Annotated in this window: 57 protein-coding genes and 1 tRNA gene (2 of these 58 only partly in view); 28 read left to right on the forward strand and 30 right to left on the reverse strand. The window is 60.6% G+C overall.

The window, feature by feature from the left end; all coding sequences use genetic code 11:
- Positions 1-372 carry the 3' portion of a glycosyltransferase family 25 protein gene (locus ACXHXG_RS06080; RefSeq protein WP_104821668.1) on the forward strand. It extends 471 nt beyond the left edge of the window, so only the last 372 of its 843 coding nucleotides appear in the window; its start codon lies beyond the left edge, outside the window; the stop codon is at positions 370-372.
- Between the two features lie 32 nt (positions 373-404).
- On the opposite strand, the gene ACXHXG_RS06085 is transcribed toward ACXHXG_RS06080, so the two are convergent.
- Positions 405-2,387 carry a polysaccharide biosynthesis protein gene (locus tag ACXHXG_RS06085; RefSeq protein ID WP_457898730.1) on the reverse strand — a complete coding sequence of 661 codons (1,983 nt, stop codon included), beginning with the start codon at positions 2,385-2,387 and terminating at the stop codon, positions 405-407.
- Between the two features lie 215 nt (positions 2,388-2,602).
- Complete coding sequence (locus ACXHXG_RS06090) at positions 2,603-4,282, reverse strand: GumC family protein (RefSeq protein WP_457898731.1); 1,680 nt, start codon at positions 4,280-4,282, stop codon at positions 2,603-2,605.
- A 211-nt stretch (positions 4,283-4,493) separates the two neighbouring features.
- Between ACXHXG_RS06090 and ACXHXG_RS06095 the strand changes: the two genes are divergently transcribed.
- The 12 genes from ACXHXG_RS06095 (at position 4,494) to ACXHXG_RS06150 (ending at position 19,987) form a co-directional block, all read left to right on the forward strand.
- Positions 4,494-5,573 (forward strand): glycoside hydrolase family 5 protein, encoded by a 1,080-nt coding sequence (locus ACXHXG_RS06095; RefSeq protein WP_457898732.1) that lies wholly within the window; start codon positions 4,494-4,496, stop codon positions 5,571-5,573.
- Positions 5,574-5,667: 94 nt separating this feature from the next.
- On the forward strand, positions 5,668-6,912 hold the full coding sequence (locus tag ACXHXG_RS06100; protein ID WP_283048590.1) for a hypothetical protein: 1,245 nt from the start codon (positions 5,668-5,670) through the stop codon (positions 6,910-6,912).
- A 37-nt stretch (positions 6,913-6,949) separates the two neighbouring features.
- Positions 6,950-7,975: an acyltransferase family protein gene (locus ACXHXG_RS06105; protein WP_285169051.1), complete on the forward strand. Its 1,026-nt coding sequence runs from the start codon at positions 6,950-6,952 to the stop codon at positions 7,973-7,975.
- A gap of 193 nt (positions 7,976-8,168) precedes the next feature.
- A complete protein-coding gene (purU, locus tag ACXHXG_RS06110; protein WP_283048586.1) occupies positions 8,169-9,053 on the forward strand; it encodes a formyltetrahydrofolate deformylase in 885 nt (294 codons plus the stop codon).
- 136 nt (positions 9,054-9,189) lie between these two features.
- Entirely contained in the window at positions 9,190-9,750 is a 561-nt protein-coding gene (locus tag ACXHXG_RS06115) for a hypothetical protein (protein WP_104821662.1), read from the forward strand.
- 211 nt (positions 9,751-9,961) lie between these two features.
- Positions 9,962-12,889 carry an aminotransferase gene (locus ACXHXG_RS06120; RefSeq protein ID WP_457898733.1) on the forward strand — a complete coding sequence of 976 codons (2,928 nt, stop codon included), beginning with the start codon at positions 9,962-9,964 and terminating at the stop codon, positions 12,887-12,889.
- A 511-nt stretch (positions 12,890-13,400) separates the two neighbouring features.
- Positions 13,401-13,595, forward strand: a complete 195-nt coding sequence (locus ACXHXG_RS06125) for a hypothetical protein (protein WP_104821660.1) — start codon at positions 13,401-13,403, stop codon at positions 13,593-13,595.
- A gap of 300 nt (positions 13,596-13,895) precedes the next feature.
- On the forward strand, positions 13,896-14,894 hold the full coding sequence (locus ACXHXG_RS06130; RefSeq protein ID WP_457898734.1) for a P1 family peptidase: 999 nt from the start codon (positions 13,896-13,898) through the stop codon (positions 14,892-14,894).
- A gap of 136 nt (positions 14,895-15,030) precedes the next feature.
- Positions 15,031-16,560, forward strand: coding sequence for an ABC transporter substrate-binding protein (locus tag ACXHXG_RS06135; protein ID WP_457898735.1), 1,530 nt, complete (start codon positions 15,031-15,033; stop codon positions 16,558-16,560).
- A 90-nt stretch (positions 16,561-16,650) separates the two neighbouring features.
- Positions 16,651-17,604: an ABC transporter permease gene (locus tag ACXHXG_RS06140; protein ID WP_457898736.1), complete on the forward strand. Its 954-nt coding sequence runs from the start codon at positions 16,651-16,653 to the stop codon at positions 17,602-17,604.
- A complete protein-coding gene (locus tag ACXHXG_RS06145; RefSeq protein ID WP_457898737.1) occupies positions 17,601-18,467 on the forward strand; it encodes an ABC transporter permease in 867 nt (288 codons plus the stop codon). Before ACXHXG_RS06140 ends, ACXHXG_RS06145 begins: the two co-directional genes overlap by 4 nt.
- 125 nt (positions 18,468-18,592) lie before the next feature.
- On the forward strand, positions 18,593-19,987 hold the full coding sequence (locus tag ACXHXG_RS06150) for an amidase (protein WP_457898738.1): 1,395 nt from the start codon (positions 18,593-18,595) through the stop codon (positions 19,985-19,987).
- 47 nt (positions 19,988-20,034) lie between these two features.
- Here ACXHXG_RS06150 and ACXHXG_RS06155 read toward each other — a convergent pair whose 3' ends face one another.
- The 4 genes from ACXHXG_RS06155 to ACXHXG_RS06170 all read right to left on the reverse strand — a co-directional run bounded on the left by ACXHXG_RS06155 (position 20,035) and on the right by ACXHXG_RS06170 (position 23,273).
- Positions 20,035-20,274, reverse strand: a complete 240-nt coding sequence (locus tag ACXHXG_RS06155) for a hypothetical protein (protein ID WP_457898739.1) — start codon at positions 20,272-20,274, stop codon at positions 20,035-20,037.
- 77 nt (positions 20,275-20,351) lie between these two features.
- On the reverse strand, positions 20,352-21,206 hold the full coding sequence (locus tag ACXHXG_RS06160) for a C40 family peptidase (RefSeq protein WP_457898740.1): 855 nt from the start codon (positions 21,204-21,206) through the stop codon (positions 20,352-20,354).
- A gap of 114 nt (positions 21,207-21,320) precedes the next feature.
- On the reverse strand, positions 21,321-21,671 hold the full coding sequence (locus ACXHXG_RS06165) for a MarR family transcriptional regulator (RefSeq protein ID WP_104821653.1): 351 nt from the start codon (positions 21,669-21,671) through the stop codon (positions 21,321-21,323).
- A 210-nt stretch (positions 21,672-21,881) separates the two neighbouring features.
- Positions 21,882-23,273, reverse strand: coding sequence for a leucyl aminopeptidase family protein (locus ACXHXG_RS06170; protein WP_283048567.1), 1,392 nt, complete (start codon positions 23,271-23,273; stop codon positions 21,882-21,884).
- Positions 23,274-23,421: 148 nt separating this feature from the next.
- Here ACXHXG_RS06170 and ACXHXG_RS06175 point away from each other — a divergent pair, with 148 nt between their 5' ends.
- Positions 23,422-24,249: a tetratricopeptide repeat protein gene (locus ACXHXG_RS06175; protein WP_457898741.1), complete on the forward strand. Its 828-nt coding sequence runs from the start codon at positions 23,422-23,424 to the stop codon at positions 24,247-24,249.
- Positions 24,250-24,255: 6 nt separating this feature from the next.
- On the opposite strand, the gene ACXHXG_RS06180 is transcribed toward ACXHXG_RS06175, so the two are convergent.
- The 11 genes from ACXHXG_RS06180 to ACXHXG_RS06230 form a co-directional block, all read right to left on the reverse strand.
- Positions 24,256-24,900 (reverse strand): LysE family translocator, encoded by a 645-nt coding sequence (locus ACXHXG_RS06180; protein ID WP_457898742.1) that lies wholly within the window; start codon positions 24,898-24,900, stop codon positions 24,256-24,258.
- A 131-nt stretch (positions 24,901-25,031) separates the two neighbouring features.
- Positions 25,032-26,012 carry a type II secretion system F family protein gene (locus tag ACXHXG_RS06185; protein ID WP_104821649.1) on the reverse strand — a complete coding sequence of 327 codons (981 nt, stop codon included), beginning with the start codon at positions 26,010-26,012 and terminating at the stop codon, positions 25,032-25,034.
- Between the two features lie 19 nt (positions 26,013-26,031).
- Positions 26,032-27,039, reverse strand: coding sequence for a type II secretion system F family protein (locus tag ACXHXG_RS06190; protein ID WP_457898743.1), 1,008 nt, complete (start codon positions 27,037-27,039; stop codon positions 26,032-26,034).
- A gap of 10 nt (positions 27,040-27,049) precedes the next feature.
- The gene (locus ACXHXG_RS06195; RefSeq protein WP_457898744.1) at positions 27,050-28,531 is read right to left on the reverse strand and encodes a TadA family conjugal transfer-associated ATPase; all 1,482 of its coding nucleotides are present in this window, start codon (positions 28,529-28,531) and stop codon (positions 27,050-27,052) included.
- 81 nt (positions 28,532-28,612) lie between these two features.
- Positions 28,613-29,884, reverse strand: a complete 1,272-nt coding sequence (locus ACXHXG_RS06200; protein ID WP_457898745.1) for a CpaE/TadZ family protein — start codon at positions 29,882-29,884, stop codon at positions 28,613-28,615.
- 37 nt (positions 29,885-29,921) lie between these two features.
- Positions 29,922-30,635, reverse strand: a complete 714-nt coding sequence (locus tag ACXHXG_RS06205; protein ID WP_104821645.1) for a CpaD family pilus assembly protein — start codon at positions 30,633-30,635, stop codon at positions 29,922-29,924.
- A gap of 55 nt (positions 30,636-30,690) precedes the next feature.
- Positions 30,691-32,190, reverse strand: a complete 1,500-nt coding sequence (locus ACXHXG_RS06210; RefSeq protein WP_457898746.1) for a type II and III secretion system protein family protein — start codon at positions 32,188-32,190, stop codon at positions 30,691-30,693.
- A gap of 14 nt (positions 32,191-32,204) precedes the next feature.
- Complete coding sequence (gene cpaB, locus ACXHXG_RS06215; protein ID WP_457898747.1) at positions 32,205-33,017, reverse strand: Flp pilus assembly protein CpaB; 813 nt, start codon at positions 33,015-33,017, stop codon at positions 32,205-32,207.
- 164 nt (positions 33,018-33,181) lie between these two features.
- Positions 33,182-33,694 (reverse strand): A24 family peptidase, encoded by a 513-nt coding sequence (locus ACXHXG_RS06220; protein WP_457898748.1) that lies wholly within the window; start codon positions 33,692-33,694, stop codon positions 33,182-33,184.
- A gap of 91 nt (positions 33,695-33,785) precedes the next feature.
- Positions 33,786-33,968: a Flp family type IVb pilin gene (locus ACXHXG_RS06225; protein WP_457898749.1), complete on the reverse strand. Its 183-nt coding sequence runs from the start codon at positions 33,966-33,968 to the stop codon at positions 33,786-33,788.
- Between the two features lie 86 nt (positions 33,969-34,054).
- Complete coding sequence (locus ACXHXG_RS06230; protein WP_457898750.1) at positions 34,055-34,237, reverse strand: Flp family type IVb pilin; 183 nt, start codon at positions 34,235-34,237, stop codon at positions 34,055-34,057.
- A 406-nt stretch (positions 34,238-34,643) separates the two neighbouring features.
- Here ACXHXG_RS06230 and ACXHXG_RS06235 point away from each other — a divergent pair, with 406 nt between their 5' ends.
- The 7 genes from ACXHXG_RS06235 to ACXHXG_RS06265 all read left to right on the forward strand — a co-directional run bounded on the left by ACXHXG_RS06235 (position 34,644) and on the right by ACXHXG_RS06265 (position 40,175).
- On the forward strand, positions 34,644-35,060 hold the full coding sequence (locus ACXHXG_RS06235) for a pilus assembly protein N-terminal domain-containing protein (RefSeq protein ID WP_457898751.1): 417 nt from the start codon (positions 34,644-34,646) through the stop codon (positions 35,058-35,060).
- A gap of 159 nt (positions 35,061-35,219) precedes the next feature.
- Positions 35,220-35,837, forward strand: coding sequence for a TadE/TadG family type IV pilus assembly protein (locus ACXHXG_RS06240; RefSeq protein WP_457898752.1), 618 nt, complete (start codon positions 35,220-35,222; stop codon positions 35,835-35,837).
- Positions 35,838-35,848: 11 nt separating this feature from the next.
- Positions 35,849-36,427: a TadE/TadG family type IV pilus assembly protein gene (locus ACXHXG_RS06245; protein WP_457898753.1), complete on the forward strand. Its 579-nt coding sequence runs from the start codon at positions 35,849-35,851 to the stop codon at positions 36,425-36,427.
- 135 nt (positions 36,428-36,562) lie between these two features.
- A complete protein-coding gene (locus ACXHXG_RS06250) occupies positions 36,563-37,780 on the forward strand; it encodes a phosphopentomutase (RefSeq protein WP_457898831.1) in 1,218 nt (405 codons plus the stop codon).
- Positions 37,777-38,745 carry an adenosine deaminase gene (locus tag ACXHXG_RS06255; protein ID WP_283048548.1) on the forward strand — a complete coding sequence of 323 codons (969 nt, stop codon included), beginning with the start codon at positions 37,777-37,779 and terminating at the stop codon, positions 38,743-38,745. Before ACXHXG_RS06250 ends, ACXHXG_RS06255 begins: the two co-directional genes overlap by 4 nt.
- A gap of 122 nt (positions 38,746-38,867) precedes the next feature.
- Entirely contained in the window at positions 38,868-39,497 is a 630-nt protein-coding gene (upp, locus tag ACXHXG_RS06260; protein ID WP_104821634.1) for a uracil phosphoribosyltransferase, read from the forward strand.
- 150 nt (positions 39,498-39,647) lie between these two features.
- Positions 39,648-40,175, forward strand: coding sequence for a TIGR02281 family clan AA aspartic protease (locus tag ACXHXG_RS06265; protein ID WP_457898832.1), 528 nt, complete (start codon positions 39,648-39,650; stop codon positions 40,173-40,175).
- 7 nt (positions 40,176-40,182) lie between these two features.
- On the opposite strand, the gene deoA is transcribed toward ACXHXG_RS06265, so the two are convergent.
- The 11 genes from deoA to ACXHXG_RS06320 form a co-directional block, all read right to left on the reverse strand.
- Positions 40,183-41,490 (reverse strand): thymidine phosphorylase, encoded by a 1,308-nt coding sequence (gene deoA / locus ACXHXG_RS06270; protein WP_457898754.1) that lies wholly within the window; start codon positions 41,488-41,490, stop codon positions 40,183-40,185.
- 3 nt (positions 41,491-41,493) lie between these two features.
- Positions 41,494-42,267 (reverse strand): deoxyribose-phosphate aldolase, encoded by a 774-nt coding sequence (gene deoC, locus ACXHXG_RS06275; RefSeq protein WP_283048544.1) that lies wholly within the window; start codon positions 42,265-42,267, stop codon positions 41,494-41,496.
- A complete protein-coding gene (locus tag ACXHXG_RS06280) occupies positions 42,264-43,070 on the reverse strand; it encodes a purine-nucleoside phosphorylase (RefSeq protein ID WP_457898755.1) in 807 nt (268 codons plus the stop codon). Before ACXHXG_RS06280 ends, deoC begins: the two co-directional genes overlap by 4 nt.
- Entirely contained in the window at positions 43,067-43,459 is a 393-nt protein-coding gene (locus tag ACXHXG_RS06285) for a cytidine deaminase (protein WP_104821630.1), read from the reverse strand. Before ACXHXG_RS06285 ends, ACXHXG_RS06280 begins: the two co-directional genes overlap by 4 nt.
- A 3-nt stretch (positions 43,460-43,462) precedes the next feature.
- On the reverse strand, positions 43,463-44,434 hold the full coding sequence (locus ACXHXG_RS06290; RefSeq protein WP_457898756.1) for an ABC transporter permease: 972 nt from the start codon (positions 44,432-44,434) through the stop codon (positions 43,463-43,465).
- Between the two features lie 9 nt (positions 44,435-44,443).
- Positions 44,444-45,547: an ABC transporter permease gene (locus tag ACXHXG_RS06295; protein ID WP_457898757.1), complete on the reverse strand. Its 1,104-nt coding sequence runs from the start codon at positions 45,545-45,547 to the stop codon at positions 44,444-44,446.
- A 7-nt stretch (positions 45,548-45,554) separates the two neighbouring features.
- Entirely contained in the window at positions 45,555-47,066 is a 1,512-nt protein-coding gene (locus ACXHXG_RS06300; RefSeq protein ID WP_457898758.1) for an ABC transporter ATP-binding protein, read from the reverse strand.
- Positions 47,067-47,145: 79 nt separating this feature from the next.
- Positions 47,146-48,141: a BMP family lipoprotein gene (locus ACXHXG_RS06305; protein ID WP_104821626.1), complete on the reverse strand. Its 996-nt coding sequence runs from the start codon at positions 48,139-48,141 to the stop codon at positions 47,146-47,148.
- 395 nt (positions 48,142-48,536) lie between these two features.
- The gene (locus ACXHXG_RS06310) at positions 48,537-49,412 is read right to left on the reverse strand and encodes an NAD(P)H-binding protein (protein ID WP_457898759.1); all 876 of its coding nucleotides are present in this window, start codon (positions 49,410-49,412) and stop codon (positions 48,537-48,539) included.
- A 127-nt stretch (positions 49,413-49,539) separates the two neighbouring features.
- Positions 49,540-50,358 (reverse strand): helix-turn-helix domain-containing protein, encoded by an 819-nt coding sequence (locus ACXHXG_RS06315; RefSeq protein WP_457898760.1) that lies wholly within the window; start codon positions 50,356-50,358, stop codon positions 49,540-49,542.
- Between the two features lie 57 nt (positions 50,359-50,415).
- A complete protein-coding gene (locus tag ACXHXG_RS06320) occupies positions 50,416-50,733 on the reverse strand; it encodes a hypothetical protein (protein ID WP_457898761.1) in 318 nt (105 codons plus the stop codon).
- A gap of 234 nt (positions 50,734-50,967) precedes the next feature.
- Between ACXHXG_RS06320 and ACXHXG_RS06325 the strand changes: the two genes are divergently transcribed.
- Positions 50,968-51,057, forward strand: a tRNA-Ser gene (locus ACXHXG_RS06325).
- A gap of 171 nt (positions 51,058-51,228) precedes the next feature.
- Here the strand turns inward: ACXHXG_RS06325 and ACXHXG_RS06330 are convergent.
- Positions 51,229-51,597, reverse strand: a complete 369-nt coding sequence (locus ACXHXG_RS06330) for an antibiotic biosynthesis monooxygenase family protein (RefSeq protein WP_457898762.1) — start codon at positions 51,595-51,597, stop codon at positions 51,229-51,231.
- A gap of 95 nt (positions 51,598-51,692) precedes the next feature.
- Between ACXHXG_RS06330 and ACXHXG_RS06335 the strand changes: the two genes are divergently transcribed.
- Both ACXHXG_RS06335 and ACXHXG_RS06340 read left to right on the forward strand, forming a co-directional pair.
- Positions 51,693-52,169 carry a MarR family winged helix-turn-helix transcriptional regulator gene (locus ACXHXG_RS06335; RefSeq protein ID WP_457898763.1) on the forward strand — a complete coding sequence of 159 codons (477 nt, stop codon included), beginning with the start codon at positions 51,693-51,695 and terminating at the stop codon, positions 52,167-52,169.
- Positions 52,150-52,695 carry a cytochrome b gene (locus ACXHXG_RS06340; RefSeq protein ID WP_457898764.1) on the forward strand — a complete coding sequence of 182 codons (546 nt, stop codon included), beginning with the start codon at positions 52,150-52,152 and terminating at the stop codon, positions 52,693-52,695. The genes ACXHXG_RS06335 and ACXHXG_RS06340 overlap by 20 nt, the downstream gene beginning before the upstream one ends.
- Before the next feature lie 56 nt (positions 52,696-52,751).
- On the opposite strand, the gene ACXHXG_RS06345 is transcribed toward ACXHXG_RS06340, so the two are convergent.
- Entirely contained in the window at positions 52,752-53,678 is a 927-nt protein-coding gene (locus ACXHXG_RS06345; protein WP_457898765.1) for a LysR family transcriptional regulator, read from the reverse strand.
- A gap of 83 nt (positions 53,679-53,761) precedes the next feature.
- Between ACXHXG_RS06345 and ACXHXG_RS06350 the strand changes: the two genes are divergently transcribed.
- The 4 genes from ACXHXG_RS06350 to ACXHXG_RS06365 form a co-directional block, all read left to right on the forward strand.
- On the forward strand, positions 53,762-54,511 hold the full coding sequence (locus ACXHXG_RS06350; protein ID WP_457898833.1) for a sulfite exporter TauE/SafE family protein: 750 nt from the start codon (positions 53,762-53,764) through the stop codon (positions 54,509-54,511).
- An 87-nt stretch (positions 54,512-54,598) separates the two neighbouring features.
- Positions 54,599-55,405: an alpha/beta fold hydrolase gene (locus tag ACXHXG_RS06355; protein WP_457898766.1), complete on the forward strand. Its 807-nt coding sequence runs from the start codon at positions 54,599-54,601 to the stop codon at positions 55,403-55,405.
- A gap of 188 nt (positions 55,406-55,593) precedes the next feature.
- Entirely contained in the window at positions 55,594-56,715 is a 1,122-nt protein-coding gene (locus ACXHXG_RS06360) for an alkene reductase (protein WP_457898767.1), read from the forward strand.
- Positions 56,712-56,787 carry the 5' portion of an SDR family NAD(P)-dependent oxidoreductase gene (locus ACXHXG_RS06365; RefSeq protein ID WP_457898768.1) on the forward strand. Its footprint extends 653 nt past the window's final position, so the window shows 76 of its 729 coding nt (coding positions 1-76); it begins with the start codon at positions 56,712-56,714; the stop codon falls past the right edge of the window. The genes ACXHXG_RS06360 and ACXHXG_RS06365 overlap by 4 nt, the downstream gene beginning before the upstream one ends.

A 56,787-nucleotide genomic window follows, 5' to 3' on the forward strand; every position in this document is an offset into this window, starting at 1 on the left:
GCCGAGTGCGACATTGTCGGCCGCTGCATGCACGGACCGCAGGGATCGGCGGCATGCTACATCGTCAACCGGCAAGCCGCGAAGAAGCTGCTGGTCGCGCTGAAGCCGATGCTTCTTCCTTACGATGTCGCGCTCGAGCGTGGCTGGTCGACAGGGGTCGAAACTTTCGCCACCCTTGAAAACGTCGCGGATTTCAGTCCATTCCGCGCCGAAACGACGATCGGCAAGCGCGTCCACTACCGCGCGGTGAAGCGGCATTTTCTATTGCGCGCAACAGCGCATTGGTTCCGCTTCTGCGACCAGATCCGCCGTTGGGCCTATACCGTGAAGGCCAAGCCTCAATCGATTGTCGGGGGCGGCGGCGAACGGTAAGGCGGCTCGGCTTTTGCCGGAATGTCCCAAAACTACAGCCCCGCGACGCTGCCGAAATCCGGCTGACCGATGGTCAGATCCACCTCGCGCTCACGGAAAACGAGGTCCACCACTTCGCCACTCGGCGCGTAGCCGGAGACCAGCTTCTGCAGCAGGGTTCTTGCCTGCGGGATGTCGTTTTCATCCAGCGCTGCCTCAAGGGCCGCAAGCCTCTTTGACAGCTCCGACCAGGGCAGGAAATCTTCCTTGGCCCGCATGATGCGCGGATGGGTCGTCGCCTGCGGATTGTCGCCGATCAGCAGCTCTTCATAGAGTTTCTCGCCCGGCCTCAGGCCGGTGATCTCCAGCTCGATGTCGCCCTCCGGCTCATCCTGGTCCCTGACTGTCAGGCCGGACAATTCCACCATGCGGCGGGCAAGATCGGCAATGCGCACTGGTTCGCCCATGTCGAGCAGGAAGACGTCGCCGCCGCCGGACATGGCGCCGGCCTGGATGACGAGCTGCGATGCCTCGGGGATCGTCATGAAATAGCGGGTGATATCCGGATGCGTCAGCGTGATCGGACCGCCATCGCGGATCTGCTGGCGGAAGAGCGGCACGACCGAACCCGATGAACCCAGCACGTTGCCGAAACGGACCATGGCGAAATTCGTGCCCCCCGCGCCGGGCTTGCGGTCCGCGTCCATGGCCTGCAGCACCATCTCCGCCAACCGCTTGCTGGCGCCCATGATGTTGGTCGGACGCACGGCCTTGTCGGTGCTGATCAGGACGAAATCCTCGACACCACAGTCGCGCGCCACTTCGGCTGTCGTCAGCGTTCCCAGCACGTTGTTGCGTATGCCTTCGACGGGATTGTATTCGACGAGCGGCACATGCTTGTAGGCGGCGGCGTGATAGACGGTTTTCGGCCGCCAAGCCTCCATGATCTGTCTGAGCCGCCGGCCATCCCGGATGGACGCCAGGAATGGAATGATGCGGATATCATCGTAGCCAGCCGTCGCCGCCGATTTCTCCAGCTCGCCGTGTATGGCGTAGAGCCCGAATTCATTCTGCTCCACCAGCAGCAGGCAGGAGGGGCGGTTCTTCAGGATCTGACGGCAGAGTTCGCTGCCGATCGAGCCCCCGGCGCCGGTGACCATCACCACTTTGCTGCGGATATTTTTCTCGATCAGCGTGCGATCGGGCGCGATCACGTTGCGGCCGAGCAGGTCTTCGATATCAAGTTCGCGCAGGTCTGAGACCGCGACGCGCCCTTGGGCGAGAGCCGTCAGATCGGGCATGGTGCGCACGGTGACGCGCGCCTTGCGCATGCTTTCGAGAATTTCGTTGCGGCGCTGGCGCGTCGCGTTCGGCAGCGCCAGCAGCACGTCGCTGATCTCGCTCGAGACGCTCAAGGCAGACAGGTCGGCCGGATCATAAATGGGCAGGCCGCCCATGATGCTGCCATGCAGATGCTTGTCATCGTCGAGGTAGCCCACGACATTCAGTTCGGCGCTGTTGGCGAGTGCACCGGCGAGCTGCCGCCCGGAAGAGCCGGCGCCGTAGATCAGCACCTTGGCCAGTTGATTGCGGTTCAACAGCCGCTGATAGGCATTGCCGAGCCAGTAGCGCGTCCACATGCGCGACAAGCCGATGGCGATCAACAGCAGCAACGGCTGCAGGATGCCGACCGTGCGGGGTACGCCAGGCACGCTGATCGCGGTAAAAATGGTCATGAAGGCAAGCGCGTAGATCGCCACCGCCTTGACGACGGTCATGAAGGCCGACATGCCGGCATAGCGGAAGATGGCGCGATAGAGGCCAAGGACGATGAAGATCGGGATGGCAACGAGGAGCGAAACGATCGCCGGCAGCCACTCCACGCCTTCGAGAATGACCCAGTCATCCAAGCGGAGACAATAGGCGAACCAGACGGTCAGCACGCAGAGGCTGGCATCGACAATCAGCGCCAGGGCGCGTTTGGTCGAGCGCGGCAGCGCCAGGAACGGCAGGACGAGCTTATCCGCGGGTACCATGGGTCAGTTTCCCCTGGCGCCGGTCAACGGAACAGCATACCGCTTCTCTCGCATAAATTGTCCCACCATGTATTGCACGGCACAGCAAGATTGTCTTTATGCCTTCGTTAGCAAAATGCAATCACTCTCTGCATCAATTCACTTTTAGAACAGGGGACGCGCAATTGCATCCCCGATCTTGAAAGAGCCACTTACAGCAGAGGTGGCGACGAAGATCACTTCCCAAGATAGCCACGAATGACCGGATGCCGGAATAAGCCGGCGAGGATGGCAAAGGCTGCCCCGAGGCTCATGCCGAACAGGGCGCCGGCGATCAATCCGGCCACCATCATCACCTTTCGGCTCGGTCCATTCGCCGTCAGCGGCGGCTCGGCCTCGGAGATGACACGGATATTGTTCTGCGACAGGTCCTGCGCGTCGCTCGTCTGGCCGGAACGCTTCAGCAGCGCCTCGTAAACCTCGCGCGCAGCAGCCGCCTTGCGCTGCAACTCGTTCAGTCCGACCAGCTTGCCCGATGTATTGACCTGCGATGCCTTCTGCACCGCCAATTCCTTGGCGATATCCTGCTCAGCCTTCTGCGCCTGCTCGTAATCGGCGCGGGCCGACGTCGTCTGCCGCTGCAACTCGCGGCGAATTTCCGCTGCGAGGCTGTCGAGCGAGGATTTGGCGGCAAGCAGGCGTGGATGGCGGGCGCCGAGCTGGCTTTGCAGGCTGCCGACATTGGCGGCGAGCGTCGCATATTGCTGGCGCAGACTGCTGAGCGATGTGGACGTTGCCGTCATGTTGGCCTGGGAGCCATTGGCAACGACGTCCTCGAAACTCAGTTTATTGGCAGCTTCGGCCCGTGCCTTCGCCTCGATCGTCTTTTGCTGTGCGGTCACCAGCATATCGTTCAGCGCAGTCAGGCGCTTGTCGGAAATCAGATTGCCTTCGACGGCGACCATATCATTATCGGCCCGGTAGACCTCGACGGCCTTTTCGGCGTCAAGCACCTGCTGGCGCAGATCTTCAAGCCGGCCATCCAGCGCGGTGCTGCTGGTGTGATAGCTGTTCGCCGCCGCCTTGCTCTCTTCCTCCATGAAGGAGGTAACAAGCTGGTTGGCGATCTTGGCCGACTTTTGCGGATCGCGCGTCGTGACCTTCAGCGACACGACATAGGTACTGGCCTCGCGGGCGATCAGCACTGCCTTCGCCAGCGTTGCAGTCGCCACGTATTTTGCCGCGTCGCCGGTCGCGCCGCCGTTGAATTGGGGGTCCTGATCGAGCTTCAGCGCATCGACGACCCGGCCCAGCACCTTGCCGGAGGAAAGGATCTGGGTCTGGCTGTCGATCATCGTCAGGATCAGTTCCGGCGCAGTGGGCGCGGCCTGCGGACCATCGGAGCCCCCCACTTGGCGAGGATCGAAATAGAGGCTGGTTTCGGCCGTGAATTTCTGCGGCAGCAGCGGGATGATGCTGGCGCCGAGCACGGCCCCGACGCCTGCAAGCGCAAGAACCAGCAGCTTTTTCGCCCAGATCGACCGCACAGCCGAGCGCAAGTCGAGAAGCGGCGTATCGGCCGCGGGCATCCGCGCAGGCGAAACCGCTTCCGGCGTAACAACAACCACCGGCTCGGTGACCGGGGGGGGCGCGACAACGACCGGCTCCGCGGCCGGTGGCGGCGCGGCTTCCGCTTTGCGCTCGAATTCGCGACGTACGTCATCGCGGGCGGCGATTATCCGCTCCGCCGGATCGACCGGCTTTTCGGCGGCAACGGGTTGAACCTCATGAACAAAGTCTCTCGGCCGCAGCACAGGGCTGCGTGAACGCAAGCCTTCGCGCCGTCCTTCGTACGGCTCGGTGCTGCGCCAATCCGAGAGTTGGCTCGATCGCTTGCTTCGTTCCAATGAGTTCATGTCAGACTTTCACGGGGTCCGCGCGCAGTCTCTGCGCCGCAGATGCCTGGAGTTTAGAAATGTTTGGCTAACGGAACATTAAGGACATTCCCAGGAAGTCCCTTGGTGGAGGCAGGCAGAGAGCCCGCCAAGCCCATCTCTTCATCAATATTCAACCGGGAGGTTCATATGAAACGGGCTCACTGGCGACGAGGAAGAACAGGAGCTTGCAATGACCGGACTCGTGAGGAGACTGCTGCGCCAAGCGCTCGCCGCAGCGGTTCTGCTCGCTTCGGCCGCAGAGACCGATGCAAGCTTTGACCCATCGCAGCTCTGCTATCGGGGCATCAACCTTTCCGGGGCCGAATATGGCGATCGCACCGGCGTGGTCGGCACCAACTATACCTATCCGTCGGAAGAAACGGTGCGCTATTTCGCCAACAAGGGCATGAATGTCGTCCGCCTGCCGTTCCGTTGGGAGCGGCTGCAGCCGGTGCTTGGCCAGCCGTTGGACGGCGAAGAACTGCAACGGCTCAGGGATGCCGTCGACCTCATCCAAGAGCACGGCATGGCCGTCGTCTTGGATCCGCACAATTTCGGCTATTACGACAAGGATCAACTCACACAGGCGCCTGCGACCGATCTCGCCTTCGGCGATTTCTGGGCGCGCCTCGCCGTCGAGTTTGCCAATCAGAAGGGCGTGTTCTTCGGCCTGATGAACGAGCCGCACGATATCAAGGCTCCCGATTGGTTGGAGGCCGCCAATACCGCGATACAGGGCATTCGTACGGTCGGCGCCCGCAACCTCATCCTCGTGCCCGGCACGAACTGGAGCGGCGCGTTCACCTGGGCTACGGACAGGATCGGCGGCGGCGCGAACGATACTGTCATGCTTGGCGTCAAGGACCCTCTCGATTTCTATGCATTCGAGTTTCATCAGTATCTCGATGCCGACAGTTCCGGTACGCATCCTGTCTGTGATGGCAGCGACCAGGCCAGACAAGGGCTGACCGACGTCACCGCCTGGCTGCGCAAGAACGGCAAGCGCGGCTTTCTCGGCGAATTCGGCGTGGCGGGAAACCAGCCCTGTCTTGACGGGCTGAAGCAGGTTTTCGATGTCATGGCCGACAACAACGATGTCTGGCTCGGCTGGACCTATTGGGCCGCCGGCGACTGGTGGCCGTCGCAGGAGCCGCTGAACGTGCAGCCGCGCGGCGGAAAGGACCGGCCGCAGATGAAGGTGATCGTTGCTGCCGTCGGTAAGAAAACGGCGATTGCGCCGGCCTGCGCCAGCGTCAAGCCGGCGGGCTGATCGACGGAGACGAACGGGCGGATAGCGCTTTGTCGCGAATCACGGCGCTGCTATGGTTGCCCCGGCCGATGGACGCGGCAGCCCTGGACATTTCATGAAAAGCCTCACGGACAAGCAGCGCATCGATTACCCGATCCTGGCGATCACACTGTTTTCGGTCCTCTACAACTGCATTCTCGCCTATATCAACCACAACATCACGCCGCTTGCCGTCTCGCATGTCGTGCTCTGCGAAGGCATGATGATGCTTTCCAGCGTCGCGTTCATTTTGAAGAAGGGCATCTATGAGGAGGATCTGCCGATCTTCCTCTTTCTGACATTCACGCTGATCATCACGATCTACATCACCGTGCTGAACCATGTGCCTTTCATCGACCAGTTCCGCAACGTGCTGATCATCGTCTCCTTCGCCGGCATCGGCAGTTGGGCGAGCGAGCGGACGGTGAAAATGGCTTTCCGCATCGGCTGTTTCTTCGTGCTGCTGTTTCTAGTCTGCGAGATCGTCAGCACGCCCTTCTATGTCAGCCTGTTCCATCCCGGCGAATATTTCGAGAATACCCGCGGCATCAAGCAGGCAAGCTTCAATAGTACCGGCCTGTTCGCTAACGCACTCGGTTTCCAGGGCCGCTTCTCCTTCGGCCTCATCGACCACCGGTCGTCGTCGATCTTCCTGGAGCAGGTGTCGCTCGCCAATTTCTGCGGCGTGATCGTCATCTATCTGCTCTCCTTCTGGCCGAAGCTCGGCAGGATCGACAAGGCGCTATTCGTTTCGACGGTGCTGCTGATCCTGCTCACCAACGATACGCGCACGATGCTGATCTTCTCCTGCATCAGCATCATCGGCTACTTCGTCTTCCCGAAGATCCCGAAGGCTTTCGATCTCATCCTGATGCCGCTGATCATCCTGATCGGCTTCTTCGTGCATTTCATGAAGCCGGATGAAATGGGCGACAATTTCACCGGCCGTATCGGCGTCACGGTCAAGAAGATGCTGGATCTCGATTTCCAGGCGATCCTCGGCCTGGATATTGCGCGTATCGGGGAATTCGCCGACAGCGGTTACGTCTACCTCATCTACGGTTCGACGATTTTTGGCCTAATCATGTTCTGGCTGTTCGTCTGCCTTTTTCCCGCCGGTGCAACCCCGGCGCAAAGACGGTGCGGTCATTCACTCTCTCTTTTCATTTTTCTGAATATGATGATCGGCGGTACGGCGATCTTTTCCATCAAAATCGCCGGCCTGCTCTGGCTGCTGATCGGTTACATGCGCGTTTCTGAAAAGCCGCGCACTGCCCGGACACAGCCGGCAAATGTGGATGGCAGCAGAGTGCCGGGCTGACTTGCTTCATGTCGGCTGAGGCCGCATGAGGATCGGGATGCTTGTACAGTTGCAGTATCTGCGCGCCATTGCTGCGCTGATGGTCGTCTATTTTCATTCAGTGCTGCAGGTACCGAAGGTCAATTCCGGCTTCGACTGGCAATTCCATCTCTTCGGCGAGACTGGCGTCGACATTTTCTTCGTCCTCAGCGGTTTCGTCATGTGGCTGACCACGGCAGGACGTGAAGTGCGCCCGCTCGACTTCTATCGCCGCCGCATCCAGCGCATCGTGCCGCTTTATTGGCTGGCGACACTGTTTTCCGCCGCCGTCGCTCTCGTCGCGCCATCGATCCTGAAATCGACGGTGTTCGACGTTCCCCACCTCGTCGCTTCGCTTCTATTCCTGCCCTGGCACAATGCTGCCGATCCCAGCCTCATCGCACCCGTCGTCGTGCCCGGCTGGACGCTGAACTATGAAATGTTCTTCTATTTCGTCTTCGGCCTGTTGCTGCTGGTGCGCGAAAAATGGCGGCTCCATGCCCTCTTCGGCACGATGACGGCGATCATCCTCGCCTGCCACCTGTTTCCGGTAGAAACGACCGCCACCACGGTCTATGGCGACCCGATCATCTACGAATTCCTGGCGGGCGTCGTTCTCGCCAAGCTTTATCTCGAAAAAGTGCTGCTGCCGCAGACGGTAGCCTGGCCGGCGCTGGTGGTCGGATTCGCCTTCCTGCTGATCAACGAGACGCTCTGCGATGCCAGCATGCGCTCCTATATGTGGGGCATTCCGGCTGTCATTATTCTCTACTCGGCCGTCTCGATCGATTTTTCCAAGCTTCCCGTCATCGGCTGGTTGAGCTATCTCGGCGACGCGTCCTACAGCATCTACATCACCCATGCCTTCACGCTGGCATTTCTGCGCGTCGTCTGCGGCGTGCTGAAGATCGATATCATGGCGCATGGCCCAATCTTCGTCAGTTGCTGCATGGTCGGCTCGGCGATCGGCGGCGCGATCGTCCACGAGCTGACGACACCCAGCCGCTGGAGCAAGTGGAAAAAGAAGCAGGCCGCCATCGCCTGAGCCGTTTCTCATCGATCTGCAGCGGCTTTCCCTCAGAACGACGGGGATACGCGGCTGAAAGGCGCAATGGGAACGGAATTTTCCGCCACCTATCTTAAGCTCTGTTGCGAGGAATGGGCGGGGAGCTTTCCCGTGCCTTTCGATTGCTATAAGCGAGCGGCGAAACGACGAGCCGCCTTACGAGGGAAGAAACATGAAGAGCTATGTTCTACGGGTATCCTGCAAATCGACGCGCGGGATCGTTGCGGCGATAGCGAATTATCTGGCCGACCAGGGCTGCAATATCGTCGACTCCAGCCAGTTCGACGATCTCGATACCGGCAAGTTCTTCATGCGGGTCTCCTTCATCTCGGAGGAAGGCGTCAAGCAGGAGGCATTGGTCGAAGGCTTCAAGCCGGTCGCGGAGAAATTCGAGATGGATGCCGAGATCTACGATACCCAGAAGCGCATGAAGGTGCTGCTGATGGTGTCGCGCTTCGGCCATTGCCTCAACGACCTGCTGTATCGCTGGAAGATCGGCGCGCTGCCGATCGACATCGTCGGCGTCGTCTCCAACCATTTCGATTACCAGAAGGTGGTCGTCAACCACGACATCCCCTTCCACCACATCAAAGTGACGAAGGACAACAAGCCGCAGGCCGAAGCGCAACTGCTGGACCTCGTCGAGCAGACCGGCACCGAACTGATCGTGCTGGCCCGCTACATGCAGGTGCTGTCGGACGCCATGTGCAAGAAGATGTCGGGCAAGATCATCAACATCCACCATTCCTTCCTGCCGAGCTTCAAGGGCGCCAACCCGTACAAGCAGGCCTATGAGCGCGGCGTCAAGCTGATCGGGGCGACGGCACATTACGTCACCGGCGATCTCGACGAAGGTCCGATCATCGAGCAGGACACGGCCCGCATCACGCATGCGCAGTCGGCCGAGGATTATGTCTCGATCGGCCGCGATGTCGAAAGCCAGGTGCTGGCGCGGGCCATCCATGCCCATATCCACTACCGCACCTTCCTCAACGGCAACCGCACCATCGTCTTCCCGGCAAGCCCCGGAAGCTATGCTTCGGAGCGGATGGGATAAAACACGCGGCGATGGCAAGGTGGCGCTGCATTCGCAAACCCGCGATCTGCGCCTCCATGTCCCTATTTCCTTTTCCCGCTAAATTGCGATTTAATGCGGCCGATATCGAATCGCTTGGAGGTTGCGGAGGAGGAAAATGCGATCATATCTGGAGAGAATCCTGCCGCTCTCGGCCCTTGCCATCCTTGTGAGCACACAGGTGTCGACGGCCGCAATGACCTCGGAAGAAGACCCTTCGAAGATCGATCTCGCCAAGCTGATCGAATGCACGACCTACGACGTACCAAGCTATAATGGCTTTGCCATGTGGCTGACCGGACCGGAAAGCGATGAGGCGATGAGACGGTTCGGCATTACCGAGCAGCCGTCGACCAGCCTTCTGCTGCGGGAATTCAAGCTGGCAAAGCCGATCACCGTTTTCGGGCGACAGACCGACAGGATCGCCTTCGCTTCCTCCGGTCCGCTTGCCCTGATCAACGAGGCCGATCCGCATCCGCTTGCCAAGGAGCTGGGTGTCACCGCCGCGGTCGATCGGTTCGACAAATATCTTGCCGAAAGGGAGATATTCTCCAAGAAGGAGCAGTTGGAGAATTCCGACACGGTCCTGCATTCGCGCATCGCCCTCGACGTCTCGACTGACATCTACCATCCCGGCAAGACGCTCGCCGGCTGCAGCTATTCAATCGAAGTTGAGTAGGGTCTGAACAAGACCGACTTTTGTGTATTCAAATGAACGCACAGCGCTCTTGAGCATCCCGCTTTCATGCAAATGAACGCATGGCGCTCTAGGCAGGCGTAATCGGGAGCCTATCTTTCGTCTTAACGTTAGATCACCCTATTCGTTTTCGGTGATTTTCTTTTGGACGGAATGGTTTAGTGTCGACGCAGATGAACCATCCGGGGGAGCCATGACCGACGCCGCGCTCGTCAATCGCATGCAACTGCCAAGACCGGATACCACGCCGGAAGCGGCGGCGGAGATCTTGCAGACGCATTACGGCCTGACCGGAACGGTTACCGAACTCGGCAGTCAGCAGGACCGCAACTACCGTATCGACGCGGGTGACAACAGCTACGTTCTGAAGATCTGCCGGACGGAATACGATACGGTCGAGCTGGAGGCGCAGAACGCCGCCATCCGCCATCTGCATGCGAAACCCGATGCGCCGCGCGTGCCCAATATCGTGCCCTCGCTGAGCGGCCGGGATATTCTCGTCGTCACCATTCGCGAGCAGGATTACCTCGTCCGGCTGCTCAGCTATCTTCCTGGTCAATCGCTGACGCGGCGCAAGCATCTGCCTATTGCCGCCGTTTCGGCGCTGGGTGCCCTTTCCGGCCGGCTCGCCCGTGACCTTGCCGATTTCGAACATCCCGGCCTCCACCGCAGCCTGCAATGGGACCTGCGCCGCGCCGGGCCGGTCGCCGTGCAGCTCCTGTCGGCGATATCGGATCACGAGGCGCGCGACCGCATCGCCAAGGCGATGGTCGCGGCCGTGAAGCGCATCCAGCCGCTCGCGAGCGGGCTTCGCGTGCAGCCCGTCCATCACGACGTCACTGGCGACAATGTCGTCAGTCATCCGGATGCGCATGGGCAGCCTATCCCGGATGGGGTGATCGATTTCGGCGACATCATCCAGGGCTGGGTGGTGGGCGACCTCGCCGTCACCTGCGCCTCGCTGCTTCACCACGCCGAAGGCGATCCCTTCTACATCCTCCCTGCCATCAAGGCCTATCACGCGATCTATCCGCTCGGGGAAGCCGAATTGAAGGCGCTCTGGCCGCTGATCGTCGCCCGCGCGGTGATTCTCGCCGCCAGCGGCGAGCAACAGCTCGCCATCGACCCCGACAATGATTACGTGCGCGGCAATCTCAAACTCGAGCGCGAGATTTTCGACGTTGCCACCGGCGCGCAGCCGGACGTGATGGAAGCGGCGATCCTCCGGGCCGCGGGCATGGATCTCGCTCCGCTCGCCACCGACGGCTGGTCCGCATTGCTGCCGGACATTGCATCGGATCATATCGCCGCCGTCGATCTTTCCGCGACCAGCCCGCATTTCGTCGACGGTAACTGGCTAAAACCGGACATGGACTGGCGGTTGCTCGCCAAGGCGGCCATCGCTTCCGGCTCGGCTGCGACGCGCTACGGGGAATTCCGTCTGTCGCATGCCGATCTTCTCAGCATGACGCCGCCGCAGAATTTCGCGCTGCATAGCGATATCTGCCTGCCGGCCGGCACGACCGTCACCGCGCCCTTTGCCGGCCGCATCCAATGGCATGGCCAGCATCTCGTTCTGATTGGCGAAACCGTCAGCCTGCATCTCGACGGCGTCGAGTGCACGCTGGAAGAGGGCGCCGAGGTGGAACAAGAGGCGATCGTCGGCACGATCGGCAGCGAGGGCTCGGCCATCGGGGGACTGCGCGTGCAGCTCTGCCGCGTCCAGGGCCTGGTGCCGCCGCTCTTTGCGACGGCCCATCAGGCCGATGGCTGGTCGGCCGTCTGTCCCTCGCCCGCCATTCTCCTGAACGAGGCCTGCGAGGCGCCGCGGCTGGAGAGCGCCGCACTTCTCACGCAGCGCGAAGCGCATTTTGCCAGCCCGCAAAAGCATTATTACGACGTCCCGCCGCAGATTGAGCGCGGCTGGCATGAATTCGTGTTCGACACGCAAGGCCGCACCTATCTCGACATGGTCAACAACGTGACCATGCTCGGCCATGCGCATCCGCGGCTGACGGCGGCCATCGAGCGGCAATGGTCACGGCTCAACACCAATTCCCGCTTCCACTATGCCGCCGTTGCCGAATTTTCTGAGCGTTTAGCGGCATTGGCGCCCGATGGTCTCGACAGCGTCTTTCTCGTCAACAGCGGTTCCGAGGCCAACGATCTCGCCATCCGGCTTGCCTGGGCGCATACGGGCAAGAAAAACATGCTGTGCCTGCTGGAGGCCTATCACGGCTGGACGCTGGCAAGCGACGCCGTCTCCACTTCCATTGCCGACAATCCGCAGGCGTTGACGACGCGACCGGACTGGGTGCATCCGCTCGTTTCGCCCAATACCTATCGCGGCCCGTTCCGCGGTCCGGATTCGGCTGCGGACTACGTGGCCGGTGTTACGACCTTGCTGGAGACCATCGACGAGAAGGCCGAGGGTCTCGCCGGCTTCATCGCGGAAGCGGTCTACGGCAATGCCGGCGGCATTGCCCTGCCGCGCGGCTATCTCGCCGATGTCTACGCCGCCGTCCGGCAACGGGGCGGCCTCTGCATCGCCGACGAGGTGCAGGTGGGTTACGGCCGGCTCGGCCACCATTTCTGGGGATTCGAGACCCAGGAGGTCGTGCCCGATATCATCACCATCGCCAAGGGCATGGGCAACGGCCATCCGCTCGGCGCCGTCATCACCCGGCGGGAGATCGCCGAATCACTGGAGAAAGAGGGCTATTTCTTCTCCTCGGCCGGCGGCAGTCCGGTGAGCTCGGTTGTCGGCCTTACCGTGCTGGACATCATGAAGGACGAAGGCCTTCAGGAGAATGCTCGCATCATCGGCGACCACCTGAAGGCTGGGCTGATCGCGCTGATGGAGCATTTTCCGCTGATCGGCGCCGTGCACGGCATGGGCCTCTACCTCGGCGTCGAATTCGTCCGCGATCACGAGACGCTGACACCCGCCACGGAAGAGACGGCCGCTCTCTGCGAGCGGCTACTCGAGCTTGGCGTCATCATGCAGCCGACCGGCGATCACCTGAATGTGTTGAAGATAAAACCACCGCTTTGCCTCTCGGCGGAAAGCGCCGATTTCTTCGTGAAAGCCCTGGAAAAGGCGCTGGAGGACGGCGTCTAGGGCCGCCATCCCCGCCATTAACCATTGAGGAGATTTGGCGGCAAACCGATTTTTAATCTTCTCGGCCATTGTCGAATCTCGTTCCAATTCCTATCTGTGGGACGGTGATCGGCAATGCCCTTCCGATACGGGAGGCTGCGCGGAGGTTGATACAGGCTTTCTCGTAGTTAGTCGGATACGGAATTTTATTTTCCCGATCGTCGATATTTTGACATCTTTCGGAATATGTTTCTGAAGATGGAATTGCTATTATCTACCAAGATTGTAGACAATAGAACACCAGATCGCAGGCCTCTCCCGTTGGGGCCTTACAAGTACAACGCCAACTAAGGAAAGTGACATGCTGAATTTTAAAGTCATCGCTTCGATCCTTGGGCGGTCCGTGCTTGGCCATGACCGCTCGGGCGCACTCTCCCGCCCGCGCTGTCGAATGTGACGTTCGTCCTCTTATCGGATTCAAACAGTCAATTCGCCATATCTGCGCCGCTAGGGCGCGGAGGGAGTATTTTTAATGAAAAAGCAAGTCATCGAATATGCTGGCGTTCCCGTCGGCATCGTTGTTCCGGATGAAGACCGGCTGAAGTTCATAGCCGTGAAATATCATGTCCATGATCTGGACGAGCAGCGTTTCAGAAGCGCGGATGAGGTCAAACTCGCCATCCGCGATCTCCTCGTCCGCCAACAGGCTAAGCCGATCCACGTTTGATGGATCGGCTCGGCTATTCCCCACCATCACCACACCACATCATCAGCCCTTGCTCTTCGAGCGTCGTTCGCTCCCTGGGTGGGGGTTGATCTTTTGTACCGGCCCATCGAAAGCCTCTCCGTCCGATCGCCACGGTCTCTCCGCCCTCATGGTGAGGCGCGCAGGCTGAAAGCCGGAGCCTCGAACCACGAGGGTCGGCCTCCACAGCACTCCCCTTCGACAAACCCATCTTGTCTTTTCCCCCTCTTTGCGATCCTATCGCCATGACGACCTCGCGCTTTGAAGGCGAAGGATTTTTCATTGGCTGATCTCCTCAATCTCCTAACCGATATCGAAGGCGTCGGCGTCGGTCATTGCACCGATCCTGCGCTGGGCTCCGGTGTCACAGCCATCATCTTTGATGAACCGGCAGTCGCCTCCTGTTCCGTGCTCGGCGGTGCGCCGGGCGGACGCGACACGGCATTGCTCGATCCGGCGATGACGGTGGGCGTAGTCGACGGGCTGGTGCTGTCGGGCGGCTCAGCCTTCGGTCTCGATGCGGCGGGCGGCGTGCAGGCGGGCCTGCGCGACATCGGACGCGGCCTGCAGGTCGGTAGTGCGCGCGTGCCGCTGGTGCCTCAGGCGATCCTCTTCGATCTCATCAATGGCGGCGACAAGGATTGGGGCCTGCATTCGCCCTATCGCGACATGGGTTACGTCGCCTTCAAGGCCGCAGGCAAGGGTGCCTTCCCGCTCGGCACGGTCGGTGCCGGCACGGGTGCGACGACGGCGACGGTCAAGGGCGGCCTCGGCTCGGCCAGCGCCGTCAGCAGCCAGGGACATAGGATCGCGGCCATCGTCGCCGTCAATGCGCTGGGCTCGGCCACCATCGGCGAAGGACCGCATTTCTGGGCCGCTCCCTTCGAGATCGGCGGGGAATTCGGCGGCCTCGGCATGCCCGAAACCATAGACACGCGCCTCAGGCTGAAGGGCGCGAATGTTACGGCAACAACGATCGGCGCCATCGTCACCGATGCTGCGTTGACCAAGGCGGAAGCGCATCGGCTGTCGATCTGCGGCCATGACGGTTTTGCCCGCGCGCTGTTGCCCACGCATCTGCCGCTCGACGGCGACACGGTGTTTGCCGCTTCGACCGGCAAACATCAGAGAGACGACCTGCTGAGCTTCATGGAACTCTGCCATCTCGCCACCCTCGTTATGGCGCGCGCCATTGCCCGCGGCGTCTACGAAGCAACGGCGCTGCCCGTCGCAGGCGCGCTGCCGGCCTGGCGGGACCGCTTTCCGGACCGGATAATCTAGCCATTTCGGGACCCCGCCGGGCACGCGCAGCACAAATTTTCGCAATTGTGTGTGCGCTTGCGAGATGACACTATTTCAAAAAAATGGCCTTGCCGGAGGGAAAACCGGCATCGGGAGCCGGAGCAAGGGAATTGAGATGACCAAGTTTTCGAGTTCAGACCTGGGCGATTTTGCGCGCCGTCTTGCCTGCGGCGCCACGCTGTCGGCCGGGCTGCTGATACTGGGCATAGCGCCGGCGGAAGCGGCCAAGACGACGCTGAACATCGGCATGAGCGTCGAACCCACCGGCCTCGATCCGACAATCGCCGCACCCGTCGCCATTGGTCAGGTGACTTGGCAGAACATCTTCGAAGGGCTCGTCGCTATCGACGAGAGCGGCAAGATCGTGCCGCAGCTTGCGAAAAGCTGGGAAATCTCTCCCGACGGGCTAACCTACACATTCAAGCTGCAGACCGGCGTCAAGTTTCACGACGGCGAGGCTTTCGATTCGACGGCGGCGAAATTCGCGCTCGATCGCGCCCGTGACGGCAAATCCGTAAATCCGCAGAAACGCTTCTTTGCAACCATCGCCTCGATCGACACGCCGGACCCGGAAACGCTGGTGCTGCATCTCTCTTCGCCGACGGGCAGCCTGCTCTACTGGCTCGCCTGGCCCTCTTCCGTCATGGTCGGCCCGAATTCTGCCGCCAACGACAAGACGACGCCTGTCGGTACCGGCCCGTTCAAATTCTCGGCCTGGGCCAAGGGCGACCATGTGGAGCTCCTAAAGAACCCGGATTACTGGAACAGATCCGTCGACGTGAAGCTCGACAAGGTGACCTTCCGCTTCATTTCCGATCCGCAGGCGGAAGCGGCAGCCCTGAAGGCCGGCGATCTCGACGCCTTTCCGGAATTCGCGGCACCGGAGCTGATGAGCTCTTTCGACGGCGACGCGCGGCTGATGACCAAGGTCGGCAATACCGAACTCAAGGTCGTCGCCGGCATGAACAATACGCGCAAGCCCTTCGACGATAAGCGGGTGCGCCAGGCCCTGATGATGGCACTTGACCGCAAGACGATCATCGACGGCGCCTGGTCCGGTTTCGGCACGGCGATCGGCAGCCACTACACGCCGAACGACCCGGGATATCAGGACCTGACAGGGACGCTGCCTTATGATCCCGCAAAGGCCAAGGCGCTGCTGGCCGAGGCCGGCTATCCGAATGGCTTCACCTTCACCATCAAGACGCCGCAGATGGCCTATGCGCCGCGTAGCGCCCAGGTGATGCAGGCGATGTTTGCCGATATCGGCGTCACCATGAATATCGAGCCGACGGAATTCCCGGCGAAATGGGTGCAGGACGTCTTCACTGGCCGCGACTACGATATGACCATCGTCGCCCATGCCGAGCCGCTGGACATCGACATCTATTCGCGCGACCCCTATTATTTCAACTATAAGAACCCGGTCTTCAACGAGCTGATGAAGAAGATCCAGCTAACCGCCGATCCGGCGGCGCAGAACAAGCTCTACGGCGAGGCGCAGACGATCCTGGCCGAGGATGCCCCCGCGCTCTTCCTCTTCGTCATGCCGAAGCTCGGGGTCTGGGACAAGAAGCTGAAGGGGCTCTGGGAGAACGAGCCGATCCCCTCGAATGTCTTGACCAACGTCTCCTGGGAAGACTGATCTCTTCGGTTCCGCACAGACAGCAGGGCGGATCACCTCGCCCGCTGTCGAATGTTTCGATGCCGGAGCCGATCCGGCGATGGACATGCAATGATCGTACTTCTTACCCGCCGGATCACAGGTCTTATCCTGACCCTGATCGCCGTTTCGTTGCTGATCTTTGCGGTGATGGCCCTGCTGCCGGGCGATCCCGCCGCCATCACGCTCGGCACCTCGGCCTCGCCGGAGACGCTTGCCGCGCTGCGACACGACATGGGCCTCGATCAGCCATTGATCGTCCGCTACAGCCAATGGCTTGGCGGCGCGCTGACTGGCGAGCTCGGCAAGTCCTATACTTATGGTGTGCCGGTCGCCGGCCTCATCGTCGAGCGGCTGGCTGTCACATTGCCGCTTGCCATCCTCGCCATTATTCTTTCCATCCTCATCGCCGTGCCGCTCGGCGTGGCGGCCGCCGCCCGGCGCGGCGGCATATTCGATATTATCGCCACGCTGTTTTCGCAGATGAGCATCGCCGTGCCCGGCTTTTGGGTGGGCCTGCTGTTGATCCTGCTGTTTTCCACCTCGCTCGGCTTAATGCCGGCGGGAGGATTTCCCGGTTGGAGCGATGGCCTGGGACCGGCACTCCGGGCGCTGATCCTGCCGGCGGTGGCATTGGCTCTGCCGCAGGCAGGTGTGCTGACACGGGTCACTCGTTCGGCCGTGCTCGACACGCTGCATGAGGATTTCGCCCGCACGGCGGTCGCCAAGGGCCTGTCAAGCGGTGCCGTTCTCTGGGGCCATATCGTGCCGAACGCCCTGGTGCCGATACTGACCATCCTCGGCCTGCAATTCACCTTCCTTGTCGCTGGTGCCGTGCTGATCGAGAACGTCTTCAACCTGCCGGGTCTCGGACGGCTCGCCTTGCAAGCGCTCAACCAGCGCGACATCGTCGTCATGCAGGATGTCGTGCTGTTCTTTGCTTCCCTCGTCATCATCATGAATTTCCTGGTCGATCTCTCGTTTCTGGTCATCGACCCCAGACTTCGCAGCGGAGGCGCGCGATGATTACGGTCGAAACCGTCGCCCCCGCTCCTCCCCGCCGCTCCCGGTTCCGCGCCCTGCGCCGCGCCAATCTGATCGTAGGCGCCATCATCATTCTCTCGCTCGTCGCTGTCGCGATCCTGTCACTCTTCTGGACGCCAGTGCCGCCGGCGAAGCTGCAAATCATCCATAAGCTGCAGCCTCCTTTCGGCTTCGGCCTTCTGGGCACCGACCAGCTCGGCCATGACGTGCTGTCGATGCTGATGGTCGGCTGCTGGAATTCGCTGTCGATCTCAGTGTCGGCGGTCGCGATCGGCGGCACGATCGGGACGGTGATCGGCATTGCCGCTGCCGCTCAGCGCGGATTGTTCGAATCGCTCGTTATGCGCACCTGCGACGTGATCTTCGCATTGCCGCCAATCCTTTCGGCCATGATCCTCGGCGCCTTTCTCGGTACCGGACGCTTTACCGCCATCACCGCCATTGCCACCTTCATGGTTCCTGTCTTTGCCCGCGTGGCGCTTAGTTCGGCGCTGCAGGCCTGGAGCAGGGATTACGTGCTGGCGGCGCGCGCCCTCGGCAATACGCACCTGTCGATCACCATGCGGCATGTGCTGCCGAACATCATGGGCGTCATCATCGTCCAGGCGAGCATCCAGCTCGGCCTGGCGATCCTGACCGAAGCCGGCTTGAGCTTCCTCGGCCTCGGCGTGCCGCCGCCGGCGCCGACCTGGGGGCGGATGCTGGCGGAAGCGCAGACCTATCTTGGACAAGCGCCCTGGCTCGCCATCCTGCCGGGCCTGGCGATTGCACTCTGCGTCCTCGGCTTCAACCTGCTTGGCGACGGCCTGCGCGATCTTCTCGATCCACGCGCGGCACGCCGCTAAAGCAATTCCAGGAAAAGTGCGAAGCGGTTTTCCGTCCGGAATGCGTAAAAACAAAAGGATAGAGCGGGAAAGCGATTCCGTTAAACGCTGAACCGCTCTAACTTCGACATACGAAGAGAATGACCATGACCGAAGCGACCGATCTTTCCATCCGCCAGCTCCTTCGGAAATTTTCCGAAAAGAGCCTTTCGCCGAGTGAATACTGGCTGGCGCTGGAGAAACATATCGAGGCGTGGGAGCCGACGATCGCCGCACTCTACGCCTATGACCCGGAAGCAGCGCGCCGACAGGCCGCCGCCTCCACCGAACGCTGGGCGAAGGGTGCGCCGCTCGGAGCACTGGACGGCATTCCGGTGACCCTCAAGGAGCTGATCGCCACCAAGGGCCAGCCGGTGCCGCTCGGCACGGCCGCCGTCGAACTCATTCCCGCCGCGGAGGATGCGCCGGTCGCAGCCCGCCTGCGCGAGGATGGCGCGGTGATCTTCGCCAAGACCACCTGCCCGGACTACGGCATGCTGTCCTCTGGTCTTTCCAGCTTCCACAAACTCAGCCGCAATCCCTGGGATCCGACCCAGAATCCTGGTGGGTCCAGTGCCGGCGCCTCGGCGGCGGCGGCTGCCGGCTACGGGCCGTTGCACATCGGCACGGATATCGGCGGCTCGGTGCGCCTGCCGGCAGGCTGGACCGGCATTTTCGGCTTCAAGCCAAGCCATGGCCGCATTCCGGTCGATCCCTATTATGTCGGCCGCTGCGCCGGGCCAATGGCCCGCACGGTCGAGGACGCCGCCTTTTCCATGGCCACGCTCTCGCGGCCCGATTGGCGCGATGGCACCAGCCTGCCGCCGAACGAGATCGACTGGATGGATCTCGATATCGATGCGCGCGGGCTGAAGATCGGCCTGATGCTCGATGCCGGCTGCGGCCTGCCCGCCGATGCCGAGGTGCGCGATGCGGTTGTCGCCGCCGCCAAGCGCTTCGAAGAAGCGGGCGCTACGATTATCGACGTCGCGCCGGTGCTGACAAAGCAGATGCTGGATGGACTGGATGTCTTCTGGCGAGCGCGTTTCTGGAGCGATATCATGGGATTGAGCGAGGAGCGCCGCGACCTGATCCTGCCCTATATCTACACATGGGCGAAGGGCGGTGCCGATATCAGCGGTGTCGAAGCGGTGCGCGGTTTCAACCAGACGATCGAGATGCGCAGGAGTTGCGGCAAGCTGTTTACGACGATCGATGCGCTGCTATCGCCCACCAACCCGATCGTCTCCTATCCGGCCGATTGGGCCTCCCCTACCAACGATCCGGCCCTGCCCTTCGAGCACATCGTCTTTACCGTTCCCTGGAACATGTCGGAGCAGCCGGCCTCATCGATCAATTGCGGCTTCTCCCGCTCCGGCATGCCGATCGGACTGCAAATCGTCGGTCCGCGTTTTGGCGACATGCTGGTGCTGAAACTCTCGAAGGCGTTCGAAACCTGGACCGGCGGGGTCACGAACTGGCCGAAGCCACCTGCTCCCTGACCGGCGCGTACCGCGCGACCTCTCCCCGCTGGGGCAAGGGTGAAGGCCTACAGCCGGGCCGCACCTTTCTCCTCAACATCGGCGCCAAGCTGCCGCAAGGCCTTTTCGATGACACGCAGGTCATCCTGCAGGCCGTCATCTATACTCATCATGCTGGCGCTGCCGGCGCGCTGGATGCCGCGAGTTTCGCTCTGCAGCTCACGCAGCCGATCGATCTTGCGACTGCGCCTCAGATGGCTGTCGTGGAGGATATCCCTGATCACCTGTTCCATCGCCGTGATCGGCATGATGCTTCTCCTCTCGAACAAGACGGTGTTCAATCGAGGAAATAACGGTTTAGATTCAGACCGGTTCCGACCGGCTCTCAGCCCTGCAGGCGGCGGTAGCCTGTCGGTTGCTCATAGAGCCAGCCGATGCGCTCGACGGCGGCGGCGAAATCTTCGCGTGCCGTGGTCATCGTATGGCCGTTGGCATGCACGATGGTTTTCTCGTCTTCCATGATGGCCACATGGCCCTTCCAGAAGACGAAATCGCCGCGGCGCAATTCCTCGCGCGTAATCGGTTCGCCGAGGCCAGCCGCCTGCATATCCGCATCGCGCGGCGCGTCGCGGCCCGTCATCAGCAATGCGAGCTGCACGAGGCCGGAGCAATCGATACCGAGGCCGGACCGGCCACCCCAGAGATAGGGCGTTTCCAGGAACCGCAAGGCGACATCGACATAGTCGCCACCATCATTGTAACCGATCGGCTGGACATGCTTGGCGAAGATGGCCGCGCCGCCTTCGAGGACGACATAATGGTTCCCCCGCGTCTCGGCCATGCCGGTGACGCGCACGCGGCTGCCCATGGAGAGGATATCCGCGTGGGGTTTGCGCAGTTCCGGATCGGGATAGAGAAACGTCCGCTGCGTCACGACGACATGCGTGGGTGCGGCCTGTTCCGTCAGGATCGCTTTTTCGGGAAGATAGCCAACATAGCCGTCCGACACCGCTTTCACCCAGCACCAACCATCCTTGCGCTCGAAGACATCGACCTCTTCGCCGAACAAAAGCTCGGTGTCGATGCCGCGCGCCAGATCCGGCTGCGGGCGAAGGGCAACGACGGGAGCGACGACCTGCGCCCTGGTGCCTTCGACAAAACGGCCGGCCTCGACCTTGCCCCGAAGGGAGGCCTCGGCAAGATCGGGCCGAAAGGCATTGAGACGGCGGTCGAGCATCATGAACATGGTCCTCTAGAGCAATTCCAGGAAAAGTGCGTAGCGGTTTTCCGTCCGGAATTGCGTGAAAACAAAGAGATAGAGCAGTTCAGCGATTCCGTGAAGCGCTGAACTGCTCTAGACGGATAGTTTGCGGCCTTGCTCGATGACGAGATCACCGAGCTTTTCCAGATAGAGCGCGCCTGCGACAGTGCGCTTGATGATGACGTTGCGGCGATCACGCTCGTCGCGGACGCGGTCGACCAGACCCATCTCGCCCATGGTGTCGAGCGCACGGGTGATGACCGGCTTGGTAACGCCAAGCGTTGCGGCGAGCCCTCGTACCGTATGCGGTGGCGGCACGAGGTAGATCTGCAGGAGGATCGCCATCTGCCGAAGCGTCAAGTCATGACCCTCGCGACGCACCTGCTCGAGCGCCACGCCTTGCCAGAGGCCGAGAGCCTGCGAGGCAGAGAGTTCAAGCGGCAAAGGCAACCTCGAAGATCGTTACGCTACCGTTTCAGTCTCGGCCAAGATCATGGCGGTTTCAAGGGGAATTCGCCAACCCTTCTCCCCGCAATGCGGGGAGAAGGGTTGCAGCACATTCGGGCCGCCAGCGGCCACCTCATGGTGAGGTGCGAAGGTCCAAAGGACCGTAGCCCCGAACCATGAGGGCGGGTGAGAGGCAGTACTTCGGCCCTATCGCACGCTCTGGCGGATATAGTGATACAGCGCCCGGATGGCCTGCGCCTCGCCGCCGCCCGGCGAGTGAGGACGTTCGCTCTGTGCCCAGCCGAAGATATCGAAATGCGCCCAGCTCGGCGTTTTCGTCACGAAACGCTTGAGGAACAAAGCGGCGGTGATCGAGCCGGCCATGCCGCCGGACGGGGCATTGGTGATATCGGCGAATTTGGCGCGGATATCCTTGTCGTAGCCCATGTAGAGCGGCATGCGCCACAGCGGGTCGTCCGTCTCAAGGCTGGCGTCGGTGAGATCTCGGGCAAGATCGTCATCGTCGGTGAAGAAAGGCGGCAGGTCCGGGCCGAGCGCGACACGGGCAGCACCCGTCAATGTCGCCATGTCGATCATCAGATCAGGCGCTTCTTCGTCAGCATACGCGAGCGCATCGGCGAGGATCAGCCGTCCCTCGGCGTCGGTATTGTCGATCTGCACGGTCAGGCCCTTGCGGCTCTTGTAGATGTCGCCGGGACGGAAGGCATTGGACGAAATCGAGTTTTCGACGACCGGAATAATGACGCGCAGATCGACCTTCAGCTTGGCGTCCATGATCATCAGCGCCAGGCCCATGACATTGGCGGCACCGCCCATATCCTTCTTCATCAGCAGCATGGAGGATGCCGGCTTGATGTCTAGGCCGCCGGTGTCGAAGCAGACACCCTTGCCGACCAGCGTGATGCGGCGATGACCCTTCTTGCCCCAGCGCAGTTCCAGAAGGCGCGGCGCATCGGCGCTGGCGCGGCCGACCGTGTGCACCAACGGGAAATTCTGCTTCAGGAGATCGTCGCCGATAATGACGGACACCTCCGCCTTGTAGTGCTCGGCGAGCGCCCGGAAGGCGGCTTCGAGCTGTTCCGGTCCCATGTCGTTGGTCGGGGTGTTGATGAGGTCGCGGGCGAGGAAGACGCCGGCGAGCTGGCGCTTGATATCGGTGGCGTCCGCATCGCGCGGAATCATCAGCGTCGGCGGGTTGGCTTTTTCCGATTTGTAGCGCTCGAACCGGTAGCTGCCGAGGCCGAAGCCGAGCGAAAGCCGGTTTGCCGTGAGCGGCGCGGTCTCGATATGCCAATCACCCGCCGGCAGGCTACGCGCCAACCTGCCCGTCAGGAAGGGTTGTTCCGAGGGGTTGGAGCCAAGGCCGAACAGAGCGCCGCCGAGATGGCCTTCTTCGGTCGGAATCAATAGCAGCGAGCCGCTATCGGCCTTGTAGCCGGCCTTGCTCGCCCAATCGAGGGCGATGGGATCGATGGTGCCAGTCTCGATATGTGCCGGAGTGACGGCAAAAATCGGCAGCGTCGCGCCACCCTTCGAGTTGAAGGGGCTCGCGCGCTCGATGTACTGATAGGGGGCCATAACTATCCTTTGGCAATGATTTCCGGGAATCGCGGGTTAACTCTCTGTTAGGGTTAACAGATTATTGCTGGAGCGAACATTGCGTCAAACCTTTCCCTGTTCCGATTTGAGGCCAGGCGCAGGACTCAGGCATTTCGGGATAGGCGCCATGGCCACTTCGTCAACCACGTCGACATTCAAGACCTTCCTGCTCCACGGTGCGTCAGCGGCACTTATGGCGCTTGTACTCGCCGGCTGCTCGACGACCGGAAAAGACAAGATGACGACCGGCTCGATCCCGACAATGTCAAAGCCGGTCGACGAGATGAACGGCGCGGACCTCGCGCAGGCGACCCTTACCCTCGGCAAAGCCTATGAGGCCAATCCGAAAGACCGCGATACCGGCGTCAACTACGCCAATGCGCTGCGCATGAGCGGGCGCAACGATCAGGCGCTGGCGGTCATGCAGCAGGTGGCGATCGCCCATCCCGACGATCGCGGCGTACTGGCTGCCTACGGCAAGGCTCAGGCCGCTGCCGGGCAGCTCCAGGATGCGCTTGCGACCATCGATCGCGCGCAGACCCCGGACCGCCCGGACTGGCGGCTGGTTTCGGCCGAAGGCGCGATCCTCGATCAGCTCGGCCGCTCGACCGAGGCGCGCGGCAAATATCGCGATGCACTCGTGCTGCAGCCGAATGAGCCGACAATCCTTTCCAATCTCGGCATGTCCTATGTGCTGACCGGCGATCTGAAGTCCGCCGAGAGCTATCTCCGCTCCGCCGCCAGCCAGCCGACCGCCGACAGCCGCGTGCGCCAGAATCTGGCTCTCGTGGTCGGGCTGCAGGGCCGCTTCCCCGAAGCCGAAAAGATCGCCCGCCAGGAACTGACGCCACAGCAGGCGAACGCCAATGTCGCCTATCTGCGCTCCATGCTGGCGCAGCAGAATTCCTGGCAGAAACTCGCCGCCGGCGATGGCGGCAAGAAAGCGATCAACTAGAGCGGTTCAGCGCCAGATATGCCGCGGCAGGCCTTCCGCCACCAGCCGGACGCCAAGCGCGCCCATGACGGCACCCGCGATCCTGTCGATCCAAAGCTTGGCGCCGAGATAGAGCGCGCGCGGACGGTTTGACGAAAAGGCGAGTGTCACAACCGTATACCAACCCACCTCGACGGCGAAGACCGCCAGTGGCACGGCGAGCATCAGCCCGGGAGCGGGTTCCGCCGGGAGAAGTGCTGCAAAAATGCTGCCGTAGAAAATGGCCGTCTTCGGGTTGCTGAGCTGCGTCCCCAGCGCAAACCAGAAATTACGCCCGACGCTCCCGCCGACCGGCGTGGCCGGGGCGTCGATGGCAAGATCATGGGCGGCGTTCCGCCAAATGCGGATGCCAATGTAGATCAGATACAGGCCACCGGCGACCTTCAGGGCAAGATAGAGCCATTCGACCTGCATCAGCAGCGCGTTCAAACCGAACAGGGTCAAAGTCGCGAAGGTGACGCTGCCAGCACCCATTCCGAGCGCGGCGGCAAGGCCAGCCCTGCGCGAGCGGGAAACGGCGATGCGGGAAACGAGAACGAAACTCGGACCAGGGCTGACCGCTCCGATGAAAACGGCGGCGATGATGCTGAAAAAGATAGCTATGGATGACATGCAAATCCTCCCGATACGATCGGCCTCGGGGCGGACGACGCCATCTTCGCGCCGGTATCATCCGCCTCACATTGCCGATGACGCAGGATTGGAAATTAATCACGTCCGGCACCGGCGGCAAGTTTTGTATGTCAGAATTTGTCCATCACCTGGATAGCCGCCGGGCCAAGGATAACGGCCATGAGAACGGGCAGGAAGAAGACGATCATCGGCACCGTCAGCTTCGGCGGCAGGGCGGCGGCCTTCTTTTCCGCCTCGTTCATGCGTTCGTCGCGGCCTTCCTGCGCCAGCACGCGCAGTGCCTGCGAGATGGGCGTGCCATAGCGCTCGGCCTGGATCAGAGCCTGCGTCACCGATTTGACGATTTCGATCTGCGTGCGGCTGGCGAGATTGTCGAAAGCGGTACGGCGATCCTGCAGGAACGAGAGTTCCGCCGTGGTCAACACCATTTCTTCGGCGAGTGGCGGCGATTGCTCCGCCATTTCTTCGGAGACGCGGCGCATGCCGGCTTCGATGGAAATGCCCGATTCCACGCAGATCAGCATGAGATCGAGCGCATCCGGCCAGGCGCGCTTGATCGATTTCTGCCGTTTGGTCATGCGATTGGAAATATAGATGTTCGGTGCATAAAAGCCGAGATAGGCGGTGCCGATAACGCCGAGAAGGCGGATCGCGAAGGGCTTGGCGGCGAAGTAGCCAAGGACGAAAACGAAAATGACGGCAACCATCAAGAATAGGAACGGCAGCAGAAAACGCGCCACCAGGAACATGTTCAGCGCATTTTCCGAACGCAGACCGGCCGCCCGCAACCGATTGACCGTATTGGTATCGACCAAGGCGGTGCGGAGATTGAAGCGCTCGACGATCTGGCGGACATTCTGGTTGTTCTGGCTGCGCAGCGAGGCCTTGCCGCCATCGGCGGTCAAGCGGGCGCGTTCCCGGGCGCGGATCTGTTCTCGCTCGGTGGAAACGGCTTTCATGCGTTTGTTGAGATCGCCGCGCTCCAGGAAGGGTACGGCGATCGTGTAGAAGGTGGCGAAGACGGCGATCGCCACGAAAACGGCGAGTACCGTGCTGGGATCGGTCAATCTACTGGCGAAATCGGAGGACATGGCTCAGCGTCTCCTTCGGTCAAATCTCGAAATTGACCATGTTGCGCATGATGTAGATGCCGACCGACATCCAGATGCCGGCGGCGCCCAGGATCAAATGGCCGCGCGGATCTGTGAAAAGGATCAACATGTATTGCGGCGAGGTCAGATAGACGAGCGTCGCGACGATGAAGGGCAGCGAGCCAATGATGACGGCCGAGGCTTTGGCTTCCATCGACAGCGCGGTGACCTTCGCCTTCATCTTCTTGCGCTCGCGCAGCACGCGCGCAAGGTTGCCCAGCGCTTCGGAGAGGTTGCCGCCGGCCTGCGCCTGGATGGCGATGACGATCGTGAAAAAGTTCACCTCCTGCAGCGGCATGTGGTTGGTCATGCGCGCGCAGGCATCGGTCATGCTCAGGCCGACCTGCTGGGCTTCGACGACGCGGCGGAACTCGGTTTTCACCGGCTCGCGCGCCTCGCCCGCCACCAGCCGCACGGCGTCATTGAGCGGCAGGCCCGAGCGGATCGAGCGGGTGATGAGGTCGAGCGCGTTGGGGAATTCATCGAGGAACTTGTTCTGCCGGCGCTTGATGAGGAAACCGATGACCCAACGTGGCAGGCCGAAGGCGGCGGCGAAGGGAAGGCCGACCAAGACGGCGACCGGTGCGCCGAGCAGGAAGACGACAAGCATGATGAAGAAGCCGAACAGGATGCTGAAGAGATAGAAACGCGCCGGCGTTAGCGACAGGCCGGCTTGCCCGAGGCGTACTTTCAGCGACTGCTTCTTCTTGGTGTTCTCCAACTGGCGCTTTTCGAGATCCTTCAGCGAATCCTGCACCGATTTGCGCCGTTTCGACATTTCCTGCACGCGGTCGCGCGCCGCCTTGACCTGCATACGGTCGGTCTCGGCCGATTTGATGCGGTTGACGCGGCTGTCGGCCTTTTTCTGCCTCTCGATCCGGGAATAGAGGATGCTGTAACAGACAGCCGCCGCGGAGACGGCTGCGAGCACCACAATCAGAAGCACTACCGGATCGACACCGAACATCGGGAAAGTCCTATTTCGACTTGTTTTCCATTTCGTCGAGGGCAGCAGCCAGGCGCTTTTCCTCGTTGTAGTAGCGGGCGCGGTCCCAGAAATTCGGCTTGCCGATGCCGGTCGACATATGCCGCCCGATGATACGCCCGTTCGCATCTTCGCCTTCGATCTCGTAGCGCATCAGGTCCTGCGTGATGATCACATCGCCTTCCATGCCGATCACCTCGGTGATCTGGGTGATGCGGCGCGAACCGTCGCGCAAGCGGGCAGCCTGGATGACCACGTCGACGGAGGTGGAAATGATCTCGCGCACCGTCTTCGCCGGCAGGCTGAAGCCGCCCATCGCGATCATCGATTCCATACGGCTCAGGCATTCGCGCGGCGTGTTGGCGTGGATCGTGCCCATCGACCCGTCGTGACCGGTGTTCATCGCCTGCAACAGGTCGAAGACTTCCGGTCCGCGCACTTCGCCGACGATGATGCGTTCGGGTCGCATGCGCAGGCAGTTCTTGACGAGATCACGCATGGTGATCTCGCCTTCGCCTTCGATATTCGGCGGGCGGGTTTCGAGGCGGACGACGTGCGGCTGCTGCAGTTGCAGTTCGGCCGTATCCTCGCAGGTGATGACGCGCTCGTCGCGGTCGATATAGTTGGTGAGGCAGTTCAGAAGCGTCGTCTTGCCCGAGCCGGTACCGCCGGAAATGACGACATTGCAACGAACGCGGCCGATGATCTGCAGCAGCGTGGCGCCCTCCGGCGTGATGGCGCCAAAGCGGACGAGCTGGTCGAGCGTCAGCTTGTCCTTCTTGAATTTACGGATGGTGAGCGCGGGGCCGTCGATCGACAGCGGCGGTGCGATGACGTTGACGCGCGATCCGTCCGGCAGGCGGGCGTCGCAGATCGGACTCGATTCATCGACGCGGCGGCCGACCTGGCTGACGATACGCTGGCAGATGGAAAGGAGCTGTGCATTGTCGCGGAAGCGGACTTCCGATTCCACTGTCTTGCCGCCGACTTCGATGAAGGTCTGGCCGGCGCCATTGACCATAATGTCGGCGATATCGTCGCGGGCAAGCAGCGGCTCGAGCGGACCGTAGCCGAGCACGTCGTTGCAGATGTCCTCAAGCAGTTCCTCCTGCTCGGAGATCGACATCGCGAAATTCTTGATGGTGATGATGTCGTTGACGATATCGCGAATTTCTTCGCGCGCAGCCTCCGCATCGAGCTTTGAGAGCTGCGACAGGTCGATCGTATCGATCAGAGCGGAAAAGACCTGCGACTTGGTGTCGTAATATTCTTCGGTGCGCGCCGGCCGGCGGCGTGTCGGCGTCTGCATCGAAGGCGGCGCGACCTGCTGGCGCTGTTGCGACCCCTCGCGCGCCGGCTCGACCAGCACTGTCGATGCCGCAGGCGCTATCGCGGACGGCGCGCGCGCCGGCGCCGGCGGAGGCGTCACGCCACCGCTCTTTGCAGGACCTTCATTTCCGCGTCTGCCAAACATGCCGTCGATCCAATTCTACGCTAGAGCATGATCTCAAAAACACGAACCGGCCTTCGAACAAGATCATGCGACATCAAACAATTACTTCCGCTTCAGAAGGCCGAGCAGGCCGCCCTTCTTCGTCTTCTTCAGGGCAACGCGCCCGGTAACGATGTGCGATATCTGCGAGAAGGTCTCGGCGACCGGTGATTTCGGGTCGGTCTCCGAAATCATGCGGCCGCTGTTGGCGGCGTTGCCGAACAGGTTGATATCGAAGGGAATGATGGCGATCGGGTCGGTCTCCAGCGGCTCGCAGAATTCCGAGGGACCGATTTCCGGGCGCTTCGGCATACCGACCTGATTGAGGATGAGATGTGGCGCCTTGTCGTTGGGGCGCAGCTTGCGCAGCGCATCCAACATGTTCTTGGCGTTGCGCAGATTGGCAAGGTCGGGCGCCGCGCAAATGACGACTTCGTCGACAGCCGAAAGCACCGAGCGCGTCCATTCCGTCCATAGATGCGGCACGTCGAGCACGCTCACCGGCGCGCTGCGCTGCAGGACGTCGAGCACGGGCTGAAAGGCCTGGCCGTCGAAATCATAGGCGCGATCGAGCATCGAGGGGGCAGCGAGCAGCGACAGGTGCTGCGAACATTTGGTCAGCAGGCGATCGAGGAAAACCTCGTCAAGACGCTCCGGCGCATAGACGGCCTCGGCGATACCCTGGGCCGGGTCCTGATCGAAATCGATATTGGCGGTGCCGTAGGGCAGATCGAGATCGGCGAGAATGGTCTCGGTCGAGAACAGGTTGGAGATGCCGAAAGCGCAATTATGCGCGATGGTGGATGCCCCTACCCCACCCTTGGCGCCGATAAAGGCGACGCTGCGGCCAAGCGGCTCGGCATCGGGATCGACGAAGATCGCCGTCATCGCTGCCATGACGTCGGCCATGGCAACCGGCTGAACCATATATTCGGAAATACCGTTGCGGATGAGTTCGCGATAGAGGCCGATATCATTGTGATGACCGACGATCACCACCTTGGTGCTGGGATCGCAGACGGCAGCGAGCGGCGCAAGCTCCGCCAGCAAATTGCCCGGATTGGCCCGGGTTTCCAGGATGATCAGATTGGGCGTCGGCGTCGAGGCGAACATGTTTGCTGCCGCCGCGGTGCTGCCGCTGGTGATCCTGAGGCTGACCTTGGACATGCGCCGATCATTGGCGCATCGGTCCATCACCTGCTGCAACTGCTCGCTTTCGCAGAAGGCATGTACCGAGATGCGCGGCAGCGGTCGCATGTTCTCGAGATCGCCCGTGCGGGGCGCATCATCGGCCTCCAACTCGGGCTTTCTAATTTCGTAGTTGATAGCGCTCATGATTCTATCCTGTTCCGCCGGCCGGTTATCCTCATGCTCACGAGCCGAAGCCGCTGATCGTGGCCGTGCTCGTCGGGACGTTGCCGCTGCGGTAATTGTCGATCACCTTGCTGCGTTGGTCGGTATCGATCGGCGACATGGCGCGCGGCGCGACGAGGTCGGTCGGGTTTGCCACTTGCGCTGCGAGGTTGTTCTGGGTCGCGCAGCCGAAATTGTAGTAGTTCTGATTGTCGAAGGCGTTATCGGACAGATCTTCCGGCCATTGGCCGCAGGAATTGGTGGTCGCCGTCGTTGCCATGAAACTAAGGCGGATCGGCGCGGCATCACCGGGGCCGCCGGATTGATAATAATTGTCGACGATGCGCGCTGACGGAATGCCGCTTGCGACAAGTTCTTGCCGGATCTGCCGGCGAAGCGCGGAAACCCCAGGCGAGTTGGCCGAACTGCCGGGCGCCAGGATTTCGACAGTGCCGGAAGCGTGAGCCTTATAATCCTGCACGAAACCGCGAACCGTGTCGCGGGCGCCGGTCGTAATACGGCGATCGCCGGCAATGACGGGGATGTCGACGTGATGTTCCTTTTCGGTCAGCACGATAGGATGACGCTGACGATAGTCATCGGAAAGGGCGCTGGTCGTCATGCGATCCGGCGATCCCGCACATCCGCTGACAGCCGCAGCCATCATGATCAGAGCCAGGGCTGAAAATCGCGGCCTGGCGATACGGGGCGCATTGCGATCGAGGCTGGCCATCTTTTGGTCTCTCGTTGTTCCGGTTGAAAAGGGGTGCGTCATTGTCCGTCTCCCCTCACTTGTAAATAAAGCCGACCGTGCCGTGGAAATCGGCATCCGCAACCGGCGGGCCGTCCTTGTGCCCGTAGATCTTGTTCACACGGTTCATGAAGAAGGCGGAGACATCGTTGCTCGGTGAAAAATTGTCGTCTGGGCGAGCGAGTTGAGCCCGCGCCACCGGCCGTACCAGATAGGGCGTCGCGATGATCACCAGTTCGCTTTCGTCGCGTTCAAAGCTCTTTTGACGGAAGAGTGCGCCGAGGATCGGGATCTTCGAGGCGCCCGGCGTGCCGTTGGTGGTCTGCTGGACGCTGTCACTGAGGAGGCCCGCCAACGCAATGGAGCCGCCGGAGGGCAATTCGACCGAGGTATCGGCCGCACGCTGGTTATACGTCGCGGTTCCCGATGTGCCGACCGGGTTGGACACCTCAGTCTGGATATGCAAGCTGATGCGCCCTGCCGAGAGAACCACAGGCGTGAAGGCCAAGCTTACGCCGTAGGTAAAGGGCGTAATCGTGACGTTGCCGTCACTATCGGTCGTGGAGTAGAGCTGCTGACCGCCGGAATTGAAGGTCGCGGCCTGACCGGAGATTGCCGTCAATGTCGGTTCCGCCAATGTACGTACCGCGCCGGCCTGCTCCATGGCACTGAGATAGGTGCTGATATTGTATTTGCCGATCGCGCTCTTGAATAGGGCGGCGATACCGCCACCGCCCGCGGCCGCGGTCGTGTCACTGGTGATACTGCCGAGTTGAGCGACAGTCAGGCCGGAGGAATTGCTGACGAGATTGTCGAAGCCGATCTGCTTCAGCACGCTGCGCTTGATCTCGGCGACGGTGACCTTCAGCGTCACCTGATCCTCGCCCTCGATCTGCAGAAGGTTGACGATCTGTGACGTCTGGCGTGTTTCGGCAAAGAGGGCGACGGAATTGTCGCCGCCGCTGGCGCTGGCGGTTTCATTGCGCGTCGTCGCCTCGCCGCCCTTGAGGAAAGCCTCGGCAAGCTGTTCGGCGCGCGTCGAATCCTGCGGCGTACGCACCGTGCCGGTCATGACGATGTTGTCGGAGACGATCTCGACATTAATGTCGGAGTCAGGAATGAAGCGCTTGATATTGGACTGAAGACTGGAAATATCGCGCTCGATCTGGAGGTCGAGGCTGACGATCTCCTTCCCGTCGGCACCGAAGACGAAGATATTGGTCTGGCCGACCGTCTTGCCGAAGAGATAGATGCGGCGCGAAGTACGCGTCACGGCATCGGCCATCTTCGGATCGGAGACGAGAATATCATGGGCGTCTGCCGGCAAGTCCACCACCAGCGCCTTGTTGAGACCGAGCTTCAGCGTGCGCTTGGTGCCGAGGCCTGCAATGGTGACGATACTGTCGGAACCGTCGGCCTTGGCCGTCGACATGCGCAGAAAGGCCGGCGCTGCGGCGAAAGGCAGGCCGGAGAAAGCGACCGAAAAGGAGAGAGCCGCAATCGAGAGGAGGTGGATCGGTTTGCTGGTCTTGAACATAGTCCCGCCCCTTCTCATGGCGTCTTGGCTGCGGCTGTGCCGTTGGCGATGATCGAGCCTGATTTGATGACTTGGACGACGGCACCGCCATTGTCTCCGCTCAGCAGGTAATCGGCGGCGATCGTATCCGGCTGCTGCGCATCGGCGACGGAGCGCAGCGCCAGCGTCAGCCGGTCGGCCATCTGCTGGGCGACCGCAAGCACCTTGGTCTGATCCGGCGTCAGCTCAAGCGTTGCGGTCGTGCCGACCACGGACTTGCTGCCATCCTGCTTTTCCTCAACCTGCTGATCGACGGCGAGCACGCGGACATTGCTGAGCACCGTCTCGGTTACGAATTTCTGGGTATCGCCCTTGCGCACCATGATCACATCGACACGGTCATTGGGGAGAATGAAGCCGCCGGCACCGGTGGCGACGGAAATCTCGGTGGCGACCGCACGTTTCCCGGAGGGCAGCAGCGAGGAAAGAATGTGGCTGTTGGAATCGGCGACCTTCTCTTCGCGGATCGGTTCGCCTTCAAAGATCGGCAGACGCACGACTGCGCCATTCAGGTCTTTCAACGCATCGGGGCGCTCGGATTCGGTAATGAAACCCTTGACCAGGCCGCTCTGCGGCCAGGCCATCCAGTGGATCGACTTCTCATTCAGGCGCGAGCCGACCGGAAGATTGGCATCGGCGACAAGCACATTGACCGTCGCCTCCTTCTCTATAACCGCTTCGACCTGCGGCACGACATTGCGCGTGCCGGCCAGACGCATTGCCAGCAATCCGGCAAGGCCTGCCGCGACGACTGCCACCGCGAGTATCATTAAGCGAGCGGGTTTCATGATCATTCCTTGGGGAATACGACTCTTCGCCCCGCAGAATGCTCCGCAATTGGTGTAATTATGGTTAATGGTATATTACATTTACAATCAATTAAGCATAACTATTAAAGGCACACAGAATATAGCGTTGCGCAATACATCATTAATTCTTAGAAAGATCTAATTTAGATAATATGATATGTCGCCGCCGCGACCATAGGCGACGAGGGAAAAGCCAGGAAGCCGCCGATAGCGATGGCAATGCCATAAGGGATCTTCTTGGCAATCAGCAGCGAGTTCGGCAGTGGCAAGCCCATGGCCATGATGGCGCTCGAATGCGAGCGGATCACGAGGATAAAAAGCGTCACCGCGCCGCCGATGAGGGCAACATAAACGAGGAAGGCGAGAAGCGACGGATCGTAGCCAAACCAGAGTGCGGACGCCGCCAGCAGCTTGGCATCGCCACCGCCCATGACATTCAATGCAAAGAGCGCGAAGCAGACGCTGAACACGATGGCCGCGCCGGCAAAATGCATGCCGATGTCCGGCCATGTCAGACCGAGCAACGGCGCAAGCACGATGAAGGAACCGAGCAGGACGAGCGAAACCCGGTTCGGGATCGTCATGGTAAACAGGTCGGAAAAGGCCGCGACCGCCAGGCAGAGCGGGAAGATCAGCAATGTTGCAGCTTCAAGCATTTGATATCCCCACTCGAAATTAAAATGTCAAAAACCGCTCACTATATGGAGCGGTTTTCGAACATCTTACATCACTATACTTCCGCAATGATTAATGTGCCGCGGAAGCGGTGTCCATCTTGTTAGAGATATTAGTGAACGTATTGCTAAGCGTATTGCCCAGCGTCGTAGCACCGGTAATGATAGCGACGGAAATCAGCGCTGCGATCAGGCCGTATTCAATTGCGGTCGCACCGGATTCGTCTTTTAGGAAACGCGAAAAAAGCTTAGTCATAAGGTAGCTCCGATCACTTTGTTAACAGCGCGTCCCTCAACAGCGCCATTTTCAATCCAAACATGCCGCCGAGGCGCCGCAATCAATTAATGTGCGGCGGAGGCGGTGTTCATTTTGGTGGAGATATTGTTGAACGTATTGCTGAGCGTGTTGCCCAGGGTCGTTGCGCCAGTAATGATGGCGACGGAGATAAGCGCTGCGATCAGGCCGTATTCAATTGCGGTCGCACCGGATTCGTCTTTCAGGAAACGGGAAAAAAGCTTGGTCATAGGTTCACTCCACTCACTTTGTTGACAGCACGTCCGCCAACTGTTTGCCGTTGATCGGATGAGCAGAACGGTAGCGGCTGGCCGTTTCCATCGCTTTAAGGAAGTGGGTTAACAGATCGGAAAAACTAAAACGCAAATAGACTAGTTAACGTCAATTCATGTCTTTCCAAGCATTTTTAGAGAAAATCTTCAGCCTCTTCGTAATGATTAGGAGCTGATATATTAGCAATCAATGGGAATTGTTCCAATATATTGCAACTCCCGTAGGGAAATCCCAAAATGGAAGCAGAAGAGCACGACCTGCATCGGAATTGAACGAATAGCCTTCCCCTTAATTGTTCATTCACCATTCTTTCTCATTCTATTTGGTAATTGTTTCCGTCATCAGCTTCACGAGGCCAGACCCATGCCAACCCGCGGCAAAATTGCATTCTTTGCCTGCGTCGCCGCAGCAGTGGGGCTGATGCCGCAGTTTTCCCACGCCGCGGATAACGGCATGCTGCGCGTCTATATGGATCATGCACGCGTATTGAAGCTCGATCGTCCCGTCAGCAAGGTCATCGTCGGCAATTCGCAAGTGGCGGACGCGACCGTTGCCGATCCGAAGACCATCGTGCTTACCGGCCGCAGTTTCGGCACCACGAACATCGTCCTGCTCGATTCCGACGGCAACGCAATCGTTGATGAACGTATCCTCGTATCGATCGACGAGGGCAACACAGTCCGCGTCTACCGCCAGACCGACCGCTCGGTGCTTTCCTGCACGCCCAATTGCGAGCAGCATGCCCAACAGAACAGCACCGCCGCAGCCGCTACCCAATAATGGCGGCATCTCCGTTCCCCCTCTGTATTCAACTATACTAAATAAGACTTGTCTTTCTTAAACAATCCAAACATTTCTTCAATATGAAGAGAGATGAGAAACGGATTATCAAGAAAGCGGCTCTAGTCTTAACCCCACTTAAAACGTGCGGATTCCGGTATGATGCCAGAGGACGATATACTTGGGGGCAAGACTTTTGCGCAGAAACGTGCGGGCGGACGCCTGCGCGCATTCGTGCGTTCTCGCGACGGCGCTGCCGCCATCGAATTCGCCCTTCTCGCGATCCCCTATTTCCTGATCATCTTCGCAATTCTGGAAACCTTCGTTGCCTTCATCGCCGAACAGGTCGTTTCCAATGCCATCGATACCGTGTCGCGCGAGATCAGGACCGGGCAGATCACCGCCGCCACGGGTGCGCAACCGTTCCGTCAGGCTTTCTGCAACGAAATTTCCGTGATCATCGCATGCTCGGCAACCGAATTGACGACGCCGACCAATCTCTATCTCGACGTGGAAAGCTACACGAGCTTTGCAGCCATGCCGACCACCATTCCACGCGTGTCGTCCGATCCCTATTCCGACCTCGACACAACGGGCTTCAAATTCGCTCCCGGCGGCGCCAAGTCTATGAATATGGTGCGCGCCTATTATCGCTGGCAGATAATGACCGATCTGCTGCGGCCTTATCTCACCACGATACGGCCGTCAGACGGTTCGATGCCGACGACCTATCTTATCGTCGCGACGGCCGCCTTCCAAAACGAGAATTATCCGTGAGGAGGGTGGCGATGGCACGAAAGGAGCTAACGGTTAGGTTTTGCGCCCTTTTGCGGCGCTTTACCCGCGACGAGCGGGGCATCGGCGCGATCGAATTTGCCATTCTCTTTCCGGTGCTGCTGATGCTCTATCTCGGCGCCTTCGAACTTACCATTGCACTCAGCGTCGAAAAGCGCGCCAGCCGGTCGGCCGGATCCATTGCCGATATCGTGACGCAGCAATCCAGCGTCAGCAAGACGGTGTTCGCCACCATGCCTTCGGTTGCAAGCGCTATTTTCGCACCCTACGACTCGACCGGCCTGACCCTGAAAATCACCGGTATTCAGCTCGATGCCAACAGTAATGCCACCGTTGCCTGGTCCTGGGCGCAGGATGGCAGCAAGCCCTACGCGACCGGTAGCACCGCCACCGTCCCCAGCGACATCAATCAGGCGAGCACATTTCTGGTGCGCACCGAGCTTGCCATTCCGTATCAGCTCATCAGTTTCGGTTCGGATTTCCTGCCCGCCGGCAGCAGCCAGATCACCATCAGTCGCGAGTATTTCTATCGTCCACGGACTGACAGCACGGTCACCTGTAGCGATTGCTGAGCAGAATTGTTGTAAATCCCTGCAATATTTCCCACCTGAACAGGAAATTGCCAAGTTGACGTCGCCGTTATATGGGTGACGTCCAATGCGCCTGACGCTGGACGTCGCGCATTGAGCAATCCTATCGGGTGGACCATGGCGCGCGCCTTTCTCTTCGTTCTTGATTCCTTCGGTGTCGGCGGCAGCCCGGATGCGGCCGCCTATGGCGACGAGGGCGCCGATACGCTCGGCCATATCGCCGAGTTCTGCGCGGCGGGTGCCGCCGACCGCGGCCTGCGTTCCGGCCCCTTGTCGCTGCCGAACATGTCGGGTCTCGGCTTGCTGGAGATCGCCAAGGCGGCAACAGGCAGCTATCCGGCCGGCATGCCGCAGCCGGAAAAGCTCTTTGGTCTCTACGGCTGCGCCAACGAAGTGTCGCGCGGCAAGGACACGCCATCCGGCCATTGGGAAATCGCCGGCACACCCGTCATGTTCGACTGGGGCTATTTTTCCACCGAGGGCGACGCATTTCCGCCGGAGCTGGTCGATGCCATCTGCGAGGCCGCCGATCTCCCCGGCATTCTCGGCAACTGCCATGCATCTGGCACCGAGATCATCGCCAAATATGGCGAAGAGCATATCCGTAGCGGCAAGCCGATCTGCTACACCTCGTCAGACTCCGTCTTCCAGATTGCCGCGCATGAGCGCCATTTCGGCCTCGAACGGCTGATCGCTCTCTGCCAGATCGTCCGCACCCTGCTTGATCCTTATAATATCGGCCGCGTCATTGCCCGCCCCTTCGTCGGCGAGACGCAGGCGACATTCGAGCGTACCGGCAACCGCCGCGACTTCTCCGTGTTGCCGCCGGAGCCGACGCTGCTCGACCGACTGGTCAAGGCCGAACGCACCGTGCATGCGGTTGGCAAGATCGGCGATATCTTTGCCCATCAAGGCGTCTCCCGCATCATCAAGGCCAACGGCAACATGAAGCTGATGGATGCGACGCTAAGGACGATGGACGAGGCCGGCGATGGCGACCTCGTCTTTACGAATTTCGTCGATTTCGACATGGTATATGGCCATCGCCGCGACGTGGCCGGCTATGCGGCCGCGCTCGAAGCCTTCGACGCAAGGCTGCCGGAGGTGCACGAGAAGCTGAAGCCCGGCGATCTCGTCATCCTGACAGCCGATCACGGCTGCGATCCGACCTGGCGCGGCACCGACCATACGCGCGAGCGTGTGCCGGTTATCGCCTACGGGCCTGGCATCCGCTCGCGCTCGATCGGCGTCCGCCAGACCTATGCCGATATTGGTGAAACCGTTGCACGCCATTTGGGAATTGCGGCAGGGCCGCATGGAAGGAGTTTTCTGTGACATCGCATTTGAAAAAGGTCGAGCTGCATTGCCATCTCGAAGGCGCTGCTCCTCCGGCGCTGACGTTGGCACAGGCACGGAAATATAATGTCGACACCAGTGCCTTCATGCATGACGGTATCTATCTCTGGAAGGATTTTACCGAATTCCTCGTCTGCTACGACAAGGTTTCCGAAGTCTACCGCACCGAGGAAGACTATGCGCTGCTGACCGAGACCTATCTTGAGGAGCTTGCGGGCATCGGCACGATCTACAGCGAACTGATCGTCTCGCCCGACCATGGCGACCGGATCGGCCTCGGCGCCGATGCCTATATGGCCGGCGTTTCGGCCGGCATTCGTGCAGCGCAGGAAAAGAGCGGCATCGTCGCCCGGCTGCTCGTCACTGGCGAACGTCATTTCGGACCGGACCGCGTCATCAAGGCCGCCGAATATGCCGCCAAAAGCGATAACCCGTTGATCACGGGTTTCAACATGGCGGGCGAAGAGCGCATGGGCCGGGTTGCCGATTATGCACGCGCCTTCGACATTGCCCGCGAAGCCGGCCTCGGCCTCACGATCCATGCCGGCGAAGTCTGCGGCGCCTTCAGCGTCGCCGATGCAGTCGAGCTGGTCCGTCCGTCGCGCATCGGCCATGGCGTGCGCGCCATCGAAGATGCCGATCTCGTCAAGCGCCTCGCCGATCTCGGCACGGTGCTGGAAGTCTGCCCCGGCTCGAACGTCGCGCTGAATGTCTTTCCCGACTTCCCGTCGCACCCGCTGCGCAAGCTTCGTGACGCGGGCGTGCGCGTGACGATTAATTCCGACGACCCGCCCTTCTTCCACACCTCCCTGAAGCGCGAATACGAGCTGGCGTCCGCCGCCTTCGGCTTCAGCGACGACGAGATCAATGCCATGACTCGAACGGCAGTCGAAGCCGCGTTCGTGGACGACGCAACGCGGGCGACGCTGTTAGCGAGGATATGACCACATCGTTTTAGGTCGCCGACTGGGGATGACGTTCCAAAATGCGGCCTATTTTCTTGCACCACAGACGATTTCCGTGAAAGAAACATCAGATATCGCGGAATTATTGGAAGGCTGAAATCATGGACGGCGTCACTGTCATCGATCACCCGCTCGTGCAGCATAAATTGACCATCATGCGCAAGAAAGAGACGTCGACGGGAAGCTTTCGCCGGCTTCTGCGCGAGATTTCGACGCTGCTTTGCTATGAAGTGACGCGCGACCTCGAACTGACGATCGAGACGATCGAGACGCCGCTGCAACCGATGGACGCGCCGATCCTCGAAGGCAAGAAGCTGGTCTTCGCCTCGATCCTGCGCGCCGGTAATGGCCTGCTGGAAGGCATGCTCGACCTCGTGCCCTCGGCCCGCGTCTCGCATATCGGCGTCTACCGCGATCACGAAACGCTCCAGCCGGTCGAATATTACTTCAAGGCGCCGGAAGATATTTCCGAGCGCCTGATCATCGTCGTCGACCCCATGCTGGCAACGGGCAATTCCTCGATCGCGGCAATCGACAAGCTGAAGGAACGCGGCGCTCATAATATCCGCTTCCTCTGCCTGCTCGCCGCGCCGGAAGGCATTGCCAATTTCCGCAAGGCGCATCCGGACGTACCGGTCTTCACCGCGGCAATCGACAGCCATCTCAATGAAAAGGGTTATATCGTCCCCGGCCTCGGCGACGCCGGTGACCGCATGTACGGCACGAAGTAAATCTCGACATTCCATTTGCTTTTTTGGGCCTGGCAGCCTCCAACTGCCGGGCTTTTTATTGATCTGTTTAGCGGCCTGTCAGCGAAACTATATTAAACAGCAGGGATCAATGGGCTGGATATGGAAAAGCCCATGGGAAGGATCTCGCCGATGCTCATTCGCGTTCTTGTCATTACCGGCATCATTGCCGCCGCGGCTACGCAGGTCCCAGCGTTGCTGACTTCGCAAATGGCAAGCAACGAAGGCTCGACGCCCGCAATCAAGGTTGCCGTGCCGCAGCAGCCGGTCGTGGCGACGGCTGCTGGCTATGGAAACGTGTTGTTGCAGGCGGGTGCGGGCGGCCACTACGAAGGCGATTTCAAGATCAACGGCCGGCCGGTGCATGGCATGATCGATACGGGCGCGACCTATGTGGCAATCAATGAGAGCACCGCACGCCGCCTCGGCATCAGCGGCAACGATCTCGATTATCGCTACACCACGCAGACGGCCAACGGCCCATCCAAGGTGGCTCTCGTCAAACTCGACCGTCTTGAAATCGGCACGATCAAGGTCCGCGATGTCGACGCCGTGGTCGCGAAAGACGGCGCATTGAGCACAACGTTGATCGGCATGAGCTTCCTGAAAAAGCTCAATTCCTATAGTGCCGAAAACGGCTCGTTGCGGCTGACGCAATAATTACCGGTCAAATCCGGGTAACGATCACCGACGGCAGAACGGGTGCGGCATCGCCGATCCGGTAGTTCGCAGCCAGATCGGCTGCGGCCCTTTCGGCGCTCGCCTCGTCGGCCGCATGAACGGTTGCGATGCGATCGCCTTTGCTGACCCTTGTTCCGAGCGGCAGGATATCGCTGAAGCCGACGCGATGGTCGATCTTGTCCTGCGGATGACGGCGGCCGCCGCCGAGATCGATGACGCTCATGCCGATGGCGCGGGCGTCGCAGGCTGCAAGCCAACCGTCCGAAGATGCAAGAACAGGCTTCTGCACGGACGCCGCAACTAGGTATTTGTCCGGATGATCCAGCAGATCGGCAGGGCCGCCGAGGGCGTGGACCATGCGGGCGAACAGCTCGGCCGCCTTGCCGGAAGAGAGCGCTTCGCGCGCTTTCGCCTCAGCCTCAACCAATGTCTTCGCGATCCCAGCCTGCGTCAACATCTCGGCGGCGAAGGCCAGCACGACCGTTTCGAGCCGCGTGCCCGCCTTGCCACCCTTCAGGAAATCCAGGCAATTGCGGAGTTCGACGACATTGCCGGCGGCATCGGCGAGCGGCTGGTTCATGTCGGTGATCAAAGCGGAGGTTTTGACCCCGGCGCCATTCGCCACCTCTACCAGCGATCGGGCCAGCGTCTCGGCCTCTTCCAGAGAGGTCATGAAGGCGCCATTGCCGATCTTGACGTCGAGCACCAGCGTCTCGAGGCCGGCGGCCAGCTTCTTCGACAGGATCGAAGCGGTGATCAGCGGCACGGAATCGACCGTGGACGTGACATCGCGCACGGCATAGAGCTTGCCGTCGGCGGGCGCCAAGGCTCCGGTCTGGCCGATGATGGCGCAACCCACCTCATCCACCACCTTGCGGAAATGGGCGGCATGCGGGGTGATGCCATAGCCGGGGATCGATTCCAGCTTGTCCAGGGTGCCGCCGGTGTGCCCGAGACCGCGGCCGGAAATCATCGGCACGGCAAGGCCGCACGCCGCGGCGATCGGTGCCAGCATCAACGAGACATTGTCGCCGATGCCGCCGGTCGAATGTTTGTCGGCGATCGGCCTGTCGATGCCGGACCAAGAGAGCATATCGCCGGAGCGAGCCATGGCCAAGGTCAGCGCCACGGTCTCTTCGCGCGTCATGCCGCTGTACCAGACGGCCATGGCGAAGGCGCCGATCTGGCTTTCGGCCAACTCATCCCGCGCAAGGGCCGCGATGAAGGCGTCGATATCGGTGACGTGAAGCGTGCCGCCATCCCGCTTCCGCCGGATGATTTCCTGCGGGATCATGGCTCAGTATCCGGATGCTGCCGCGCTCGACTGCCCGCCGCCGAGCACGTTGAGGATATCGTCGAGCAGGCTCGACGCGCCGAAACGGAAAGTCGAGGGCATCGCCCAATCCGGCGCCATAATGGTCTCGGCAAGGCTCAGATAGAGCGCCGCATCGGCGACGGAGCCGATGCCGCCAGCCGGCTTGAAACCAACCTTGCGGCCACTCTGGCGGATCGCCCGCAGCATGATGTCGGCGGCCTCGAGCGTCGCATTGACGGCGACCTTGCCGGTCGAGGTCTTGATGAAATCGGAACCCGCCTCGATCGCCAGTTCGGAGGCGCGGCGGATCAGCGTCACGTCCTTGAGTTCGCCGGTTTCGAGGATGGTCTTTAAGAGCACCGGTCCCTTGCACTCGGCTCTGACGGCGGCCACCATGTCGGTGACGGCCTGCTCATTGCCGGCCAACAGCGCACGATAGGGGATGACGAGATCGATCTCGTCGGCGCCATCGGCGATCGCCTCGCGTGCTTCGGCGGCGACATCAGCCACTTCCATATCGCCGGCCGGGAAATTCACCACGGTCGCGATCCGCACCGCATGGTCGGTTCCGAGAATGCCGCGTGCCTGGGCGACGAAACGCGGCCAGATGCAGATGGCGGCGGTGTGGCCATAGGGTGACTGGGCGCGCGCACAGAGCGTCTCGATCTGCGCCGGCGTGCAGTCGTCCTTCAGGTTGGTGAGATCGAGAAGGGAAAGCGCAACGGCCGCCGTTTCTCTAAGGGAATGGCTCGTCATTGTTCGTTTCCTCCGTCCGCAATCATTTCCTTCAAGATGGCGGCAAGGCGAGCGCCGCCGACCGGGGCCATGTCCTTCGTCTCTTCATGCGTAAGCTCGGCGCCGGTCATGCCAGCCCCATAATTAGTAATGACGGAGGCGGCTGCAACCCTCAGGCCGAAAAGTCGCGCAAGAATAACTTCCGACACCGTCGACATGCCGACGGCATCGGCACCCAGAATGCGCGCCATGCGGATTTCCGCCGGAGTTTCGAAGCTCGGGCCTGAGAACCACATATAGACGCCGTGCGACAGCTTGACCTCGGCCTTTTCCGCCGCCTTGCGCATGCGCATGATCAGGTCGGTATCATAGGCACTGGTCATGCCGACGAAACGCTTGTCGCTTTCCTCGCCGATCAACGGGTTCATGCCGGAATAGTTGATGTGGTCGGTGATCTGCATCACCGATCCCGGCGGCATTTCCTCTCGCAGCGATCCGGCCGAATTGGTGAGGATCAGCGTCTCGACGCCGAGAGCCTTCAGCGTCTCGATCGGCACGCGCATGGCGTTGGCGTCGCCCTTTTCATAATAATGCACCCGGCCGGACAGCATGATGACCGGCACGTCGCCGAGATAACCGGCGACTAACGTGCCGGCATGACCGGAGACGGCACTAACGGGGAAATCGGGGAGATCGGCATAGGGAATGCGCACGGCATCCCTCACCTGATCGACCAGCGAGCCAAGCCCTGAGCCAAGGACGATGCCGTAGCGTGGCTGGAGATCACCGAGCTTTGCGGCCAGGAGGTCGACGGCGGCGCTCATCCGAGTATCTCGGTTTCGAAGCTGAAGGGCAGCATCTCGTCCATGGTCATGGTCTTCTTCACGCCGGTTTCGTCGCAGAGATAGATGCGGGTTTCCTTGCTGGCGAACTCGGCGATCTTCTGCCGGCAGCCGCCGCAGGGCGGGCAGAGCGGCAGCTTTTCGGCAATGACGGCCATTTCGACGATCTTCTTGGCACCGGCCATGATCATATGGCTGATCGCGGTCGGCTCGGCGCACCAGCCCTGCGGGAAGGAGAGGTTCTCGATATTCGCGCCGGTATAGACCTTGCCGTCCTCGGCACGGATGGCCGCACCGACAGGGAATTTCGAATAGGGGGCATGGGCAAAGGCCATCGCTCCGCGAGCGGCCTCAAACAGATCATGCGACATGGATCAGCGCTCCTTGGTGTAGGGCACGCCGCCCGCCTTTGGCGGTTTGGCGACGCCGATGAAGCCTGCGAGCAGGATGCAGGTCAGAATATAGGGCAGCGCCTGGAAAATCTGCACCGGCACTTCACCGATGCCAGGCACGGCCTTGCCCTGCATGAAGTTGGCGAAAGCATCGAGGAAGCCGAAGAGCAGGCAAGACAGCATCACCGGCACCGGCCTCCATTTGGCGAAAATCAACGCCGCAAGTGCGATATAGCCCTTGCCGGCGGACATATTGGCGATAAAGCCAGCCGACTGCGCGATAGCGAGATAGGTGCCGGAGAAGCCGCAGAGAATACCGGCGCAGATCAGCGAGCGATACCGTAGCCAGGCGACCGAAATACCAGCCGTATCGACCGCACCAGGATTTTCGCCAACGGCCCGGAGCCGCAGGCCAAATCGCGTCCGATACAAAATCCACCAGCAAATCGGGACAGCGAGGAAAGCGAGATAGGTAAGGATATTGTTGCCGGAAATGAGGTTGGCATAAATCGGCCCGACGATAGGCACATCTCGCATCGCATCCGCACCTGGCAGAATGATCGGCACAAAACGAGCGTCCGCGCCGAGCTGTGGCGTGCGCCCTCCCTGACCAAACCAAGCCTGGCCAAGCACGACCGTCAATCCTGCAATGAGAAAATTGATGGCAACGCCAGAGATGATCTGATTGCCGCGACTGGTGATCGAAGTGAAACCGTGGAGGAGACCGAACGCAACGGAGACCACGATGCCCGCCCCCAAACCCGCCCAGGCAGAGCCGCTGACGGTGGCTGTGCATGCGGCAGCAAACGCTGCCGCCAACATCTTACCTTCAAGGCCGATATCGAAAACACCGGCACGCTCGGAAAACAAACCGGCGAGTGCCGTAAAGATCAAGGGGATCGACAGGCGGACAGTCGAACCGAGCACACTGATCAGGATGTCATAATAATCCATCGTCGCCCCTCATGCCCTGCCAAACAATTGATAGAGACGCACGAATGTCGGACGAAGCATGTATTCGAGTGCGCCAACGAACAAAATAACTAGTCCTTGGATTAGGGCAATCATGTCGCGGTTGATCGCAGGCATGTCGAAGGAAACGCTGTCGCCTCCTTGATAGAGGACGCCGAAGAGAATAGCCGCGAGAATGATACCGACGGGGTGATTGCGCCCCATTAGGGATACCGCGATGCCGACGAAGCCGGCGCCCGCGACGAACTCGACGCCAAGGCGAGCCTGCGCACCCATGATGGGGTTTAGAGCCATCATCCCGGCGAGGCCACCTGATATCAGCATGGCAATGATGACGGTGCGCGCATAAGGAATACCGGCATAGACAGCTGCAGTAGCACTGAGGCCGAGCGTGCGCATCTCGTAGCCGAGTTTGGTGCGCCAGATGAGCAACCAAACGAAAAAGCACATGACCAGTGCGATTAGGAAGGACACATTGAGCGGCGCGGCACCGATCGACGAGCCGAACATGCTGAGAAGCCAATCAAGTTTCGGCAGTTGGCCTCCTTCAAGAAAGGTACGAGTTTCCGCAGCCTGCTTTCCCGGCACGATCAAGACATGCGACAGTAGATAGACCATCAGCGGAGCGCCGATGAAATTGAACATAATCGTCGTGATGACGATATGGCTGCCGCGTTTTGCTTGCATCCAGGCCGGAATAAAAGCCCAAGCAGCACCGAAAGCGGCAGCGCCAACCATCGCGAACGGCATCGTCACATACCACGGCACATATTTATCCAGCGAAAGCGCCACCAGGGCTGCACCAAGGCCGCCGAGATAGGCCTGACCTTCCGAGCCGATGTTGAACAGACCAGCATGAATGGCAACGGCGACCGACAGGCCCGTGAAAATGAAGCTCGTAGCATAATATAGTGTGAAGCTAATCGACGTGCCGTCTCCAAGGGCGCCTTGCACCAACGAAACAAAAGCATCGAACGGATTTTGGCCGATGAACCATATAACAAGACCTGAGACAAAAAGAGCCAGCAGTAGATTTACTAGTGGGATCAGGCCATAATTGATCCAATTGGGAAGCGGAACGGAAGCAGTGCTCATCAAGGCCTCATGCGGCAATGCCGGCCATCATCAGGCCGAGTGTCTGTTCACCGGCGTCAGCCGTTTTCTCGCCGACGACGTGGCCGGCGAACATGACGAGGATGCGGTCCGAAAGGGCGCGGATTTCATCCAGCTCCACCGACACCAGCAGGATCGCCTTGCCGGCATCGCGCATCTCGATGATGCGGCGATGGATGAACTCGATGGCGCCGATGTCGACGCCGCGCGTCGGCTGGCCGATCAGCAGAGCCTTCGGATCGCGCTCGATCTCGCGGGCAACGACGATCTTCTGCTGGTTGCCGCCGGAGAAATTGGCGGTCTTCAGCCGGGCGTTCGGCGGGCGAATGTCGTATTTCTCGATCTTTTCGATGGCATCCTTGCGCATGGCATCGAGATCGAGCATGCCGGCCCTGCCGTATTTCGCATCACGGTGGTAGCCGAGCATGGAATTTTCATATTCCTCAAACTTGAGGACGAGGCCCATGTGATGGCGGTCTTCCGGAATATGGGCAAGGCCGAGTTCACGCAAGGCAGCGGGATCGGCGGTGCCAATCGGCTCGCCGTGCAGGTGGATTTCGCCCGAGGCGGGCTTGCGGATGCCGGCGATCGCCTCCAATAGCTCCGACTGACCATTACCGGCGACGCCAGCGATGCCGACGATCTCGCCGGCCCGGACGTCGAAAGAAACATTGTCGACCATGGTGACGCCACGACCGTCCTTGACGGTCAGATTGCGGACGGAGAGCACGACCTCGCCGGGATGGGCAGAGCCTTTTTCGACGCGCAGCAACACGCGACGGCCGACCATGAGCTCGGCAAGCTCTTCGACGGTGGTTTCCGCCGTCTTGCGCGTGGCGACCATTTCGCCGCGGCGCATGACCGACACCGTATCGGTAATGGCCATGATTTCGCGCAGCTTATGGGTGATGAGGATGATGGTCTTGCCCTGATCGCGCAACACGCGGAGAATCCGGAACAGATTGTCGGCTTCGGCCGGTGTCAAAACGCCGGTCGGCTCGTCCAAGATGAGGATCTCGGCGCCGCGATACATGGCCTTCAAAATTTCGACGCGCTGCTGCTGACCGACGGGAAGCTCCTCGATCAAGGCGTCCGGATCGACATCGAGGCCATAATCCGTTTCCAGGCGCCTCAGTTCGGCGCGGGCAGCCGTGACACCCTTCGCCAACAAAGCGCCGCCTTCGGCGCCGAGCATGACGTTCTCGAGCACGGTGAAATTATCGACCAGCATGAAATGCTGGTGCACCATGCCGATGCCGGCGGCAATGGCCGTCTGGCTGTCGCGGATGGCGATGGGATTGCCGTTGATGCGGATCTCGCCGCTGTCGGCGTGATAGAAGCCGTAGATGATCGACATCAGAGTCGACTTCCCGGCACCGTTCTCACCGATGATTCCGTGGATCGAGCCCTTGGAAACGGTCAGGTTGATGTCTTTGTTGGCATGGACGGCACCGAACTTCTTGTCGATGCCCACGAGTTCGATGGCAGGCGTTTGGCTCACTACGCAGCTCCAGAAATCAGGCTTCCGGATAAGAAAAGGGCGTATGACGTTTGAATACGTCATACGCCCTTATTTCATATCAGCTCTTCGGGCAGGCGTTGTCGGTGGTGTAGTCGTGCACCTTGATCGTGCCGGAGATGATGTCGGCGGTTGCCTTGTCGACGGCGGCCTTCATTTCCGGCGTGACGAGCGGCTTGTTGTTGTCGTCCATAGCAGCACCCACGCCCTCTTCCTTGAGGCCGAGTTCCTGCGTACCGGCCGTGAACTTGCCGTTCTTGGCATCGGTGAAGGCGTTGTAAACGGCGAGGTCGACGCGCTTGACGACGGAGGTCAGGACCGAACCCGGATGCAGGTAGTTCTGGTTGGAGTCGACGCCGACCGAAAGCTTCTTGTTGTCGGCAGCCGTCTGCAGCACGCCGAGGCCAGTCGCGCCGGCAGCCGCGTAAACAACGTCAGCACCCTGGTCGATCTGGTTCTTGGTGAGCTCGCCGCCGCGAACCGGGTCGTTCCAGGCAGCGCCGGTCGTGCCGGTCATGTTCTGGAAGACTTCGATCTTCGGATTGGCGGCGCGGGCGCCCTGCTCATAACCACATTCGAACTTGCGGATCAGCGGAATGTCCATGCCGCCGACGAAGCCGATCTTGCCGGTCTTCGAAGCCATGGCAGCCATGACGCCGGCGAGGTAGGAACCTTCATTTTCCTTGAACTTGACGGAACGAACGTTCGGCAGGTCGAGGCTGTCGTCGATCAGAACGAACTGGGTCTTCGGATATTCGGCAGCAACCTTCTGCAGAGCGGACGTCCAGGCGAAGGAGACGGCGATAACCGGATTGAAGCCCTTGCTGGCGAAGTTGCGCAGCGCCTGTTCGCCCTGGGTGTCGCCCGTCGGCTCGAAGTCGCGATAGGCGACGCCGGTTTCCTTCTTGAACCTTTCGGCGCCGTTATAGGCCGCTTCGTTGAAGGACTTATCGAACTTGCCGCCGGTGCCATAAACGATCGCCGGCTTAATGTCGGCCGCAAGCGCCGTTGCCGACATGGCAGCCAAGGCGAAAAGGGTCAAAAGGGATTTTTTCATGAGTTGCAGCCCTATTGTTGCTATCTTGTTGGGTCCTCCCGCAAGCCCGTTGACCGGACATGTCTGCGGAACCGCCGGCCTCCCCCGAGGCCAAGCTGGCGCATCCTTGCATGGCTGCAGGAAAAATTCACGAGAAATTTTTCAGTTGGTAAAGATTTGTGGGAATTGCCAAAAACCCGCCCAAGAGAGCTGATTTTTGAACATTTTCGCCCTCAAACTGCGATTTTATTAGCCAACCAAGGGCCGATAGCCGATATCGCTGAGACGACTTCAAGCGCTTGCCACGCTCGTGTCCGGTTGCCTCGAGACTCGAGTAGTCTATATCACAATGATTGTCCAAAACACATTTGATCGCCTGATTTCGCGAGGCATCTCGTCGCGTCAAAATCCCTGCCTCAGAAACTTTTCATCATCGAAGCCAGAACTTCCCGCAGATCGGTTCGGCCCCTTCTTATGTCGCCGACATCTGGCTCCGCATCGATCCGCCCGGCATTGTCGGCGTCATACAATTCGGCAACCAGGTCGGCATAGCTTGCGCTCAGCCCTCCCCGAACGAGTGCAGGGATCCAGTCCGGGCGAGGCATCTCGCTGGCGATAATTTTCCGGCCGGCAAGCTCTCCAGCAATCCGCGCAACATTCTCGACGCTGTAGCGATCTGGCCCCTCCGCATGAATGATGCTAAGGGGTGCCTGGGTGCCGGATAGCAGCAATTCGCCCGCGATGACACCGACATCGGGGGCCGACACCGTGGGAAATAGTTTGGTGACCGGATGATGCAGGCTTGGGAGCACCCCGGTCTCGATCGCGCGTCCGATCTGGCGGCTCCAATTCTGCATGTGTTCGGCCGAGCGCAGGAAGGTCAGAGCGGCGGGCAGCTTTTTCAGTTCGGATTCCAGATGATGGAAAATCAGCGTGATGCCTGTGTCGGATGCAAGATGCGCGCCGTAGTCGGAGATTGTCAGAACGGAGCTCGGCCTGTTCCGGTCGAGTGCATCGACGATCGTTCTTATACTGTTTTTCATCTCCGCGGCTGCATCATCCGCCTGAACACTTGTGGGGCAGATGATCTGCACGGCCGTCGCGCCGTTCATGCTTTCAGCGAGAGCCGCACTGTCCTGAATGTCGGCGATGGCGATATCGCAACCCATGGCACGGAGATCATCGGCGCTATTTTGACGTCGCACGACGGCTCTTACCGGTGCGCCATGGCGGCGGAGTTCGGCAATCGTCGCCCGCCCAATCTTTCCGGTCGCGCCCAAAATTACGAACATCTCTTCATCCTCAAACGTTCATCGTGGATGTGGAGCATGCTGTTTTTATGCGTCCTGTCGCACAGGATCGGACAATGGAGAGCAGAAACGGACAGCAAAATTACGTGCCGACGCGACCTTCCCTGGACTATCGCCGCATGCGGGCGATGCCGGTCGGTGTTATGCCGAGAATGCGCTTCATCGCCTGTGCCATATGGCTCTGATGGGCGAAGCCTGCGGCGAGCGCGATCTGGCTGATCGACAGCTCTCCCATGGCAAGCAGGTGTCTGGCGCGCTCCACCCGGCGGCGGATCACATATTGATGCACCGGCATGCCGAACGAGCGGCGAAACAGCACCTTCAGATGCGAAACGCTGATCGCCGCCACCTCCGCCAACTGTGCCAGCGATAAATCCCCATCAAGATGGGATTCAATGAACTCGACCAGCCTGCGTCTCTGGTTCGATGAAAGCTTTTGCCTAGCCGAGACGGTTGTCGCATTGAACGGACCACCGATGAGCCGCACCGCCAGCGCCCTGCCAAGGCTTTCAACGAACAGGCGGTCGGAGGGTTCATCCACCTTCATTTGCGTTTCCAGCGCCAGGGCGATGTGCTCGATGCCTGGATCGCGATGCTGAAACTTGGGACGGATGGCAATGCTGTCGGGATCGATCTCCATATCCTCCGCCGCACTGCGCATGATTGCAGGGCTCATCCAAAGGCGCAGAATCGTGCAGTCGGCATCATCTTCCCACTCACCATCCAATCCGGTCGGAACGATATCGATATCGCCATGCGACTGAACGCGGCGATGCTGCCGGCCGTCGCACCGGCAGGAGGCGTTAACCGGCGCTCCCATATGAATTCCAAGACGGTGAAACGGTGTTGCGGGAATATATGTCAGGCCAGCAGCGATATGCCATCGGGTCGCTCTGATGCCGAAGGGGCCGAGGTCGTGGTCAAGCAAGTTCCATCTCCCGTCTCCAGCGCCCGGTGGACCGGATTCTTACTGCGTCCGGGCGGTCTAAACGCTGAAGCGACCGGCAACCGGCGGCTTCTTGTAGGCGGCCATCCACAAAAGCAGCGAGATCGCCAGGAACACCGCGAAAGCCGGCTGGAACAAAAGCCACTGCATGGCCAGATCATAAAGGCGCGGATGGATATAATAGGAAATCAGCGACTGGACGGTCGCAAGGGACGACGGGCTGACATCGTTCCAGGCATCCTCCATCGGGGTCAGCACCACGGCGGAGGCCGCAACCGATTGGATGGAATCGATGGTGCCGGCGACCACCGCAACGACCAGCGCTACAAGGCTGGCAAAACGCAACAAGAAACGCATCGAACCCTCCGCATACTCACTTCCCGTCGGCCGTAGTCGACTGAGTTACTGCATTCCGCTCCGTCCTTCTTCTTAGATATGATCGGAGCCGGATAAGCGCAATGGACCAAAGGTCTGGAGTTTTCTGTCGGGAAGTCAAAAATCTGTCAGATTCGGGTTGATCCTAAGAAATTCATCGGTATATATCGCGGCCGTTCCGACGATTTGCCTCCTGACCGGTTGCGAAACGCCAAAGGACAGGTGGCCGAGTGGTTTAAGGCGCACGCCTGGAACGCGTGTGTACGTGAAAGCGTACCGAGGGTTCGAATCCCTCCCTGTCCGCCATTCTCGAAATTTTCGATAATCATTTCAGCTTTTTATTCTCTTCCGGTAGCCGCGAAGCGTCATGCCGATCGACAGCATGACGCCAGCAAGCATTGCGTGGCGAGAACTTTGAGTGTGAGCCGCGTCGACTCTCGCTTTTTTCTTATTTTTAGTTTCTTGCCGCAGCCGCGTCTATGCCACGCAGATGCCAGGGACCGCGACCTTCTGGAACAGATGGGGCGAGGCAACGGACGAGGATGGATAGGCCGAGATTTTTTTCCTGAACTCCGGATGCGTAAAGGCGGCTCGGAAATCAGCCATAGTCTCCCAGACGGCATAGTTCAGATAGGCGGGGCTCTCGCCGACCGCGCGATGAAGCTGGGTCGAAATGAAACCCGGCTGCCGCTTCATGAACGCGGCATCGTCTTGCCATGCATTGAGGAACGTCTCCTCATCCGCCTTATCGAGCGTGAAGAGATTCACGAGGACAACGGGGGCGGCTTCGACGGTGATTTGGCGGTCAATTGGAAATGAGGGGTCCATTGGACGCATTGGTGACATGGTGTGCTCCGTTCGATATGGTTGCATGATGTCAATCTGACGCCATACACGTAGATAATTGACATTATGATGTCAAATAGAATACAGGATGACAAATGCAAGAGACCAAACGAACGCCGGCCGGAATCGCCCTGACCGATCTGATTCTCGATTTATTCAGGCTTCACAGCCGCGTCCTCGCCTCCGGCGACAGGCTGGTTGCTCCACTCGGCCTGACGAGTGCTCGCTGGCAAATCCTCGGCGCCATCAATTCGGCGGACCGGCCGCAGCCGGTTGCGTGGCTGGCGCGCGATATGGGAGCCAACCGGCAAAACGTGCAGCGCATCGTCAACGATCTCGAGAAGGACGGACTCGTTGCTTTCGAGCCCAATCCGCATCACCGGCGGGCGCAGCTCATCCTGATGACGGACAAAGGCAGGCAGACATTCGACGCCGCCATGCGTCTGCAAGCCCCCTGGGTCAACGACCTCTCGGACGGGCTCTTGGTCGAGGACATCGAAACGATGCGCGGGGTCATGTCGGTGCTGCGCGGCAAACTGGAAAGAAATGAAGATGCTGAAGAGCAGGTCTGATCGCTATGGCGCTGTCGCAGTCTCAATTCACTGGCTGAGCGCCATCCTGATCCTGGTCCTGCTCGGCTCCGGTTTCCGGGCCGCAAATGCTGTGGACGCGGCCAGCAAGGCTGCTTTCCTGCGCTTCCATATTCCAGTAGCGATCGCAATTCTGTTCTTGACGCTGCTTCGCATTGTCTGGTGGTGGCGTTTTGATCGGAGGCCACTGCCCGCGGAGGGATTGCCTCTCTGGCAGGAGCGCATCGCGGGCGGGGTTCACATCGCCTTCTACCTCGTCATTCTTGGTATGGCTGCCAGCGGCATCGGCATGATGATCCTAAGCGGCGCGGCACCCGCTATATTTGGGGCACCCGGGGCGATGTTGCCCGACTTCACCGATTATCCGCCGCGAATACCGCATGGTTTGGGTGCCTTCTTGCTTGTCGGGCTGCTGGTGTTTCATGCCGGTGCGGCCCTTTATCACCAATTCGTTCGCCGCGATGGTCTGCTCCAGCGCATGTGGTATGCCGGGTCGTCCGGCGATTAGAGATGTGCGGAGTCCACGCGCAAGCCTTGGGACCTCACCTTCGGCCTCTTATTATTTCATTGCGATCCCGCCTTGCCTTTCGCCACCGTCCTCAGATGCTCGACCAAATCGCGCGCGAAGGGAGACAGATCCTCAATAGCACGCATGCAGAGCAAGAGACGGCGTGTTGCCCAGTCGTCGGTCAGCCGGACACAGCGGATGGCCATCGATCGCCTGCATCTTTTCGCGGCGGTTTCCGGCACGATCCCGATGCCGACGCCTTGGGCCACCATTCGGCAGATGCCCTCGAATGTTCGCATCCGGACCCGAAACTTCAGCGGATGGCCCGCACGGGCCGCATGCTCGTCGATATGGTCCTGCAAGGGGCTGCCGATCGTCAATCCGACGAATTCCTGTCCGACGACTTCGGCAAACGCAAGCGCCTTTGCCGAAGCCGAGGGATGATCGGCAGGCAGGACGAGAAGGAGGCGGTCGATGGCGAAGGGCAGGAGCTGCAAATTGCCGGTATCGACAGCGTCCGAGATAATGCCGATCTCCGCCAGGCCGCCCGCCACCGCCTTGACGATCTCGGTGCTCAGCCGCTCGTTCAGATCGATGTCGATATGCGGACGCGTTGCAAGATAGGGCGCAAGCGCCTCGGGAAGAAACTCCGTAATGGCGGCCGTGTTCGCCAGCAGCCGGATATTGCCCTTCAGCCCCTTGGCATAGACGCCCAACTCGCCCCGCATATGGTCGATCTGCCGAAGGATGATGCGCGCGTGGTGTGCCAGAGCCTCGCCGGCGGCCGTCGGCGCGATCCCCCTGCGGCGGCGTTCGAGCAGCCGCACGCCGCTCACCTCTTCCATTCCGCGTAGCCGTTCGCTGGCCGAAGGAAGCGCAAGATTGGCGCGCGCCGCTCCATGGGTGATGCTGCCCGCCTCGATGACGAGCAGGAACAGGCGAAGGTCGGTGAGATCGAAACGCATGGGCCGGAAGGCTATCATGCCCCCAGCCTTCGGAACAGCCAAAGGCTGAGTTAGGATCATCCGCATTGCGGGCGGCCAGCGGAATTGCCACAAATGGCGGCATGTTCGACCATTCTTCCTGGCTGATCCTTGCCACCGCTTCAACTTTCCTCCTCGCCGGCATCGTCAAGGGTGTCACCGGCATGGGCTTGCCGACGGTCGCCATGGGGCTGCTGGGCGCTATCATGCCGCCGGTGGCGGCAGCCGCCTTGCTGATCGTGCCATCCTTCGTCTCCAATGTCTGGCAGTTGTTCGCCGGACCGAGTTTTGCCGCGCTCGCCGGAAGGCTATGGCCCATGCTGCTCGGCATTCTTGTCAGCACGGTCGCCGCCACCTCGATGCTGGCGAGCGACAATACGCAGTGGACCACGATGGCGCTGGGTGCCGCCCTGATCATCTATGCCGGCTACACCCTGTTTGCCCGGCAACTGTCCGTGCCGAAAAGGGCCGAACCCTGGCTGTCGGCGCTGATCGGTCTGATGACCGGCGCGGTCACTGGCGGTACCGGAGTCCTTGTCATTCCCGCCGTTCCCTATCTTCAGGCCCTCGGATTGGGGAAGGACGATCTGATTCAGGCGCTCGGGCTTTCCTTCACGGCTTCGACCATCGCTCTTGCAATCGGACTGGCGGCGCGCGGAGCCTTTCAGCTCGACAATCTGGCGATGTCCTCGCTCGCCGTCGCGCCGGCGCTGCTTGGAATGTGGCTGGGGCAGGCGATCCGGCGGAAGGTCAGTCCCGCAACGTTTCGCCAATGGTTCCTTGTCGCCCTCATCGTTCTCGGTGCGGAGCTCGCTCTGCGTCCGCTCTTCTAGCACAGCATCGGCCTGCGAAGCCCTCTTCCGGGTTTCGAGTTCACGGCGTCATGCGATATAAGGGCGGCATCAGGGAGGCGGATCAGCATGGAATTCCAGGACGACGATCTCGAAAAATTTGCCACAGACGGCGCGGCGGCGCTGCCGGCAACGGATATCCAGGGTCATGTCGAAAACGACGGCGCCCGCATTTGGTATGCGGCCTACGGGTCCGGCATGCCGGTGATCCTGCTGCATGGCGGTCTCGGAAACAGCGGCAATTGGGGATATCAGGTTCCGGCCTTGATCGATGCCGGCTATCGCCCCGTCGTCATCGATAGCCGTGGCCACGGGCGCAGCACCCGCGATTTGCGGCCCTATAGCTATGAGCTGATGGCATCGGACGTGCTGGTCGTGATGGACAGGCTGCACATTGAAAAAGCAGCCGTCGTCGGATGGAGCGACGGAGCATGCACCGGCTTGATCCTCGCCAGGACCAATCCGGCGCGCATTAGCGGCGTTTTCTATTTCGCCTGCAACATGGACCCCAGCGGCACGAAGGAATTCGTGCCCACGCCGATCATCGACCGTTGCTTTTCCCGGCATGTGAAGGACTATGCCGCGCTTTCGGCCACTCCGGATCAGTTCGACGCCTTCGTTCAGGCAGTCAGCCTGATGCAGCGGACGGAGCCGAACTATTCCGCCTCCGATCTCGCCGAGATCGCCGTGCCTGTTGCCATCGTGCACAGCGAGCACGACGAATTCATCAAGCGCGACCACGCCGACCATCTTGCCCGCAGCATTCCAGACGCGGAGCTTATCCTGCTTCCCGGCGTCAGCCATTTCGCACCGCTGCAGCGGCCGGCGCAGTTCAACGATGCGATGCTGGCTTTCCTCCGCAAGAACACCTGGTAGCCGAAGGCTCTGGCAGGAACGCGGCGGAATCATCATTCTCCGGATCTTGCTTGCGCGGGATTTGGTTGCGCGCATCCGATTGTTCGGATAAATGATGGTCATCATATTTCGAACACTCCCCAGACCGAACCGCCGCTGACCGGCCCTTCCGCCCAGGGAGCAAAATCCGCTCCAGGCAGGAGAATTTCATGACAACTACTTTGTTTTCGCCGCTCGCCGTCGGTCCATACGAACTGGCGCATCGTGTCGTCATGGCGCCGTTGACGCGCATGCGGGCAGGCCAGCCGGGCAACGTGCCTTCAGCGATGAACGTCGAATATTATGCGCAGCGCGCGTCGAGGGGCGGGTTGATCATTTCCGAGGGTTCGCAGATTTCGCCCGCCGGACAGGGCATGCCGGCAACACCGGGCATCCATACGCCGGAGCAGATCGCCGGCTGGAAAGCGGTCACCCAAGCGGTTCACGCCAAGCGCGGCCGGATCTTTCTGCAGCTCTGGCATGTCGGCCGCATTTCCCATTCCTCACATCAGCCTGGCGGCGCCCTGCCATTCGCGCCGTCGGCGATCGCGGCTGCCGGAAATGCTTTCACGGCGGCATTCGAGCGCGTGCCCTTCGAGACGCCGCAGGCAATCGATACTGATCTGATGCCCCTGCTGATCGACGTCTACGGCCAGGCGGCTGCCAATGCGAAGGCGGCCGGTTTCGACGGCGTCGAAATCCACGGCGCCAACGGCTATCTGATCGAACAATTCCTGCAGGCCCGTTCGAACCAACGCACCGACCAATATGGCGGTTCGATCGAGAACCGGACACGCCTGCTGCTGGAAGTCATCGAGGAGGTGTCCAAGGTCTGGGGTTCGGATCGCGTCGGCGTCCGCCTCTCTCCCTTCGGCATTGCCAATGACAGCGGCGAGGACGATCCGTTGCGGCTCTACGGCCATGTCATCCGCGAGCTCGACCGGCTGCACCTTGCCTATCTACACCTGATCGAGCCGCGCGCCAGCGGCGCCGGCCAAGCCGAAGTCGACCACAAGAACGTACCGTCGGCAGCAGAGCTCTTCCGTCCTGCTTGGTCCGGAACCTTAATCGCCGCCGGCAATTTCAAGCCTGAAACCGCCGAGGCTACCCTCGCCGCCGGCCATGCTGACGCCATCGCTTTCGGCCGCCTGTTCATCGCCAATCCCGATCTGCCGGAGCGCATTCGCCGCGGCGCGAGCCTCAACCCCTATCATCGCCCGACCTTTTACGGCGGCGGCGCAGAGGGCTATACGGATTATCCGACATTGGACGCCAGGGAGGCTGCGGAATGAGTATGCCAAGCGCCATCATCGTTGGAGTGGGAGCGGAACAAGGTCTCGGCGCAGCCCTCTGCCGGCTGCTGG

This window comes from Rhizobium sp. LEGMi-198b, from assembly GCF_054114205.1.

Coding starts and splice junctions, on each gene's coding strand:
- deoA (WP_457898754.1), bottom strand. CDS start 41,490: ATGATCCCGCAGGAAATCATCCGGCGGAAGCGGGATGGCGGCACGCTT.
- ACXHXG_RS06355 (WP_457898766.1), top strand. CDS start 54,599: ATGGAATTCCAGGACGACGATCTCGAAAAATTTGCCACAGACGGCGCG.
- ACXHXG_RS06330 (WP_457898762.1), bottom strand. CDS start 51,597: ATGTCACCAATGCGTCCAATGGACCCCTCATTTCCAATTGACCGCCAA.
- ACXHXG_RS06105 (WP_285169051.1), top strand. CDS start 6,950: ATGCTTGTACAGTTGCAGTATCTGCGCGCCATTGCTGCGCTGATGGTC.
- ACXHXG_RS06345 (WP_457898765.1), bottom strand. CDS start 53,678: ATGATAGCCTTCCGGCCCATGCGTTTCGATCTCACCGACCTTCGCCTG.
- ACXHXG_RS06245 (WP_457898753.1), top strand. CDS start 35,849: ATGGCACGAAAGGAGCTAACGGTTAGGTTTTGCGCCCTTTTGCGGCGC.
- ACXHXG_RS06310 (WP_457898759.1), bottom strand. CDS start 49,412: ATGTTCGTAATTTTGGGCGCGACCGGAAAGATTGGGCGGGCGACGATT.
- ACXHXG_RS06145 (WP_457898737.1), top strand. CDS start 17,601: ATGATTACGGTCGAAACCGTCGCCCCCGCTCCTCCCCGCCGCTCCCGG.
- ACXHXG_RS06350 (WP_457898833.1), top strand. CDS start 53,762: ATGTTCGACCATTCTTCCTGGCTGATCCTTGCCACCGCTTCAACTTTC.
- ACXHXG_RS06155 (WP_457898739.1), bottom strand. CDS start 20,274: ATGCCGATCACGGCGATGGAACAGGTGATCAGGGATATCCTCCACGAC.
- deoC (WP_283048544.1), bottom strand. CDS start 42,267: ATGACGAGCCATTCCCTTAGAGAAACGGCGGCCGTTGCGCTTTCCCTT.
- ACXHXG_RS06240 (WP_457898752.1), top strand. CDS start 35,220: ATGATGCCAGAGGACGATATACTTGGGGGCAAGACTTTTGCGCAGAAA.
- ACXHXG_RS06335 (WP_457898763.1), top strand. CDS start 51,693: ATGCAAGAGACCAAACGAACGCCGGCCGGAATCGCCCTGACCGATCTG.
- cpaB (WP_457898747.1), bottom strand. CDS start 33,017: ATGAAACCCGCTCGCTTAATGATACTCGCGGTGGCAGTCGTCGCGGCA.
- upp (WP_104821634.1), top strand. CDS start 38,868: ATGGACGGCGTCACTGTCATCGATCACCCGCTCGTGCAGCATAAATTG.
- ACXHXG_RS06205 (WP_104821645.1), bottom strand. CDS start 30,635: ATGGCCAGCCTCGATCGCAATGCGCCCCGTATCGCCAGGCCGCGATTT.
- ACXHXG_RS06085 (WP_457898730.1), bottom strand. CDS start 2,387: ATGGTACCCGCGGATAAGCTCGTCCTGCCGTTCCTGGCGCTGCCGCGC.
- ACXHXG_RS06115 (WP_104821662.1), top strand. CDS start 9,190: ATGCGATCATATCTGGAGAGAATCCTGCCGCTCTCGGCCCTTGCCATC.
- ACXHXG_RS06250 (WP_457898831.1), top strand. CDS start 36,563: ATGGCGCGCGCCTTTCTCTTCGTTCTTGATTCCTTCGGTGTCGGCGGC.
- ACXHXG_RS06150 (WP_457898738.1), top strand. CDS start 18,593: ATGACCGAAGCGACCGATCTTTCCATCCGCCAGCTCCTTCGGAAATTT.
- ACXHXG_RS06225 (WP_457898749.1), bottom strand. CDS start 33,968: ATGACTAAGCTTTTTTCGCGTTTCCTAAAAGACGAATCCGGTGCGACC.
- ACXHXG_RS06170 (WP_283048567.1), bottom strand. CDS start 23,273: ATGGCCCCCTATCAGTACATCGAGCGCGCGAGCCCCTTCAACTCGAAG.
- ACXHXG_RS06235 (WP_457898751.1), top strand. CDS start 34,644: ATGCCAACCCGCGGCAAAATTGCATTCTTTGCCTGCGTCGCCGCAGCA.
- ACXHXG_RS06305 (WP_104821626.1), bottom strand. CDS start 48,141: ATGAAAAAATCCCTTTTGACCCTTTTCGCCTTGGCTGCCATGTCGGCA.
- ACXHXG_RS06180 (WP_457898742.1), bottom strand. CDS start 24,900: ATGTCATCCATAGCTATCTTTTTCAGCATCATCGCCGCCGTTTTCATC.
- ACXHXG_RS06230 (WP_457898750.1), bottom strand. CDS start 34,237: ATGACCAAGCTTTTTTCCCGTTTCCTGAAAGACGAATCCGGTGCGACC.
- ACXHXG_RS06160 (WP_457898740.1), bottom strand. CDS start 21,206: ATGATGCTCGACCGCCGTCTCAATGCCTTTCGGCCCGATCTTGCCGAG.
- ACXHXG_RS06125 (WP_104821660.1), top strand. CDS start 13,401: ATGAAAAAGCAAGTCATCGAATATGCTGGCGTTCCCGTCGGCATCGTT.
- ACXHXG_RS06185 (WP_104821649.1), bottom strand. CDS start 26,012: ATGTCCTCCGATTTCGCCAGTAGATTGACCGATCCCAGCACGGTACTC.
- ACXHXG_RS06090 (WP_457898731.1), bottom strand. CDS start 4,282: ATGAACTCATTGGAACGAAGCAAGCGATCGAGCCAACTCTCGGATTGG.
- ACXHXG_RS06190 (WP_457898743.1), bottom strand. CDS start 27,039: ATGTTCGGTGTCGATCCGGTAGTGCTTCTGATTGTGGTGCTCGCAGCC.
- purU (WP_283048586.1), top strand. CDS start 8,169: ATGAAGAGCTATGTTCTACGGGTATCCTGCAAATCGACGCGCGGGATC.
- ACXHXG_RS06360 (WP_457898767.1), top strand. CDS start 55,594: ATGACAACTACTTTGTTTTCGCCGCTCGCCGTCGGTCCATACGAACTG.
- ACXHXG_RS06320 (WP_457898761.1), bottom strand. CDS start 50,733: ATGCGTTTCTTGTTGCGTTTTGCCAGCCTTGTAGCGCTGGTCGTTGCG.
- ACXHXG_RS06140 (WP_457898736.1), top strand. CDS start 16,651: ATGATCGTACTTCTTACCCGCCGGATCACAGGTCTTATCCTGACCCTG.
- ACXHXG_RS06280 (WP_457898755.1), bottom strand. CDS start 43,070: ATGAGCGCCGCCGTCGACCTCCTGGCCGCAAAGCTCGGTGATCTCCAG.
- ACXHXG_RS06220 (WP_457898748.1), bottom strand. CDS start 33,694: ATGCTTGAAGCTGCAACATTGCTGATCTTCCCGCTCTGCCTGGCGGTC.
- ACXHXG_RS06340 (WP_457898764.1), top strand. CDS start 52,150: ATGCTGAAGAGCAGGTCTGATCGCTATGGCGCTGTCGCAGTCTCAATT.
- ACXHXG_RS06095 (WP_457898732.1), top strand. CDS start 4,494: ATGACCGGACTCGTGAGGAGACTGCTGCGCCAAGCGCTCGCCGCAGCG.
- ACXHXG_RS06100 (WP_283048590.1), top strand. CDS start 5,668: ATGAAAAGCCTCACGGACAAGCAGCGCATCGATTACCCGATCCTGGCG.
- ACXHXG_RS06210 (WP_457898746.1), bottom strand. CDS start 32,190: ATGTTCAAGACCAGCAAACCGATCCACCTCCTCTCGATTGCGGCTCTC.
- ACXHXG_RS06135 (WP_457898735.1), top strand. CDS start 15,031: ATGACCAAGTTTTCGAGTTCAGACCTGGGCGATTTTGCGCGCCGTCTT.
- ACXHXG_RS06295 (WP_457898757.1), bottom strand. CDS start 45,547: ATGAGCACTGCTTCCGTTCCGCTTCCCAATTGGATCAATTATGGCCTG.
- ACXHXG_RS06195 (WP_457898744.1), bottom strand. CDS start 28,531: ATGTTTGGCAGACGCGGAAATGAAGGTCCTGCAAAGAGCGGTGGCGTG.
- ACXHXG_RS06175 (WP_457898741.1), top strand. CDS start 23,422: ATGGCCACTTCGTCAACCACGTCGACATTCAAGACCTTCCTGCTCCAC.
- ACXHXG_RS06265 (WP_457898832.1), top strand. CDS start 39,648: ATGCTCATTCGCGTTCTTGTCATTACCGGCATCATTGCCGCCGCGGCT.
- ACXHXG_RS06200 (WP_457898745.1), bottom strand. CDS start 29,884: ATGAGCGCTATCAACTACGAAATTAGAAAGCCCGAGTTGGAGGCCGAT.
- ACXHXG_RS06120 (WP_457898733.1), top strand. CDS start 9,962: ATGACCGACGCCGCGCTCGTCAATCGCATGCAACTGCCAAGACCGGAT.
- ACXHXG_RS06285 (WP_104821630.1), bottom strand. CDS start 43,459: ATGTCGCATGATCTGTTTGAGGCCGCTCGCGGAGCGATGGCCTTTGCC.
- ACXHXG_RS06290 (WP_457898756.1), bottom strand. CDS start 44,434: ATGGATTATTATGACATCCTGATCAGTGTGCTCGGTTCGACTGTCCGC.